Annotated in this window: 36 protein-coding genes, 17 tRNA genes, 1 rRNA gene and 1 pseudogene; 11 read left to right on the top strand and 44 right to left on the bottom strand. The window is 46.7% G+C overall.

What is annotated here, in order from left to right:
* Positions 1-40: 40 nt before the first annotated feature.
* From J7I83_RS15060 to J7I83_RS15050, 3 genes are all read right to left on the bottom strand, one after another.
* On the bottom strand, positions 41-820 hold the full coding sequence (locus tag J7I83_RS15060; RefSeq protein ID WP_215102041.1) for an enoyl-CoA hydratase: 780 nt from the start codon (positions 818-820) through the stop codon (positions 41-43).
* An 89-nt stretch (positions 821-909) separates the two neighbouring features.
* Positions 910-1,257 carry a YlbF family regulator gene (locus J7I83_RS15055; RefSeq protein WP_215102039.1) on the bottom strand — a complete coding sequence of 116 codons (348 nt, stop codon included), beginning with the start codon at positions 1,255-1,257 and terminating at the stop codon, positions 910-912.
* Between the two features lie 21 nt (positions 1,258-1,278).
* Positions 1,279-2,394, bottom strand: a complete 1,116-nt coding sequence (locus J7I83_RS15050) for a DUF445 family protein (protein ID WP_215102043.1) — start codon at positions 2,392-2,394, stop codon at positions 1,279-1,281.
* 109 nt (positions 2,395-2,503) lie between these two features.
* Here J7I83_RS15050 and J7I83_RS15045 point away from each other — a divergent pair, with 109 nt between their 5' ends.
* Complete coding sequence (locus J7I83_RS15045) at positions 2,504-2,707, top strand: YheE family protein (RefSeq protein ID WP_215102036.1); 204 nt, start codon at positions 2,504-2,506, stop codon at positions 2,705-2,707.
* Between the two features lie 109 nt (positions 2,708-2,816).
* On the opposite strand, the gene J7I83_RS15040 is transcribed toward J7I83_RS15045, so the two are convergent.
* A complete protein-coding gene (locus J7I83_RS15040) occupies positions 2,817-4,574 on the bottom strand; it encodes an ABC transporter ATP-binding protein (RefSeq protein ID WP_215102034.1) in 1,758 nt (585 codons plus the stop codon).
* Between the two features lie 2 nt (positions 4,575-4,576).
* A complete protein-coding gene (locus J7I83_RS15035) occupies positions 4,577-6,313 on the bottom strand; it encodes an ABC transporter ATP-binding protein (RefSeq protein ID WP_215102032.1) in 1,737 nt (578 codons plus the stop codon).
* Between the two features lie 473 nt (positions 6,314-6,786).
* On the opposite strand from J7I83_RS15035, the gene J7I83_RS15030 reads away from it, so the two are divergent.
* Positions 6,787-7,305, top strand: a complete 519-nt coding sequence (locus J7I83_RS15030) for a universal stress protein (protein WP_215102030.1) — start codon at positions 6,787-6,789, stop codon at positions 7,303-7,305.
* Positions 7,306-7,477: 172 nt separating this feature from the next.
* Positions 7,478-7,921, top strand: coding sequence for an arsenate-mycothiol transferase ArsC (locus J7I83_RS15025; protein ID WP_215102028.1), 444 nt, complete (start codon positions 7,478-7,480; stop codon positions 7,919-7,921).
* Between the two features lie 838 nt (positions 7,922-8,759).
* Here the strand turns inward: J7I83_RS15025 and kynB are convergent.
* From kynB to chrA, 3 genes are read right to left on the bottom strand one after another with little or no spacing between them, the layout of a single operon-like run.
* Entirely contained in the window at positions 8,760-9,383 is a 624-nt protein-coding gene (kynB, locus tag J7I83_RS15020) for an arylformamidase (protein ID WP_215102026.1), read from the bottom strand.
* Positions 9,384-10,637, bottom strand: coding sequence for a kynureninase (gene kynU, locus J7I83_RS15015; protein ID WP_215102024.1), 1,254 nt, complete (start codon positions 10,635-10,637; stop codon positions 9,384-9,386).
* Positions 10,638-10,656: 19 nt separating this feature from the next.
* Entirely contained in the window at positions 10,657-11,829 is a 1,173-nt protein-coding gene (gene chrA / locus J7I83_RS15010; protein WP_215102022.1) for a chromate efflux transporter, read from the bottom strand.
* 322 nt (positions 11,830-12,151) lie between these two features.
* Between chrA and J7I83_RS15005 the strand changes: the two genes are divergently transcribed.
* Positions 12,152-13,054 (top strand): cation diffusion facilitator family transporter, encoded by a 903-nt coding sequence (locus J7I83_RS15005; RefSeq protein ID WP_215102020.1) that lies wholly within the window; start codon positions 12,152-12,154, stop codon positions 13,052-13,054.
* A 57-nt stretch (positions 13,055-13,111) separates the two neighbouring features.
* Here the strand turns inward: J7I83_RS15005 and J7I83_RS15000 are convergent, their stop codons facing one another.
* From J7I83_RS15000 to J7I83_RS14975, 6 genes are all read right to left on the bottom strand, one after another.
* Complete coding sequence (locus J7I83_RS15000; RefSeq protein ID WP_215102018.1) at positions 13,112-14,167, bottom strand: mechanosensitive ion channel family protein; 1,056 nt, start codon at positions 14,165-14,167, stop codon at positions 13,112-13,114.
* Positions 14,168-14,217: 50 nt separating this feature from the next.
* Positions 14,218-15,519 (bottom strand): DUF2254 domain-containing protein, encoded by a 1,302-nt coding sequence (locus tag J7I83_RS14995; protein WP_215102016.1) that lies wholly within the window; start codon positions 15,517-15,519, stop codon positions 14,218-14,220.
* A 102-nt stretch (positions 15,520-15,621) separates the two neighbouring features.
* Positions 15,622-16,818, bottom strand: a complete 1,197-nt coding sequence (locus J7I83_RS14990) for a cytochrome P450 family protein (RefSeq protein WP_215102014.1) — start codon at positions 16,816-16,818, stop codon at positions 15,622-15,624.
* Positions 16,819-16,999: 181 nt separating this feature from the next.
* Entirely contained in the window at positions 17,000-17,791 is a 792-nt protein-coding gene (locus tag J7I83_RS14985; protein ID WP_215102012.1) for an enoyl-CoA hydratase/isomerase family protein, read from the bottom strand.
* Positions 17,792-17,810: 19 nt separating this feature from the next.
* Entirely contained in the window at positions 17,811-18,536 is a 726-nt protein-coding gene (locus J7I83_RS14980) for a 2-phosphosulfolactate phosphatase (RefSeq protein WP_215102010.1), read from the bottom strand.
* Between the two features lie 4 nt (positions 18,537-18,540).
* Complete coding sequence (locus J7I83_RS14975) at positions 18,541-19,608, bottom strand: phosphotransferase family protein (RefSeq protein WP_215102008.1); 1,068 nt, start codon at positions 19,606-19,608, stop codon at positions 18,541-18,543.
* A gap of 698 nt (positions 19,609-20,306) precedes the next feature.
* On the opposite strand from J7I83_RS14975, the gene rsgA reads away from it, so the two are divergent.
* Positions 20,307-21,362, top strand: a complete 1,056-nt coding sequence (gene rsgA / locus J7I83_RS14970; protein WP_215102006.1) for a ribosome small subunit-dependent GTPase A — start codon at positions 20,307-20,309, stop codon at positions 21,360-21,362.
* A 35-nt stretch (positions 21,363-21,397) separates the two neighbouring features.
* Here rsgA and J7I83_RS14965 read toward each other — a convergent pair whose 3' ends face one another.
* The 4 genes from J7I83_RS14965 to J7I83_RS14950 form a co-directional block, all read right to left on the bottom strand.
* The gene (locus tag J7I83_RS14965) at positions 21,398-22,039 is read right to left on the bottom strand and encodes a response regulator (RefSeq protein ID WP_215102004.1); all 642 of its coding nucleotides are present in this window, start codon (positions 22,037-22,039) and stop codon (positions 21,398-21,400) included.
* 16 nt (positions 22,040-22,055) lie between these two features.
* Entirely contained in the window at positions 22,056-23,171 is a 1,116-nt protein-coding gene (locus tag J7I83_RS14960; RefSeq protein ID WP_215102002.1) for a GAF domain-containing sensor histidine kinase, read from the bottom strand.
* Positions 23,172-23,426: 255 nt separating this feature from the next.
* On the bottom strand, positions 23,427-25,127 hold the full coding sequence (locus tag J7I83_RS14955) for a phospho-sugar mutase (RefSeq protein WP_215102000.1): 1,701 nt from the start codon (positions 25,125-25,127) through the stop codon (positions 23,427-23,429).
* A 190-nt stretch (positions 25,128-25,317) separates the two neighbouring features.
* On the bottom strand, positions 25,318-26,862 hold the full coding sequence (locus tag J7I83_RS14950) for a GNAT family N-acetyltransferase (RefSeq protein WP_215101998.1): 1,545 nt from the start codon (positions 26,860-26,862) through the stop codon (positions 25,318-25,320).
* Positions 26,863-26,994: 132 nt separating this feature from the next.
* On the opposite strand from J7I83_RS14950, the gene J7I83_RS14945 reads away from it, so the two are divergent.
* The 3 genes from J7I83_RS14945 to J7I83_RS14935 are packed head-to-tail and all read left to right on the top strand — an operon-like array spanning position 26,995 to position 28,793.
* On the top strand, positions 26,995-27,426 hold the full coding sequence (locus J7I83_RS14945) for a disulfide oxidoreductase (protein WP_215101996.1): 432 nt from the start codon (positions 26,995-26,997) through the stop codon (positions 27,424-27,426).
* Complete coding sequence (locus J7I83_RS14940) at positions 27,423-27,893, top strand: thioredoxin family protein (RefSeq protein ID WP_215101993.1); 471 nt, start codon at positions 27,423-27,425, stop codon at positions 27,891-27,893. Before J7I83_RS14945 ends, J7I83_RS14940 begins: the two co-directional genes overlap by 4 nt.
* A 54-nt stretch (positions 27,894-27,947) precedes the next feature.
* Positions 27,948-28,793, top strand: coding sequence for an RluA family pseudouridine synthase (locus J7I83_RS14935; RefSeq protein ID WP_215101991.1), 846 nt, complete (start codon positions 27,948-27,950; stop codon positions 28,791-28,793).
* Positions 28,794-28,831: 38 nt separating this feature from the next.
* Here J7I83_RS14935 and J7I83_RS14930 read toward each other — a convergent pair whose 3' ends face one another.
* Positions 28,832-29,662 carry an aldo/keto reductase gene (locus J7I83_RS14930; RefSeq protein ID WP_215101990.1) on the bottom strand — a complete coding sequence of 277 codons (831 nt, stop codon included), beginning with the start codon at positions 29,660-29,662 and terminating at the stop codon, positions 28,832-28,834.
* A gap of 282 nt (positions 29,663-29,944) precedes the next feature.
* Between J7I83_RS14930 and J7I83_RS14925 the strand changes: the two genes are divergently transcribed.
* Complete coding sequence (locus tag J7I83_RS14925) at positions 29,945-31,246, top strand: NCS2 family permease (RefSeq protein WP_215101989.1); 1,302 nt, start codon at positions 29,945-29,947, stop codon at positions 31,244-31,246.
* 105 nt (positions 31,247-31,351) lie between these two features.
* On the opposite strand, the gene J7I83_RS14920 is transcribed toward J7I83_RS14925, so the two are convergent.
* The 3 genes from J7I83_RS14920 to queG form a co-directional block, all read right to left on the bottom strand.
* Positions 31,352-31,660 carry a hypothetical protein gene (locus J7I83_RS14920; protein WP_215101987.1) on the bottom strand — a complete coding sequence of 103 codons (309 nt, stop codon included), beginning with the start codon at positions 31,658-31,660 and terminating at the stop codon, positions 31,352-31,354.
* A 325-nt stretch (positions 31,661-31,985) separates the two neighbouring features.
* Complete coding sequence (trmL, locus tag J7I83_RS14915) at positions 31,986-32,459, bottom strand: tRNA (uridine(34)/cytosine(34)/5-carboxymethylaminomethyluridine(34)-2'-O)-methyltransferase TrmL (protein ID WP_215101986.1); 474 nt, start codon at positions 32,457-32,459, stop codon at positions 31,986-31,988.
* Positions 32,460-32,468: 9 nt separating this feature from the next.
* Positions 32,469-33,614, bottom strand: a complete 1,146-nt coding sequence (gene queG / locus J7I83_RS14910) for a tRNA epoxyqueuosine(34) reductase QueG (protein WP_215101985.1) — start codon at positions 33,612-33,614, stop codon at positions 32,469-32,471.
* Positions 33,615-33,679: 65 nt separating this feature from the next.
* Here queG and J7I83_RS14905 point away from each other — a divergent pair, with 65 nt between their 5' ends.
* Positions 33,680-34,342, top strand: coding sequence for a B3/B4 domain-containing protein (locus tag J7I83_RS14905; protein WP_215101983.1), 663 nt, complete (start codon positions 33,680-33,682; stop codon positions 34,340-34,342).
* A gap of 278 nt (positions 34,343-34,620) precedes the next feature.
* Entirely contained in the window at positions 34,621-35,667 is a 1,047-nt protein-coding gene (locus tag J7I83_RS14900; protein ID WP_215101981.1) for a C45 family autoproteolytic acyltransferase/hydrolase, read from the top strand.
* 19 nt (positions 35,668-35,686) lie between these two features.
* Here the strand turns inward: J7I83_RS14900 and J7I83_RS14895 are convergent, their stop codons facing one another.
* From J7I83_RS14895 to rrf, 22 genes and pseudogenes are all read right to left on the bottom strand, one after another.
* Positions 35,687-36,766 (bottom strand): C45 family autoproteolytic acyltransferase/hydrolase, encoded by a 1,080-nt coding sequence (locus J7I83_RS14895; RefSeq protein WP_215101979.1) that lies wholly within the window; start codon positions 36,764-36,766, stop codon positions 35,687-35,689.
* A 162-nt stretch (positions 36,767-36,928) separates the two neighbouring features.
* Positions 36,929-37,429 carry a VOC family protein gene (locus J7I83_RS14890; RefSeq protein WP_215101977.1) on the bottom strand — a complete coding sequence of 167 codons (501 nt, stop codon included), beginning with the start codon at positions 37,427-37,429 and terminating at the stop codon, positions 36,929-36,931.
* Between the two features lie 42 nt (positions 37,430-37,471).
* A complete protein-coding gene (locus tag J7I83_RS14885) occupies positions 37,472-40,147 on the bottom strand; it encodes a cation-transporting P-type ATPase (RefSeq protein WP_215101975.1) in 2,676 nt (891 codons plus the stop codon).
* 229 nt (positions 40,148-40,376) lie between these two features.
* Positions 40,377-40,460 (bottom strand) — tRNA-Leu (locus tag J7I83_RS14880).
* A gap of 356 nt (positions 40,461-40,816) precedes the next feature.
* Positions 40,817-41,954, bottom strand: a pseudogene (locus J7I83_RS14875) (IS4 family transposase).
* Between the two features lie 271 nt (positions 41,955-42,225).
* A tRNA-Leu gene (locus J7I83_RS14870) sits at positions 42,226-42,309 on the bottom strand.
* A gap of 9 nt (positions 42,310-42,318) precedes the next feature.
* A tRNA-Cys gene (locus J7I83_RS14865) sits at positions 42,319-42,392 on the bottom strand.
* Between the two features lie 6 nt (positions 42,393-42,398).
* Positions 42,399-42,473, bottom strand: a tRNA-Gly gene (locus J7I83_RS14860).
* A gap of 7 nt (positions 42,474-42,480) precedes the next feature.
* Positions 42,481-42,552: transfer RNA gene (locus J7I83_RS14855), tRNA-Gln, on the bottom strand.
* Between the two features lie 9 nt (positions 42,553-42,561).
* Positions 42,562-42,637, bottom strand: a tRNA-His gene (locus J7I83_RS14850).
* Between the two features lie 42 nt (positions 42,638-42,679).
* Positions 42,680-42,755: transfer RNA gene (locus J7I83_RS14845), tRNA-His, on the bottom strand.
* A 19-nt stretch (positions 42,756-42,774) separates the two neighbouring features.
* Positions 42,775-42,848 (bottom strand) — tRNA-Trp (locus J7I83_RS14840).
* Positions 42,849-42,854: 6 nt separating this feature from the next.
* Positions 42,855-42,938: transfer RNA gene (locus J7I83_RS14835), tRNA-Tyr, on the bottom strand.
* Positions 42,939-42,945: 7 nt separating this feature from the next.
* A tRNA-Thr gene (locus J7I83_RS14830) sits at positions 42,946-43,021 on the bottom strand.
* Between the two features lie 25 nt (positions 43,022-43,046).
* Positions 43,047-43,122: transfer RNA gene (locus J7I83_RS14825), tRNA-Phe, on the bottom strand.
* Between the two features lie 17 nt (positions 43,123-43,139).
* A tRNA-Asp gene (locus tag J7I83_RS14820) sits at positions 43,140-43,215 on the bottom strand.
* 3 nt (positions 43,216-43,218) lie between these two features.
* A tRNA-Met gene (locus tag J7I83_RS14815) sits at positions 43,219-43,295 on the bottom strand.
* 73 nt (positions 43,296-43,368) lie between these two features.
* Positions 43,369-43,444, bottom strand: a tRNA-Val gene (locus J7I83_RS14810).
* A gap of 7 nt (positions 43,445-43,451) precedes the next feature.
* Positions 43,452-43,526 (bottom strand) — tRNA-Glu (locus tag J7I83_RS14805).
* A 23-nt stretch (positions 43,527-43,549) separates the two neighbouring features.
* Positions 43,550-43,639: transfer RNA gene (locus J7I83_RS14800), tRNA-Ser, on the bottom strand.
* A gap of 5 nt (positions 43,640-43,644) precedes the next feature.
* Positions 43,645-43,719, bottom strand: a tRNA-Asn gene (locus tag J7I83_RS14795).
* An 11-nt stretch (positions 43,720-43,730) separates the two neighbouring features.
* Positions 43,731-43,846 (bottom strand): 5S ribosomal RNA (gene rrf / locus J7I83_RS14790).
* Positions 43,847-43,930: the final 84 nt, after the last annotated feature.

The raw sequence follows: 43,930 nt of genomic DNA, 5'->3' as shown, positions 1-43,930 counted from the left end.
TGTAGTTTTTCAGTGGCCTCGGAAATTCCGCCATGCTTTTTTATTCACCTTTAAATTCTGGTTTGCGTTTCTCGACAAATGCCTGTATGCCTTCCAGGTGATCGGCTGATTTCCGCATGGCTGCTTGCGCTGCCGCTTCCATCTCCAGTACCTGCTCCAATTCATCGACTTTCAATTGATGCAGGATATGCTTAGATGCCAATTTTGCGCTGACCGGCGACGCGATTGTTTCAGCAGCATAGGCTTCTGCCTGTTGGAGCCCGCGCCCTTCGGCAGTCACTTCCTCGATGAGGCCTTTCGCGAGCGCATCACGCGCTTTTAAGGTTTGCCCTGCCCAAATGATCTGCTGGGCTTTTGGCACGCCGACACGTTCTTTCAGGAAGAAATGGCCACCGCCATCAGGCACAAGTCCGATGCCGATAAAATTCATAGCCAATTTGCTGTTTTCTTCGGCAATCACATGATCACATGCTAACGCCATGCTAAACCCGAGCCCAGCCGATGCCCCATGAACTGCTGCAACCGTGATCTGCGGCAGCGTATAGAGCGCTTTTGCCAACCGGCTGACATCTTTCATGACCAATTCGATATCCATCGGATTTTCGGGATCCATCATTTCCTTGATATCCCCGCCAGCGGAGAACGCCTTTCCTTCTCCCCGGATAATCAGCACCTGCACTGTGCTGTCCTGCAGCAGGGATTCAAAGCAATCCGCCAATTCTTTCATCATCGTTCCGTTCATGGCGTTCATCGATTTCGGGCGATTCAGCACCAAGTGGCCGATTCGTCCTTGTTTCGTCAATTCAATCGTTTCATACATAAAAAAAGACACCCCTTCGTAAAAATGAATTGTCATTCACCTTTACGTATTCGGTGTCTCTCTCTACTATTCCTTTATTTCGGAAAAAATTACATGCTTTCGTATAAAGACTGTACCGGTTTGATCAAGACACGGTTTACTTCTTCGATCATTTGGCTCAATCCCATTTCGGCTTCAAGCATTGCCAGGATTTTTTCATTTTGCTGAGCTTCCTGTGCAGTGCTTTGTGCGTTCATCATTTCTTCTTCAGAGATTTCTTCACCTTGTGTCTGTTTTTGCTGAAGAGAAATTTGCAAATCGCGGAAGCTCTTGAACAATTCGTTTGCTTCGTTGTCTGAAGTTACTTGCGCTACAGCCTCTTCCAATTTCTTGAACTCGTCTGTTGAACGGAACGTATTTTCCAATTTGTTGATGTCGTCATAAATGTTTACTGCCATTTTCATCATTCTCCTCTGTAGTTAGTTTAGTATCATGACGAAGATTCCCTGGAAGACTCCGATGAATCCTCCTAGAAAAGCGCCCAATACGGTAATCATCTTAAATTCTCTCCGTGATATCCCTAGCACCAATTCTTCAAGGCGGCTGAGCGGCAGAGAATCGACTTGCTCTTTCACCATACCTTCCATATCGATCTTCAATATGGTTTCTTCCAGTTTACGCTCTCCTTGTTCGAAGACAAAGTCTGTCACAAGTGGAGTAATATTGACACTTGTCCATTCTAACCCTCCAGGCCAAGTCTCTGCAAGTGTTCCGTTTAAACGTCTGGATACTGCTGCTTTTTCACGGACATATTGCTTTACTGCTGCCAAGGCCGGCTCAAAGTCAAATTCCTTCAGCAACTCGTCTACTCTCCGGTCCTGCACCTTCTCCCACTCACTGTAAGCCAAGGTGCCCACCAGCTCAAAGGTTTTCGGTGAATTTAGGAATTTGATGATTTCCGGTTGAATACGGTCGACTAACGGCTTCGACTCCCCGAGCAGCGAATGCAGCATATGGCCAAAGCGCCCACGTGATTCGAGAAACTCATCCAGCAGAGACTTGATGGTCTGTCTGCCATGCGGCGATTCAAAATAAGCCGTTCCTTGATCAATCGCATACTGCACGCCTTCGAACAGCTTCGTCTCAGCTTCTGCTTTCCAATTATCGGGCATCAGTTCACGGATGGTCTTTCCGGCTATATAGGATTGCAGCGAATCTTTCTGGATCTCGACCAGTTCATCCAGTTTAGCTTCGATTTTCACATCCATGCCAGTTTGTCCGGCTGCAAGCAGCCATTCATTGAACGACTTTGAAGAAGCAAACAGGTGCTTGTTGAGTTGCCGGTTGATCCACTTTTCTGTTTTTATGTGCATCTCTTTATTGAAAAATCGCTTTTTGAACGTTTCCGGAGTCAAGAGATGCTCAACGACTGTACGGCCCAGCTGACGGGATAATTCATCGCGCCGTTTCGGGATGAGTCCCGGAGTCAGCGGAATTCGCCATTTGCCGACGTACTTTGCCTCGTAAGGCCAAAAAAGCATTTTAATCGCCAGGTGATTGGTGACGCCACCAATCAATGCACCTACGACCGCCATAAAAGCTAAAGTCCATATAATGTTCACTGTTGTCACTCTTTTCTTTTCTGCTTTGTGTATTTGTGGGAATCCCCTATAATGAAAGGAGTAAGGCAAAAGGGGGATCTGCATGCTACAGCATTTTAAATTCAAGCCGATGTTCGAAAATCGTCAACTGCCGGGATGGGACATTTCCTTCTTTTACAAAAACGAGCGGATTACCGGAGAATACCATCCGGATGGCAGCATTGTGTGGAGCTCAAAGCCTCCTCAAGACGAAGAGGCCATCAAAACAATGATTCATGAGCTGATGCTCTATCATGTATACGACTAAAGCGCTGGAAAGTTCCAGCGCTTTTTTTCGTCCGCTCTTTCAATTATAGGGAAGGCCGGCCAAATTTAACAGCGATAGCTTCGTCAAAGCAGAAAAAAGGGAATGTCCTTTACCCAATGGATTGGGTTCGGGACATTCCTGATTGAATTTTGTACATCTGGAAATAGGTGCCGCCCAGCTTCATCAATTCCTCGTGGGAGCCCGCTTCTGCAATTTCCCCTTTTTCCAATACCAGTATGCGATCGGCATTTTTGATTGTCGACAGCCGATGGGCAATGATGAACGTGGTTCTGCCTTTTTTCAATACGTCCATGGCATGTTGGATAATTTCTTCAGTCTCTGTGTCGATATTGGAGGTCGCTTCATCCAGGATCAAAATCGCTGGATCGAACGCCAATGCGCGGGCAAAAGACACCAATTGCCGCTGTCCGGAGGAAAGCGTACTGCCTTTTTCCACCACCGGCTCATCAATTCCTTTCGGCAAGTGGTTCAATACCCGCTCGCCTCCAACTGCAGCAAGAGCATCTATGACCATGTCCCTGGTGATCCGTTCGTCGCCGAGCGTGACATTTGATTCGATTGTTCCGCTGAACAGGTAAGGATCCTGCAGCACAATGCCCATATGCTGCCTGACCGATTGTCTTGGCATGTCATTAATATTGATGCCATCAATCGTAATCGTGCCTTTGGAAACATCATAAAAACGGAACAACAGGTTCATGATGGAACTTTTCCCGGAGCCGGTGTGGCCGACCAACGCTACTGTTTCTCCCTGCTTTGCTTCAAAGGAAAGATCTTTCAGGACATATTCATGTTCCTTATAAGCAAACCAAACTTTTTCGAAACGGACATTGCCTTGATAACGCGCGAGTTTTTTATCCACGACTGCTTCGCCGCTTTGATCCAGCAAACGGAATACCCGTTCAGCGGCAACCAATGCCTGCTCCAGGCGGCCAAACTGATTGACGATGCCGCTGATTGGATTGAACAGCCGGATGATGTAGTCGATAAACGCGTACAGCACACCGACCGTAACTACTGCGCTCCCTGATATGGAGGCTCCTCCAAAATACCAGACAAACAAGATAAAGGTCATGGATCGCAGCACGCCTACCAAGTTATAGGAAGCCGCTCCTTCAAGCACCAATAATTTCTTTTGGTATTTGTAATGCTCATTGTTCATTTCTTCAAATTCATCTTTCATTTTGCGTTCCCGGCGGAATGCTTGGATAATGGTCATCCCCTGGATCGATTCGTTGATCATGGCATTCATTTCACTGACTTTCTCCCGCACCACATGATTGTAGCGGGCTGCATATTTGCGGTAAATCAGCATCCAAATATAGAGCATCGGTATCAGAACCAATGTCATGGCCGCCATTTTCCAGTCGAGATAAAACAGCGCAACATAAATGCCGCCCATATACATAAAGCTTGTCGCAAATTGAGACAGCACCGTCACAAACAGATCCCGAATCGCTTCTGTGTCGTTGGTGATGCGCGATACTACTTTTCCAGCCGGCAAGTTATCAAAATAACGGATCGGCAAGGTTTGTGTATGTTCATAAACATCATTGCGCATCTTCCGGATAATCCGGTTGGCTCCTTTTTGCAAAAGAATGGATTGCCAGTAACGGAAAATCGCTGTCACGATAGCCAGTGCAAAGAACAAAGCCAGTAGATAAGCGATTGGCTCGAAATTTACCGTAGCGCCTGATGATACCGCTATGTGATTGTCAATGATTTCTTTGGCGATCAGCGGCGCTGCCAGATCGGCAGCCACTGCGATGGCCAGCATCACCAACCCCCAAATCAGAACGCCTTTGAAATTCAGTGCATATTGTACTAATCGTTTTCCTGTCCCCATGTCTACACCTCCTCGATTTGCTGTCGGAGGAATTGTTCGTTATACCAGCCTTTTGTTTTCAGCAAATCATCATGAGTCCCTTCTTCTATAATCTTTCCGTCATCAAGCACTACGATCCAATCCGCATGCTTTACCGCAGAGAGCCGGTGCGTAGTGATGATCGTCGTCTTGCCGGAACGTTCTGCCTGGATGTTTTCAATGATGCGCGCTTCTGTTTTCGCGTCGACCGCTGACAATGAATCGTCCAGAATCAGGATTTCCGGGTTTTTGATCAATGCCCGGGCTATTGAAATCCGCTGTTTCTGCCCACCGGACAAGGCTACTCCTTTTTCACCGACCAGTGTATCCAGACCATATGGCAACAAAGCCAGATCTTTTTCAAAGGAGGACAGGCGAAGCGCTTCGATCAGTTCTTCTTCGCTGGCATCCGAATTGCCGAACAGAATGTTTTCCCGAATCGTTCGTGAAAACAGGACATGGTCCTGCGGTACATAACCGATCCAGCTGCGCAATTGGTCTTTCGTCAATTTCTTCAATTCGATGCCATTCATCAAAATGGATCCTTTTCCGGTCGGATACTCTTTCATCAATTGCTTGACGAAAGTCGTTTTCCCGCTGCCGGTCTTGCCAACAACTCCAAGGGTCTGTCCGCTGTTCATCGAAAGATTGATGCCTTGAAGATTAATGGAGCTCGACTGTGGATAAGTAAAGCTGAAATCCTTGAATCCGATCTGTTCCGGACGCCCAGTTTTCACTGGATCTTTCGGATCCGTCACATCTTCCGGATAATCCAGTGTTTCATTGACACGGTCCAGAGATGCATTTCCACGCTGCAGGATATTGATGAGCTCGCCAATTGCAAACATCGGCCAAACGATCATGCCAAGATAAACGTTGAACGCTACTAAATCTCCCAGTGATATGGCGCCCTCAGCCACTAAAAATGCTCCATAGCCGAGGCCTACCATGTAGCTGATGGAAGTCAGCACTTTGGTCACTGGCGCAAACAAAGCGTCAATCCGCTCCACAGCCATGTTTTTTTCATAAACGTCGTCTGTCATATCAGCAAACTGTTGCTCCGAAGCACGTTCCTGGACATAGGCCCTGATTACGCGAACGCCCCCAACAGATTCCAACACACTGTCGTTCATGTCGCCGAACGCTTCCTGTGCTTCCATATAGCGGGCGTGGATTTTCTTGCCCAGCACTTGGACCACAATGGCCAGAATCGGCAGTGGAATCATGGCGAGAAACGTTAACTCCCAGGAAACCAGCATGCCCATAGCGATGATGATTGTTGCCATATACAAAGTGGAATCTGCCAGCGTCAAAATGCCGAATCCGGCTGTTTCTGAAATCGCTTTTAAATCATTGGTGGTACGTGCCATCAAATCTCCTGTGCGATTTTTCTCGTAAAAAGTCGGAGTCATTTTCAGGAACTGTCCCATCAAGCTCGAACGAAGCTGGCGTTCAATGACATATGCCCCACCGAATAATTGGTATTGCCAGACAAAATTGATCAAGTAGGCAAACATCATGGCTGCCGCCAAAACTGCAATATACTGCCACATCAATTCTGCAGTCAACTCTCCCTGCGCAATGGCATCGATGGCGACTCCGATGAGCCAAGGCGGAATAATTTCTAAAATATTTGCAATGAAGAGCAGAACAATCGCGGTGGTGTACCGCAGCCAATTTTCTTTAAAAAACCATTTTAATTTCCATAGCACATCAAACATCGTTTACGCCTTCTTTCTTTTTTCCAAATCCGCTAATCGCCTTCTAACGATTCCTTGACCATGATTTTCCCTTTGTGAAGTATTTTCATCTCCAACAGCTCCAAGTTGATTTTTTAAAAAACAATTTTAAAAACTGATCAAACCACAAAAAAACGCGCGCCTCGTTTATGGGCGCACGCTCATGAAAACAGGACAATTTTACAGACCTGTCCCGAATATTTCTATTTCCGAAATAAGTTCAGAAAAAAAATACAGGAGGGCCTGACAATGATATTAAACTGACTTTTTTAACAATTTTAATCTTTTTCATTATCAAACCCTCCATTTCCTTTTATTTGTTAATTCAAGAGTACCAAAGTCTTTTTTGAATTGTCAACTTTTTTTGAAAATACTTTCTTGCCATAAAAATAGCGATGTTTCATTCTAAAGCTTGAGGGTAATTTAACACTAAGAGAAAAGGACGGGGTGAGGGAATGTATAATAACATCGCAGTAGCATATGATGGATCTGAAGGAAGTCGGATTGCACTCGAACAAGCAGTGGAATTAGTCAAAGCACTGCCAGATGCCAAACTTTCCGTAATCTATGTCAACGAAGAATACCGTGAAAGTGTCGGCTATATGGATGTAGGAAATGCTTCAGCTCCAGTAGTTTCAGCAAATGTTGATAGCCAGTATGCTCAGTTTATGCCTCCCGGAATTGGAGATGACGGCTTCAGTCCACCAAGGGAATATGATAATTCAGCCGTAGAGTATTCAAAGTACATGCACAATTCCATCCAGCAGCAACTGGATGCGCAGAATATCCAAGCATCTGTGCTCGCTCTCGAAGGCAACGCCGCTAAAACAATTGCCGCTTTCATCGAGGAACAGAATATCGACTTACTGGTGATTGGCAACAGCGGAAAATCAGGAATGCAGAAATTCTTTGTCGGATCAGTAAGCAAAAAGTTGATCAAGGATTCGCCAAGTTCGATATTAGTAGTCAAATAAAAGATCCGATCTGCTGGCAAAAAGGATGACTGCCGGAAGATCGGATTTTCGCGCTTAAAAATGAATAATTATCACAATTTCATCACAAAATTGGTAGTTTATTTCCCTATTGGATGGGTAAAGATTACTAGTACCAAAAAATCATTTGACCAACAGGAAGAAGGGATCACCCATGCCAAGACATACTGTTTATTTTTTATCTTCCCACCAGCATCGGGGTCTAATGGCTGAAATTTGGGCTAATCGGCTCATGCTTCCTGATTGGGAAATTCGCAGCGCTGCCTGGACAAAAGGTTCTCCATCCTCTTTCAATGAAATGCCCTTGGAAATAATGAAAGAAGTCATATTGGATTTACCGGAAGTCGAAGCGCGTACCTATAATACGGAGGAAGTCAGCGAGGCTGATTTGATTATCGCTTTGCACGACGGAGAATTGGAGCAGGGAGACATTCCATCTGATTTGCCCAGCAAGAAACTGCTGCGCTGGGACATCCGCAATCCGGAGCTGCGCAGTACCGACAGCACAGAACAATGGGCACTTTATCAAGAGATTTGCGATGAAATCGCAATAAACATAAAAAACATGGAATCCTATTTCCGTGCAGACTACGTATAAAACCTTCACCGAAATTACCGGTGAAGGTTTTATTTGCACTTTGGCTGCGCGGCTTATGCCCGTCAGAGCTATACGGGCGCTTCCGCTTTTCTTGTTGTCCAGACTCCAGCGCCCAGCTCTTTGGGTCATAAGCCATCCCGACTGTGCGGCAAAGAACGCCGCTTCGCCGGTCTGTCTTATGCCCTTCAGAGCTATACGGGCGCTTCCGCTTTTCTTGTTGTCCAGACTCCAGCGCCTAGAACCTCGGGGTCTTAAGTCCGCTTGCCTGTGCGGCTGAAAACACGCCACTTCGGCAAACTGCCTTAAGCCCGTCGGTTCTAGACAGGCGCTTACGCTTTTCTTGGTGTCCAGACTCCAGCGCCCAGCTCTTTGGGTCATAAGCCATCCCGACTGTGCGGCAAAGAACGCCGCTTCGCCGGTCTGTCTTATGCCCTTCAGAGCTATACGGGCGCTTCCGCTTTTCTTGTTGTCCAGACTCCAGCGCCTAGAACCTCGGGGTCTTAAGTCCGCTTGCCTGTGCGGCTGAAAACACGCCACTTCGGCAAACCGCCTTAAGCCCGTCGGTTCTAGACAGGCGCTTCCGCTTTTCTTGTTGTCCAGACTCCAGCGCCTAGAACCTCGGGGTCTTAAGTCCGCTTGCCTGTGCGGCTGAAAACACGCCACTTCGGCAAACTGCCTTAAGCCCGTCGGTTCTAGACAGGCGCTTCCGCTTTTCTTGGTGTCCAGACTCCAGCGCCCAGCTCTTCGGGTCATAAGCCATCCCGACTGTGCGGCAAAGAACGCCGCTTCGCCGGTCTGTCTTATGCCCGTCAGAGCTACACGGGCGCTTACGCTTTTCTTAAGTATAAAGAATTGCGCGGACTGGACTGCCTTCCCCGCCTTTGATCTTTAATGGCAAGGCCGCTAACTGGTATACCCCTTCTGCCACATCGTCCAAAACGATTCCTTCCAGAATAAATCGCTGATGCCGGTTCATCGCGTGATGCATCGGCAATTCCTTGCTGGTTTCGGGATCGACCGACGGTACGTCAACTCCCAGAAGCCTCACACCATGGTCAGCCATCCATTCCGCGATCGACTCATCAAACACCGGCCATTTTTCAGGAAATCTGCTTCGATCTTTCCAGGACACGGTTTTCAGCAATAAAGCTGTAATTCCTTTTTCAATCGGCTCCAAATCCGATGAGTGGATTTTGCTCAAACCGCTGACGTCCACGACCTGCGCTTTTGATAAATAGACATCCAGCGGCAGCTCATGTATCTGAATCCCTTGGTCATCGTAATGAAAAGGCGCATCAACATGCGTGCCGATATGGGTACTGGACTGCAGTTTTCCGACATTGACTGAACCGCTTTGCTTTGTGGTGACAGACAGTTCATAACTGAACGGCATATCCCCCGGCCATTCTGGCGTATCATTGCTTAATTCCATAGAAATATCGATAATTCTTTTTGGTTCCATTCAAGCCACCACATTTCGTTCGTTGCTGAAATTTTTATAGGTTTCATTTTCCATGATGCTCTGCAGTTTTTCTGCTACCTGCTCTACATCGGTGAACGATGTGTAAAAAGCGATAGGTGCCAGCCGAATGATGTTTGGGGCACGGAAATCCGGAATGATTTTTGCTTTTTTCAATGCTTTGCAGATTCGCGCAGCTTCGGGATGGGAAAAGGCAATATGCCCGCCTCTTGCCTCGTCCTGAGCAGGCGTAACGTCGACCAATTCAGGAGCTTTTTGTCCGACCAGCTGTCTTAAAAGACTTGTCAGCTCGAGTGATTTTTGGCGGACCTTATCAATGCCCGCTTCCTCGAACAATTCCAGACTTCCTAATAAAGGTGCCATACTGAAAATATGCGGTGTACCGATCTGGTAGGCACCTGCCCCTTGTGCTTTCGAGAATTTATGGTCCATATCAAATTGGCGGGTTTTATCAGAACCGAACCAGCCGGCATTACCTGGCAGCAGCTGATGATGGCGCTCATGCAAATAAAGTCCGCCTGTTGCGCCCGGACCAGAGTTCATGTATTTATAATGGCACCAGACGGCAAAGTCTACTCCATCATCGTGCAAATTGTGTTTCATGGCTCCAATGGAATGCGCCAGGTCAAAGCCGACCAGGATGCCTTTTTGACGGGCTGCTTGCGTAATTTCCCGGATCGGCAATAATTGGCCGCTTCGATACAGCACAGATGGCAGCAGCACAACAGCCACATCATCTGTCAACTGTTCAATAATATCATTGAGTTCTAGTGTGTAACCATCTCGGCTTCCAACTTTGCGCATCGCCTCAGCTGGATCCAATCCGCGGAGACGCAGATGGCTTTCCACTGCATAGATATCTGAAGGAAAGTTCAAGCTGTCCACGACGATCACAAAACGTTCTGCTGTCGGCTGAAACACAGTCGACAGCATCTGATGGATATTTGATGTGATTGACCCTGTCACCATCACTTCATGCGTTCTAGCACCAACCAAAGGTGCAACGCGCGCACTCATCGTTTCCGCTAAGGTGAACCAGGGATTTTCTCCTTCGGTCCATCCATCAATTCCGAATGTCTTCCAGCTGTCCATCAAGGCCTGCAATTTTGCTTCAGACCGTCTGGACATCAATCCAAGTGAATTGCCGTCCATGTATACCGTTTCTTTTTCCACAAAAAACTCTTGTTTAAATTTCGCTAACGGATCCTGCTGGTCCATTTCTTTGCTCGTCACCATTTCCATCCTCCTTCAGCCATTACATCGCATAAGCGACTGCACCCAGAACTGCCGTCACCAGTACGACAATCCAAGGAGCCAGTTTAAAATAGACTAACATTGTGAAGGCGGTTATCGCAATTGCAAAATCAACAGGCCCTCGGATCCCTGAAGTGAAAACAGGATCGTACAGGGCTGCCAGCAAAATTCCGACTACGCTTGCGTTAACGCCTTTCAGCGCTGCTTGCACACCCGCCTTTGTCCGGATGATGCTCCAGAAAGGCAAAGTCCCGATGATTAATAGGAATGATGGCAGGAACATGGCAATCACAGCAATCACCACTCCCCATCCTCCGTTCATCAGTTGGCCCAAATAACCGGCCAAGGTAAAGAGCGGGCCTGGTACAGCCTGAGCCGCTCCATAGCCGGCAATAAACATGTCAGGTGTCATCCAATCCGGCACCACTTCGCGCTCCAACATAGGCAGCACAACGTGCCCTCCGCCGAAAACAATTGAACCGACACGATAGAAGATATCAAAAATCGCAAAAGAAGTGGATTCAATAAACGGCCGGATCAACGGCAAACCGATCAATAAAGTGGCAAAAATTGCCCAGGCTGCCATGCCTGTCTTTTTTCCAAAACTAAGTACCAGTTTGACCGGTTCAGGTGCTTTGTCATTACGGTAAATGGCATATCCAAGAAAACCTGACAGAACAATGACGCCGATCTGAGCCCAGGTTGTCGGTATCAGCAGGATGAGGATTGCTGCTCCGACCGCAATTGTGATCCGCTGTCGGTCAGGCGCCAAACTTTTTCCCATCCCCAGTAAAGCGTGTGCTACAACAGCAACGGCGACAATTTTCAATCCTTGGATCCATCCACTGTCAAACGAACCATTGGTGACAACGAGTGCAAATAACATAAGCAGTATGACCGAAGGCATCGTGAATCCGAACCAAGATAAAAATCCGCCGAATATGCCGCCGCGCAGCATGCCAATGGAAATTCCCACCTGTGAACTTGCGGGTCCCGGAAGAAACTGGCAAAGTGCCACTAAGTCCGCGTAAGCTTTATCGTCCAGCCACTTTCTTTTGGTGACATACTCATCCCTGAAATAGCCGATATGTGCAGTCGGCCCTCCAAAAGATGTCAGCCCCAATTTTGTTGAAGCCTTTAGAATTTCTGCATAATTGTTTTTTTTCTTAGCCATTGCCTTCTCCTTTAAGTTAAAGATTCTCTCAATAAGCATAACTGTTCGCTTATATGTTTCAACATTAAATTTATGTAAAATTATGAACGCCACCGTCATAGAAGCTCTTCGGTATTGACATTGCCTCAAAAGACATTGATACTGTTAAAAGACGGTTTGGCGCCATTTGTCCGAACTGTACATTTAATTTAGAACACCGTATTTTTATATAAGAACTCGAAAATATACATGTCAAAACTCAACTACTGAATAAAGTTAGTGAAACGGCCCTCCTATGAGGGTCGTTTCACTTTGTTTCAGCGACTTGGAGGCGGGAAACTTTATGGACCTGTATACAAATTTACGCAAAGGGGAAAAAGGCGCCTGGATCAGCATTTGCGCCTATGTGTTTCTCAGCGCCATCAAGCTTTTTTTCGGCTATTGGGGCTCTTCTGAAGCCTTGAAAGCGGATGGTTTTAACAACCTGACAGATATTGTTGCATCCATCGCGGTCCTGGTCGGCCTGAGGATTTCCCAGAAGCCACCGGATGAAAATCATCATTACGGCCATCTGCGGGCCGAAACCATCGCCTCTCTTCTGGCTTCTTTCATCATGGCGGTTATTGGCCTACAGGTTATGACCAATGCTGTCCGTTCAATTTTCGAACCCACAGCTGAAGCGCCATCGTTGATTACTGCCTGGGTCGCTTTTTTCTCCTCAATCGTTATGTATGTGGTGTACCGCTACAATTTAAAACTCAGCAAAGAAATCAAAAGTTCAGCAGTCCGTGCCGCAGCCTACGACAATCGTTCAGATGCATTGGTCAGCATCGGTGCTGGAATCGGCATCATCGGCGCAATCTTCGGCGCACCAATCCTGGATATTATCACAGCTTTTATCGTCGGATTGATCATCATCAAAACTGCATTGGATATTTTCAAGGAGTCTGTCATCACATTAACTGATGGCTTTGACGAAGATGAAGTGGAAACTCTGTCTGTTTTGGTCAGAAGAGTGCCCGGCGTCATCACTTTGCGTGATTTCAAAGGACGCAACCATGGCAATGTTATGTTCATCGATTTAACGGTCAGTGTTGCCCCCAACCTGAATGTTATGGAAAGCCATTGGATTACAGAAGAAATCGAGAGGAAGATTCAGAAAGTAAAGCCTCATTGCGTCATTCTCGTCCATATCGAACCGGATTATTCCTATACTGCCGCGCAGAAGAATGAAGTTGGCGAATAAGCCTGATAGTAAAACCCGCACATAAAAGTCCATGGCTTCCAATCAGCCATGGACTTTTTATTGTCTATCGTAGAATGCCTGAGCCAATTCTATGTGGTTATGAATAAAATCATGCGCAATGGCATGGCGGATCAGACTTTCTAGCCTGTCCTTCATCTCGACATCAAACACCTGCACTTCCACCTGGAAATCCAGCGCCGAATTCCTAAAATCAATAAATCTTACGTCCGGCTCTTTTTCAGGAATTCCTTTCATCAACTTCATAGCCTTTAAAGCTGACTGTTTGAGAATCTGCTCTATCTTTTCAGTATCACTGCCATAATCCACACTTACCACCACCCTTGCGTACAATTGGGCGCTCGATCGATTTTTGACGATCTGCTCGATGAAATATTGATTAGGAACAACAAGTGTCCCTTCCTTCAACGTCTCTATGACAGTCGATCTGAGTTTAATTTTTGTAATCCGCCCAATTTTTTTATCGATTTCCACCATTTCTCCGACCTCCATCGGCCGCTCAAACAAAATGATGATGCCTGAGACAAAATTGGCGGCAATATTGCGTACGCCGAATCCTATGCCGATTCCAAGGACACTGAAAACGAAACCAAGAGCTGTAAGATCCAGGCCCACTGTGGTAAAACTTATGGCTAATGCCAGAAACATCACCACATAATACAATAATCGGTTGATGGTGTAGCCCATGCCGATATCTACATTAAACTGTTCATAGACAAATGGCATGACATAATGATTAAACGCCTTTATGAGGCGGCTTGCAAAAGTTACAATCATCACTGCCACAACTATCAGCAGAATGGAGATTTCCACCCCTTCTGTTTCATAAAAAGCTAAAGTCAGCCATTGTTTCCTGGAAAAATAAAAAAGGAAAAAAAGGATGCCTCCATAAAGGACAAGCCAGTTTAATACATCTTCAATAACCGGATAAATACGCTCTTTAAAATCATCGGAAGAAACTAACTTTCTCAGCAGGAATAGAATCAGGGATTTCCCAAGGAGTATCAAAGCCAGATAAATAAAGAACATCAAAAATTCTCCTACAGACAAATTCCTTAAAAAGTCGATTCCTTCAAACAACTGGTTGTTCTGCATCTTTTCCCTCCTTTATTGGTTATTCATTGGCGATTTCAACAGAAATGCCGTCAGCTTTTCTCTGTCAAAAAAATATTATAAGAATGCTGGCCAGTCGTCGCAGCCAGTTGATCGACTCTCTCCTGCAGAGTTTCATGATCGAATGATTTTAACCCTTCGGTATCGACAGCTTCCAGAATGTAGCCATGAGTGTCCCATAACTCCTGATGATGCCGCTTTGGGACAAGCTCTGCAGCGACAGTCAAAGATTCAATAATCGAAAGCAATACCGAGATGTCCTCTTTTCCGTAATGGGATAATTGATAAAAAGTTTTATATAACATATTTTTGTATGAAGGAAAACGGTACAGTACCCGCTCCTTGTTTTTATCTCCCCCCAATAGGAACGGTCCGGTTTTCAGCTGCCCCAACTGGCCGAGCAGGCGCCCCAGCCGGACGATAATTTCGTTGGCTGTATTCGGATCGTTGACGCCTGGGGATATGGCACGCAATGCTACTTCCACTAATTTTTGAATAGCGAAATAAAGATCCTGCTCCGATGTCCTGGAAGTGCCCAGCGAATAAAAATCACCGACAGATACTTCTGTTTCGTTAATTTTGAAAACATGAAAAATCGGTTTTCCTTCGTATACATAATCTCCTGTTTGAACAAGAATCTCTACTTTCAACTCATGTTTTTCCGCATAATCCACCAGCTTATCAAAAGTTAGAAATTGAATATACCCCTCTTTTTCAGCCCGATGAATTTCTTTGATACCAATCGGATTCCATTCAGTTTCTTGCCCTTCTTCGCTTTCCTGAAGCTCTTTTAATTTGGAAATCGCTTCTTCTGTATCTCCAATCAATTCATTGACCAGCTGGCCGACCTGTACAAGGGTGGCAATATAGTGGATAAAGTAAGCGAACGTGGAAAGACAGAAAAAAGCGATGACAATTCCGACAAAAGTGGAAATTACATCAGTGGTGTACAAATCATCTCTCATAAATAACAACGACAAGGTATTGTAGATAAAGCCACTGAGAAAAATCCCCAATACACGCCAGGTGGTCTTATCATGAATGAAGTTTTTCAATGTTCTCGGCGAGAATTGAGCGGAATACATGGTCAACACAACCAGAATTGTTGAAAATGTAAAGGTGGTCATCGTTAATAGTGCGCCTGATAAACTTCCCATGATGGTCTTAGCCAAATCAACATTCGTTAGCAGAACCGATGGGATATAGGGTTTCAAGCTTTCAATATACAAAAGGTCAACGTAGAAAAAAGTGATCGACAGGAGGACTGCCATCATGATGTACAATGCGGGAGTAAGCCACAATTTTTCCTTTAGCCAAAATGTCAGTGACTTCATATTCATTCCCCTCTCTTATAAATAGCTTTCTAAACCCCTTTCCCTTGATGGCTTTTGTACAAACAAAAAAGACTGGATGCTTTCCAGCCTTTTGTCCGTTATTCATTGGAGCAGCAAAGGCAATTCTTTGACGCCGCGGACAATCATGCCCGGCCGCCACTTTAATTCACTGCTCTCTACAGCCAATTTCATTTGCGGAAAATGTGTCAGCAGACTGGCGATGGCAATTTCCCCTTCCAGACGTGCGAGAGGGGCTCCGAGGCACATATGAATGCCTTTTCCGAACGCCAGATGTGGACTTTTTTCACGTTTGATGTCGAATAGTTCCGGTTCCACAAATTTGTTCGGATCATGGTTGGCTGAATTCAGCGACACCACGACCAAATCACCTTTTTTCATCTCTCGGCCCTGAAACTCAAAATCTTCGCCTGCCCACCGTGATGTACTGAATTCCACCGGCCCATTAAAACGCAGGGACTCTTCGATTGCTTGATTGATGAGTTCAGGCTGTTGTTCCAAAAGCTTGCGCTGCTCTGGATTTTCCAGCAGCGACAAGACCGTGTTGCCGATTAAATTCACCGTCGTTTCATGGCCCGCAATAATCAACAAGGTAACAACGCCATACAGCTCCCGTTCACTTAAGTGGTCTCCTTCTTCCTCTGCCTGAATCAAGCTGCTGATCAAATCATCTCCAGGCTGTTCACGGACTGTGGCAAACCACTGCCCTAAGTATTGGACGAACTCGTTCATGTGCTGATAAACAGTAGCCCCCAGTTCTCCACTGGTTCCTTCAATCATTGAATTGGACCAAAGCCTAAATTTATCACGGTCCGCCGATGGCACACCCAAAATTTCACAAATGACAATGATCGGCAATGGAAAAGCGAATTCATCAATCAGGTCAATCTGATCCCGATCCTCCATTTCTGTCAGCAGTTCATCTGTTATTTCCTGGATTCTTCCGCGCATCCCCGAAATCATTTTTGGCGTAAAGGCTTTCTGCGCAAGGCCGCGCAGCCTTTTATGGTCAGGTGGATCTGAAAACAGCATGTTCTGAGTAAAGACACTCAACATGTCCATGCTGTCTCCGTAAATCTTCGACATATCTTTAATGAAACGGGGGTCTTTCAGGACTTCCTCTGCATCTTTATAACGTGTCACCATCCAGCCATTCTGGCCATCAGGAAAACGTACAGCATGCACCGGGTCCCCTTCCCTCAGTTTTTCATAAGTCGGATAGGGATTTTGTGTAAATTGTTCTGTGAACAAGCCGAATTTATTGGCGCGATCTAGAGTCATTTCCACTCCTCCTTTTTCCTTTTCTATACCCCTCCTCCAAAGGATTCACCTCGTTCAAATTTACCAAATACGTCTATATATCACGACTTAAAAAGTTTATGCGTCTGTTTACGGTTTGTCGGACATAAAGACGCGCCCGTGTTCTTTGCTGCAGCTGAGCTAGTACTCGCAGTCTCACTCTTTATAAGACACGCTGTTTCCGATTGAACACCGGCTTGCGTTTTTCCTTAAAGGCGGAGACACCTTCCAAATGGTCATCGGTAGTGACCATCATCGCTTGTGTTACCCGTTCCTGTTCCAAGATTTCCGACAATCCTGCCGTTGCGGATTGATCGGTGATCTTTTTCAACAGCCCAAAGGCTTTAGCCGGTCCATTTGCAAGCTTTTCAGCAAAGCTGAGAGCCTCTTGCTCCAAATTCTCAAGCGGATACAAATGATTGACAATACCCCATTCATGAGCCGTTGCGGCAGTAATCGGCTGTGCATTAAAAAACAATTCCTTAGCACGGTAAGGACCGATCAAGCGTGGCAGAAAATACAGCCCGCCTCCATCTGAAATCAGTCCGACTTGGGAAAAACTCATCACAAATCTGCTATCTTCAGCCGCTAAAATGATATCGCTCGCCAGGGCCAGATTAAAAGCGGCTCCTGCTGCAAAACCATGGACAACTGCGATAATCGGCTTTTCAAGCGCGCGCATCGCCAATACCAATTCGTTTAATTTGCCGATATGCTCATAAGTTTCTGAAGATCCCGCTTTTCCCATCGTCTTGACATCTCCACCTGCTGAAAACGACCTGCCCGCTCCTGACAGGATGATCGCTCCGATATCCGGATTGCTGCCAGCCTCTTGTATTTCAAACAATAACCCTTCTATCATTTCTGGGCTGAACGCATTCAAGCTGTCTGGCCGATTTAATTGCAGAGACAATACAGCCCCTTGCAGATTGACGTTCAAGTGTTTGTTCTCCATTTTGTTTCCTCCTCAATTTTTACTCGATGACCAATTTACCACCTCTCAGCCATGGCACAATATCAATCAGCCCGCAGTTGGCAATAAAATCGATTTCTTCTTCAAAGCCATTGCGCATCAGCATTTCCCCGACACGAGAATCTTTTAGGATGATTTGTGCATGTTCTGTATTTGACCGGTAAAAAATACGCGCCGCTTTTGCCGAATCGGTCAGTTCCCAGTTGTCTGTATTATTCATCAAGCAATCCACAAAATAACCTGCTCCGTATAAATCTTCCATGCAAAATTCACCGCCTGACCCCGAACAAACAGCAATGATGGTTTCTTCACGATGGTCGGCCGCTATCTTGTTTGCCGCTGCCTCGCCGTTCAGCAAAGAAGCGGTGTAAACTTTTTTTGCAGCGGCTGATTTCCGAATTGCCACGGTTCCATTTGTCGTTGACAGCAATACGGTTTTGCCATGGATTTGTTCTTTTAACTGAAGTGGATTTGGATCTAAAAAACCTTCAATCGTCTTGCCATTGTATTCACCCACCAAACAATAACTGTCGACCGCTCTTCCATTTGCTTCACGGAGCGCTTCATCACCATTCAAAACCGGCACGACTTCCTTTGCCCCATGCCAAAAACAAGCTGTGATGGTCGATGTCGCCAGTAGCACATCAAATACCACCGCTGTTTTATCTTCCTGCATCTTGGCATCGTCAATTTCTTCTTTTTTCAATAACACATGAAGTTTCGGCACCGACTCACTCCCTTTTCGCTGTCATCAATGCATGCTGCATTAAACTTTTGACAAATTGATCAAAATGAGCGAAACGCGAATCTTGTGTTTGCCCTTTTTTATAGCGATAGTAAATCTGCTGGATGATCACAGCCAATTTAAAATAAGCAAAGGTTAAATAAAAGTTCATATTTGAAACGTCGCGCCCACTTTTCTTACCATAGCTTCTGATAAATTCTTCACGGCTATAGAATCCATCCAGTACCGTCACTGGAGCTTTGCCAAGCCCATGTTTTAATAAATCAGGGTCATCTGCTTGAATCCAGTAGCTCATAGCCGCGCCTAAATCAGCCAGTGGATCTCCAACCGTCGTCATTTCCCAATCAAATAGGCCGGTCATTTCGGAGAAGTCTTCAGAAAACAGAGCATTATTCAGTTTGAAGTCGTAATGGATGATAGAGGGTTCTTGGGATACTGGAATGTTTGTTAGCATCCACTCTTTTAACTGCTCTACACCTTCAATGTCGTCAGTCCGGGAACGTTCATAACGGCCTATCCACCCTTCTACTTGGCGTTGCATGAAACCTTCAGGCTTTGCTATGTCAGCAAGCGGTGTTTTGGTATAATCCAACGCGTGGAGTTTAACAAGTGTATCGACCATTTTCTCTGAAATTTTTCGCCCCAGCTCTTTTGTCGGTCGAATTCCTTTTGGAAAATCGGTATCCAATACGATGCCGTGCCGCCTTTCCATGACAAAAAAAGGGCTGCCGATGATAGATTTATCATCTGAAAACACAAAGGGCTTTGGGGCCGTTTTAAAGATTGGGTGCAGAGCGGATAAGATTTTAAATTCGCGTTCCATGTCATGTGCTTTTGGTGCGACCGGCCCTAGCGGCGGCCTTCTTAGAACAGCTTCCCAGCCGTCGATTTGCAGCGCATACGTTAAATTGGAATGGCCGGTACCAAATTGCCGTACTTTCAGTTCTCCTAACGGCAAGTCTTCAATATGATTACGCAGAAAATTTTCAAGCGCCGGATAGTTTAATTCTTCTCCAGTTCTTACTGGAATCGTCACATTTTCTTGTTTCGACATCTCTTTCACCTCTTTGGACGGGTTAACGTACATGTAAAATAATGCAGAAGCTCGTGTATTCTGTTCTTATTTCATTCATTGGATATTTCTTTCTGATTAAAATTTGGTTGCGATGTGATCTAGAATTCCCTCTTCTGTATCCGAAAAAATTGCAGCATTGTCTTGTCAGAGAATTCATCTCTGCAAAAATTTCTTTTGAATAATGACTCATCCAAACTTGTTCTATCGTCATTTTTCGTTCCTTATCATTTTAAAAATTCTTAAGCCATACCAAAACGATACTAACCAGTTAGTATGTTCAGAATATTACCACTATGTTAGCGTTTTCATTTTATAAATGCAAGTCTTCATTCTATTTATATAGCAAAATTTCTATTTGTATAAGTTGGACTAGTAATCTTTTATCGTCGGTATTCCGCAAAACAGCTGCGCTTGCGAAGCCAAATTTCCAAAGTTAATGAAGCAAATATTCAGAAAAATGACTTGACGTTCAAATTGCCATACAGTATGGTTATCTTAACTTGAAGAATGAGGTGAGGCATTATGGCTATTTTATTTTTGAATACGCAATTCCAGTCTATAGTGTCTTCCCATGTGTATCGCTGACGATACGCTTCTTCCATTATGCCCGGGGACCATGGACTGCGAATTGCGCGCATTCGTGGTTTTTTATTTTGCATAATTAGGAGGAAACAACATTGACGAATATTGAACAATACGGCTGGAACTCCAGCTGGCAGGAAAAAATAACTGCACCGGGAATCCCTGGTCGCGTCACCTTGGAACACAAAAATTTGTACCGTGTCGTAACAGACAATGGAGAATGGCTTTGCTCGCTGTCCGGCAAGTACCGGCATCAGCATAACCGCATCGAATTTCCATGTGTTGGTGACTGGGTCATGGCAGAACAAATGCCCGGTGAAGAAAAAGGAATTATCCATCAAGTACTGCCCCGCACTTCACAATTTTCAAGAAAAGGGGCGGGAGAAACATCTGATATCCAATTGATCGCCGTCAATGTGGACTCTGTCTTTTTGGCGATGTCGCTCAATCATGATTTCAATGTCCGGCGTCTGGAACGTTATTTGCTGGCTGCCTGGGATTCCGGATCGAATCCTGTAGTTGTTTTGACGAAGAAAGACCAATGCCCGGACATCGAACCGTACCTGCAACAGGTTGAGAGCGTGGCATTCGGTGTTCCTGTCTATGCAGTATCGGCTCTTACCGGTGAAGGAATCGATGCGCTGCAGAATCAGCTGGCCGGTTCCAAGACTGGTGCTTTGCTTGGGTCTTCCGGAGTTGGAAAGTCTTCATTGATCAACGCCTTGTCCGGCACCCAGCGGATGATGGTCCAAGATATCCGGGAAAACGACAGCAAAGGACGGCATACCACCACCCACCGGGAAATGATTTTATTGCCTGCAGGCGGTTTGATGATCGATACTCCTGGCATGCGCGAATTTCAGCTGGGCGATTATTCAGAAGGTGTAGAAGCAGGATTCAGGGATGTTGAAGAGCTTGCACTGGCCTGCCGGTTCCGCGACTGCGCCCACCATGACGAACCGGGATGCCGCGTCCAGAAAGCTCTCCAAAACGGCGAGTTGGATGCCGGACGTTACCGGAGCTACCTGAAGCTGAAACGCGAGCTTGCCCATATGGAACGGAAAAGCGATGCTGCTGCCCAGAAAGCAGAACGCAACAAGTGGAGGCAAGTGACCAAAGACTACCGGACACGGCCTGTTAAAAAACGTTAAAAAAGAGTGCGACGGAATTTTCCGTTGCACTCTTTTTAATTTCTTCCCGGCTCTGTCAGCCCGTGCTTAACGGCATAAAGCGCCGCTTGCGTTCGGTCCTGAACGGCCAGTTTAATAAAGATGTTGGAAATATGGGTCTTCACTGTCTTTTCAGTGACAAACAATGCAGATGCGATTTCCCGGTTGCTTTTGCCTTTTGTCAGTTCGGCCAGTACTTCCTGTTCTCTCGGCGTCAATTGGTTGATCGTATGCGGCGCTGGTTCAGCCGGAGCTTTCATCAGCTCGGATGACGCTTTCGGATGAAGGGTGTTTTCACCGCGCATCAAACTGCGCAGCGAAGCCACCAGTTCATCAGGCTCGATATCTTTTAGTTGGTAGCCCGCTGCTCCTGCTTCAATCGCTGGCACTACATGATCCTGATCTGAAAAACTGGTCAGCATCAACACAATCATATCCGGAAACTGTTTTTTGATTAGCCGGGTTGCCTGGATGCCGTCCATGATGGGCATCACCAAATCCATCAGGACGATATCCGGCTGAAGTGCCCCAGCCATTTCTACGGCTTCTTTGCCATTTACTGCTTCCCCCACCACTTCTATGTCCTTTTGTGTTTTCAAAAAGAACAACAAGCCTCGCCGAACTACATGATGGTCATCCGCTATCAATACTTTCACCATGCTCTTCACTCCCCCATTAATACGGAATCCGTACGAGGATTTCCGTTCCCTTGCCTATTTCACTAGACCAGTCTGCTGTACCGCCTTCTGCTTTGGCACGGTCGCGAATGCTTTGGATGCCAATGGACGGCAGATTCAATCCATGGTCAAATGCAAAGCCCCGACCTTCATCTCTCAAGACCAATAGGACATCCGTTGCAGTGATCGACAAATACAATTCGACTTTATTGACCCCTGCGTGCTTCCGGACATTATTCAACGACTCTTGTGCAATCCGGAATAATGTCTCTTCAATGCGCGACGGCAATTGGATCACGCCAGTCACTTTTGTTTCGACTGCCAGCCCCAGCATTTCACCATAGCCCTTGATGGCATCAAGCAACCCGCTTTCCAGCCCTTTTGGACGCAACTGCCAAATCAAAGCCCGCATTTCGTTCAGTGCTTCCTGCGTCAGATGCTGGATATCGCGGAAGGTTTCCTGGACTTCAGGTACTTCCGACATTTCCACACCTCCACGGGCAGTCAATGTCACCGAAAACAGCAATTGATTGACTGAGTCATGCAAGTCGCGCGCTAAGCGGTTCCGCTCTTTGACGAGAGCCAATTCCTGCTCCTGTTTGGTCAGGCCGATCCGTTTGATCGCAGAGCCGATTTGAAAAGCCACCGACTCTAAAAGAGCCAACTCATCTTTTGAAAAACCGACAGTGTCCGGTGCAGCAATATTCAGCAGGCCAAACTTTTCTTTACCAGACTGAAGAGGCACAGTAGCGTGGTGTGTGATGCTGCCCTGCTTGCGCAATTTTGCGGGCATGGCGTTTTCAATACGCTGACAGGCAATAATGTTGGACGCTTTTTCGAGGTCACCATCTTGGTATCGCTTGACGCACCAGCAGCCGCCTTTTTGCAGATGGCGGCAATTATTGTCTTCCAAAGAAGACGGCAAATTTGCCTGCGCCACCAATTGATGTTTCCCTTTTTCGTCGATAAAGAAAATCCAGGCGGTCTCAAAAGTCGATGCGCTCAATAATTTCCGGATGGCACCATCCAGCATGCGCGCCATATCCGTTTCTTCATTGAGCAATTCGGCAATTTCTTTCAATAACGTTATATTGGAGGGTTCGCTCATCACCATCACCATTCACCTCATCTATACTGATTTAACCATACACGTTTCCATAAAAATCCTCCCTCGTACTTTTGTACGAGAAAAGTGAAGTGCCTGTTCAGCTCTGACAGGTGTAAGACGATCTGGCGAAGCGGCGTGTGTTCAGCCGCACAGCCAGAGTGGCTTACATCCCGAAGAGCTAGGCACTGCAACTGGACACCGAGAAAAGCGGAAGCAGCCAACGGCATAAAGAAAAAGCCCCCTTTTCAGGGAGCTGAGCAATCATCGGCTATTGACTTCCTCCAAAAATGATTCTTTCAGGAGTTCCAGCTTTTCATCGCTTTCCTGTTGCGTCGCCGCCGTGATTCCGAAATAATACTTCACTTTCGGTTCTGTGCCGCTTGGGCGAACACATACCCATGAGCCGTCCTCCAGGAAGTATTTGATGACATTTGATTGCGGCAGTTCAATTTTTTCATTAGTGCCCACATCGACAAAAATACGATTCTGTGTTTCATAGTCTTCAATAGACACAACGGGAATGCCAGCAAGCGCCTGAACCGGCCGTTTACGCAAGTCTTCCAGCAATGCGGTGATTTCACGTGCGCCATCGATGCCTTTTTTAGTGACAGATACTAGCGATTCCCGGTACCAGCCAAAACGATTATATAGCTCAACCAGAATATCATGTAGATTTTTGCCTTGTTTTTTATAGAAGGATGCCGCTTCGACAAGCAGTAAAGTCGCCTGCACCGCATCTTTATCCCGCGCAAAATCTCGGATCAAATAGCCATAGCTTTCTTCATAGCCGAATAAAAACTCAAATTGCGGGTTCACATCATTGTGCCGTAATTTTTCGCCAATGAACTTAAAGCCGGTCAAGACATCCTCGCAGCCGATTCCATAAGACTCAGCCACGACACGGCCGAATTCCGATGTGACGATCGTTTTGAAGATACGGCCATTTGCCGGCAAGTTGCCTTTTTCCTGCTTTTGGCTCAGCAAGTATTCGATCAGTATAGCCCCGGTCTGATTGCCGCTCAGCAATTCGTATTGCCGGCCGCTCCAAACTGCGATGCCGACGCGGTCTCCGTCCGGATCGATGGCAATCAGCAAGTCGGCTTCAGATTTCGTGCCATATTCCTTCGCTAATTCAAACGCTTCGCCTTCCTCCGGATTTGGAGAGTTTACCGTCGGGAATTCACCGTCAGGTTCCATTTGTTCGGCAACATACGTTATCTGATCATAGCCCGCCCGATCCAACAGTCGTTTGACTGTTGCGCCGGAAGATCCATGAAGCGGCGTAAAGACTGCGGAAATCGGCCTCGCTGCATGCTCTTGCACAGTCAGCACGTTAGACAAGTAAGCTTCATCCAATTTTTCATCGATTCGGACCAGCAGCGACTCGTCAAATAAGTCATTGACGATGGCCAGTTCGTCTTCGACGCGGCTGACGTAATCGATGACGCGGTCAGCGTCTTCCAGGTTCAATTGGGCCCCATCTTCTGAATAAACCTTATAGCCGTTGTATTCCGGCGGATTATGGCTGGCAGTGATGACGATGCCCATAAATGCGTTCAAATAGCGCACGCTGAACGATAGCTGTGGCGTCGTCCGTGTACTGCTGTACAAATACGTGTGGATACCGTTCGCAGCAAACGTCCGTGCCGCTTCTTCCGCAAATTCAGGGGACATGCGGCGGCTGTCATAGGCAATAACCATTCCACGAGCCATCGCCAGCTCTCCATTTTCCTTTATGTAATCCGCGATTCCCTGCGAAGCTTTCCGCACGGTATAGATATTCATCCGGTTTGTGCCCGGTCCGATTTCGCCGCGCATTCCTCCGGTACCGAAAACTAGATCTTGATAAAAGGCATCTTCCGCCAACTTTTCATCTTCTTTCAGCACATTCAGCGATTGCCGTGTTTCTTCATCAAGCCCTTCATGATCCAACCAACGTTTGATGCGTTCTTTCCATGACATATACATTCCTCCATCTATATTAATATAAGTTTAACTAACGATCCCCATCTGTTGATATTCTACAAATCAACTGTGTATTCCTGCGGAAGTTATAGACAAAGCACCTTTTAAAGATAAATTCTTTTGTTCAATCTTTAGTTTACCAAATATTCAGAAGAAAAGCCGCTTCCATTTTTGGAAGCGGCTGTGTTTAATCTTTTTTGTATTCTACCCGGTAAACATCATGGCGACGGTCCTTCAATTGCTTGACTGTCCCATTTTGGCGCTGGCGTCTAAGGATTTCCAAATCGACATCCCCAATCAATACCATTTCAAGGTTTGGATTGGTTTCTCCGACAATTCCATCACGTGCAAATTCGAAATCGGATGGAGCGAAAATTCCTGATTGAGCGTATTGGATATCCATATTTTCGGTTTGCGGCAAGTTGCCAACAGTTCCGGAAATGACGGTATAAATTTGATTTTCCACTGCGCGGGCCTGTGCGCAATAACGGACACGCAGATAGCCTTGGCGATCTTCCGTACAGAAAGGAGTAAAAATGATATTGGCTCCCATATCTGTCGCGATGCGTGCCAGTTCAGGAAACTCGATATCATAGCAGATCTGGATGGCGATTTTCCCGCAATCGGTATCAAAGACACGGACAGAATCTCCGGCAGAAATCCCCCACCATTTACGTTCGTTTGGTGTGATGTGGATTTTATACTGTTTGTCGATAGAACCGTCACGGCGGAACAGATACGCAATGTTGTAGATTTCATCGTCTTCTTCTTTAACGAAATGCGAGCCTCCAATGATATTGATATTGTAGCGGACAGCAAGGTCTGTGAACAATTCAATATACTGAGGTGTGTATTCAGTCAGTTTGCGAACTGCCTGGCTTGGCGATGGTTCGTTCAGGAAGGACATCAGCTGCGACGTGAAGATTTCAGGGAATACCACGAAATCCGAATGTGCATCTGAAGCCACGTCTACAAAGTATTCGACCTGGCTGGCCAAATCGTCAAATGATTCGATGGCGCGCATCAAATACTGCACCACACAAATACGGACCGGCAAACTCGTTTTGAAATGGCGTTTGGAAATCGGTTTGTAATCGACGTTATTCCATTCCATCAATGTGGCGTATTTGCCTGATGCCAAATCGTCCTGCAAGTAGTTCGGGTTGATGCGCATCAATTGGAAGCCGTTCATCAACTGGAATGTTAATACAGGATCGTAGACTTTATGGCGCGACACAGCATCGACATATTCCCGCGGCGACATTTCATCCGCATGTTTATGGTAGTTCGGGATGCGCCCTCCGATGATAATCGACTTCAGGTTTAATTCGCGTGCTAGTTCTTTGCGGGCTTCGTAAAGACGCTGCCCGACTTTCATCCGACGGTATTCAGGATGCACCATGACTTCAATGCCGTACATGTTGTAGCCGTCGGGATTGTGGTTGGTGATATAGCCGGCATCTGTTACATCATCCCAAGTATGGCGATCATCATATTCATCAAAGTTGATCAATAGACTCGAACAAGAACCAATAACTATGCCGTCCAATTCTGCGATCATTTGGCCTTGAGGGAAAACGCCTAAATGGCTTCTTAATTGTTCCTCTTTCCACGGATCCATTCCAGGAAAGCATAAACGCTGCATTTCAAGGATGGCATTTATATCTGCATAATTCATTTCACGAATGATCATGCTTTTTTCGAAATGGGATAAATCAAATTGTTCTGCCACAGTACAGCTCTCCTTCACAAAAGTTTCAAACTTTATTATATAGGATAGTTGCTCAGGTTGATATTATTTTACTTGCATCACGATAACAATTATAATTCTATAGAAGTATTTTTTGAAAAGAGGGAGCACCAAATGACGAAAAGCCAGGAAAATGTTTTGCTTTCCATGTGGGTTGTGGCTCTTGTCGCCACATCGGGTTCGCTTTATTTTTCTGAAATCCGCGGCTATGCCCCGTGCGAACTGTGCTGGATCCAACGCATTTTCATGTACCCGCTTGTCATCGTCATCGGCTTGGCCTATGTACAGAAAAATGTTCGAATTGCAGCTACCACACTGATTTTCTCCATCGTAGGCGGAGGGATTTCCCTATACCATTACGGCCTGCAGAAGCTCGATTCTCTGGCAGAGTCCGCACCATCCTGCGGACAGGTTCCATGTACCGGGGAATACATCAATTACCTTGGATTCATCACCATTCCGTTTTTGGCATTGACCGCATTTATCCTGATTGCCGGAATGGGCATTTATTTATTGAAGTCCCTTAAGGAGGAAAAACAAAAATGAAGAAATTATTGATCATCGCGGGAATTGTCGTTGTCATTTTCGCCGGAATCGTTTTTTTGACGAGTCAGGCAAACGATGAAAAACTGGCAAACAACCCGTACGATACAGAAGACCTAGAGCAAGCAACAATTGATCAACTGGACGATGAACACTACCAGAACATTGTTGTGCCGTCCGATTTGGAAGACCAGATTGCCAGCGGCGAGCCTACTACAGTTTATTTTTTCAGCCCGACCTGCCAATACTGTCAGCAGACCACTCCTGTTTTGATGCCTGTTGCTGAAGATATGGATATAGACGTTTTGCAGTATAATCTGTTAGAGTATGAGCAGGGCTGGCAACAATATACGGTCGATTCTACACCGACACTGGTCCATTACGATAATGGCGAAGAAGTTTCACGTTGGGTCGGCGCACAGCCAAAAGAGAATATTGAACAATTTTTCACCGATGTAGTTAAAAAATAACTGACAAAAGGATCATGTGCCTGGCGCATGATCCTTTTTTATGGAGGAAACCAGATGACTTGGAGTTATGAAATCAAAGACGACGGCATGACCGTCGAAGAATTGCTGAGAACCGAATGGGGACTTGGCAAAAAAGTGGTCCACCAAATGCGCATGGCCAAAAGCGTCAAAAACGATAAATTCCAGGAAGTGGTTTGGAAAGAGCCTTTGCCGGCCGGAACCGTTCTGAATTTCGATTTGCCACCTGCAGAATCGCCTTACGAGCCGAAACACGATGTCGAGCTTCCTGTGCTTTTCGAAGACGATCACTTTATTATAGCCCGCAAACCAAAAGGCATGGCCACGCATCCCAATGAAGTTGGACAAACCGATACGTTCATCAACGCCATTCTTGGGCATATTATCCGCAACGGCGGATCTTACGGAGAGCACGTCCACCGCTTGGACCAGGGAACATCCGGCCTGTTGATGGTCGCGAAGCATCCTGTCGCTAAAAACGTCTTGGACCGCATGCTGGAACAAAAACAGCTGGTCCGTGACTACGAAGCTGTCGTCAAAGGCAAAGTGCACAATAAATCCGGAACCATCGATTTCCCGATCGGCCGCGATCGTCATCACCCGACTCGCCGCATGGTTTCTCAAACTGGCCAAAGCGCAGTGACGCATTACCGTGTCTTGAAGCAGATGGAAGGAAAATCCTTGCTTCATCTGACACTTGAAACAGGACGCACGCATCAAATCCGCACCCACCTCGCACATATCGGCCATCCGATTGTCGGAGACACGCTCTACGAAGGACCGTCTACTCAAGACGGCGCCTACCATCTTCACGCTTTCCGTATGTCGTTTATCCACCCGTTCACCAATGAAAAAGTGGTGGTTGAGGATTCAGCAAGATAATAAGAAAAGCAAGTTCCTTTTCGGGGAACTTGCTTTTCTTATGCCTTTATTTCGTCCGGATGTGTTCCGCTGCGCCAATCTTGGTTCAGTCCGTCAATCCCTTTCATCTCTTCTTCCGTCAACAAAAAATCGAAAACCTGTGCATTTTCTTTAATGCGCGACGGCGTCACTGATTTTGGGATGACGATCAAGTCGCTTTGCAGATGCCAGCGGATGATGACTTGTGCAATCGTCTTGCCATGGGTATTGGCAATTTCCGAAAGCACCGGATCTTCCAATAGCCGGCCCCGCGCCAATGGAGACCAGGATGTTACAGCAATGTCCTGCTCGGCACAATAGCTCCGAAGCGGAACCTGAGTCAGTTGAGGATGCAATTCGATTTGATTGACCATCGGTTTGGTGTTGGCTGTTGCCAGGAGTTTCTCCAAATGATGCTGCTGGTGATTGGAGACGCCGATTGAACGAACCAGCTTTTCATCATAGAGGCGCTGGATGGCACGGTACGTATCCACGTATTTCCCTTCAATCGCCCAATGTGTCAAATAAAGGTCCAAGTAATCAAAGCCAAGGCGTTTTAAGGAAGCTTCGAACGCACGCAGAGTTTCATCGTATCCCTGGTCTGTGTTCCAGACTTTTGAAGTGATGAACAGCTCTTCCCGCTTGACGCCGGAATTCCGCACCGCTTTGCCCACTTCCGCTTCATTGTCGTAAACTGTCGCTGTGTCAATCGCTCCATAGCCTGCTCCAATGGCCGTGATCATAGCTTCTACTGCCGCTTCCTTATCGGTCATTTTGTATACACCTAAACCAAAGCGCGGCATTTCCACACCATTATGTAAAGTTTTTGTCGAATCGATCGCTAATTTCATTGTTATCATCCTTTCTTTTTCCATTGTACAAATAATAGCAGATAAGTTGAACTTAAATAACAAGCCTTTATACATCGCTTTGGCCGTTTAGCGCTTGCTCAGAGCGGCCAAAGCGGTGTCTGAAATGACGATTCTTACGTTTCACTTATAGAGCTCTCAATTCAACTTATAAAGATGCTTTCTACTTTAAGGATCTTTCAAAAGGCTCTTGCACTTTAATCTCAAAACGAATATTATATATGATGTTGTTTAAAATTGTTCGTGTTTTAGGAGGAGCTCCTTATGTTTCATTTAAAAGAAAATAATACCACTATAAAAACTGAAATTACTGCCGGAATGACGACGTTCCTGACCATGGCCTATATCGTCATTGTCAATCCCGTTATTTTAGGCGCAGCGGGCGTTCCGTTTGACCAGGTATTTTTGGCGACAATCATCGCAGCTGCCATCGGTACCTTGTGGATGGCATTAGCCGCCAATTACCCGATCGCCATTGCGCCGGGCATGGGCTTGAATGCCTATTTTACATCCATGGTGTTGGGTTCAGATGGTGCCATCGACTATGTCACCGCATTTGCGGCAGTGTTTATCGCCGGCCTTATTTTTGTGTTGCTGTCGCTGACTTCTATGCGGAAAGTATTGATTCAGGCAATTCCTGAAAACTTGAAGCATGCCATCACAGCCGGAATCGGCCTTTTCATCGCTTTTATCGGCATGAGGCTGAGCGGCCTGATTGTTGCCAATGAAGCCAATCTGGTCGGTTTGGGAGATTTGACTTCCCCACCGGTAGCATTGACCCTGCTCGGTTTACTGATTACGGTCATCTTTATGTCTTTGAACATTCATGGCGGCATTTTCTACGGGATGATCGTTACCGGTATCGTCGCCTTTTTCACTGGCCAATTAAAATTTGAAGGCGGCTTGATGCAGCTTCCGTCATTGCCTGAAGGCATCCTGATCTGGAATCCGATTGAAGCGCTCCAATTGGTCATTGAATTCGGCTTGTACGGCGTTGTCTTTTCGTTCCTATTGGTGACCTTATTTGATACGACCGGTACAATGATCGGTGTAGCCAAACAGGCAGGCTTGATGAAAGACAATAAAATGCCAAGAATGCGCCAAGCTTTACTGGCTGACTCTGTGGCAGCCACAGCAGGCGCAATGGTCGGGACAAGTCCGACTTCCGCTTATGTGGAATCATCCGCAGGCGTTGCAGCAGGCGGACGCACAGGGCTAACGAGTTTAACGGTTGCCGTCCTATTTATCATCGCTGCGTTTTTCGGTCCCTTGGTTGGTGCCTTATCCAATGTGGCAGCGATAACAGCACCGGCATTGATCATCGTCGGAAGCTTGATGATCGGTGCGGTCAAACACATTGAATGGGAAGAATTTGACGAAGCATTCCCAGCATTTCTGATTGTCTTGGCGATGCCATTGACTTCAAGCATCGCGACGGGCATCGCTTTCGGATTCATCGCTTATCCGCTGATGAAAATCTTTAAAGGCAAAGGCAAATCGGTTCATCCGATCCTTTACGTATTTGCTGTGCTGTTTGCGATTCAATTGCTGATCGCCCCCCATTAACCAGCCTGACAAGCCGTGCCCGTGGAACGCGTCCGCCTGAAGCGAAATGAAAAAACAAGAATTTTTTAATAACCTAAAAAAAACCGCCAATTGGCGGTTTTTTGTTTAGATTCGTGCTCTGTTGCCAGTCATTGCTGCAGTAATCAGCAAGACGGCTGCTGTAATCAAATGGAACACCCAACCAATACCCGGAATCCAGGCAATAAGGCTGGTGATGATTCCAAGAATCGATCCCGATTTCGGTGAATACTCTCGGAAACAAAAGAACAATGTAATCGCATGAAGTACAAACATAACACCTAAAGCCGTATAGCCGGTGCTGATGACAAAGCCCCCACCAATTAACGGAATCGCAAGAAACGCTTCAGCCAGACCCGTGATCCAAAGCAAAGCGACAGAAATTTTCATTTTCATTCGTTATCATCCCTTCTTTAACGTTCTTATCTACCTAATACGGACGAACAGCGCAAAAGTTTCATTTTCTTTCCGCTTCCGGTCTTTCAGACCGACAGAAATTATCCACATTTCAATGGATGTTGCATATTTCATTTTTCCCTGTTGTAGTCTATACTAAACAAAGATGCACATTTCAAGGAGGTCATTATTATGAACTTAATCCTTATTTTGGGTATTTGTGTTTCGTTCTTAGTAGCTATTTTAACTGCTGGATACGATGACAAGCCTGGAACAAACGAAAGAGAATAGTACAAAGGGACAGCGAAATCCGCTGTCCTTTTTTCTATTCCAAGCCTGGATAATCCTGCTGGCGCAGAGCTTCATACATCAGAATGGCAGCCGTGTTCGACAAATTAAGCGAACGGATATTGTCATTCATCGGAATACGCAGGCAATGATCCGGATTTTGTTCGAGCAATTCCTGCGGCAGACCTTTTGTTTCCTGTCCGAAAATAAAGAAATGGTCCTTTTCTCTCTCCGAAAAGTCGAAAGAAGTATGCGGCTTTGCCCCAAACTTTGTAATATAGTAGAACTCCCCGTCCTGATACCGGTCAAAAAGCTCCTGCAGTCCGTCGTAATAATGAATATCGACATGCTCCCAGTAATCGAGTCCGGCGCGTTTCAGCATCTTATCGTCCGTTGAGAACCCGAGCGGTCGGATCAGGTGCAGCTTTACTCCTGTCCCTGCACACGAACGCGCGATATTTCCTGTATTCGCTGGAATCAGCGGTTGGTACAACACAATATGAATAGCCAAATCTGTCACTTATCCTTTCAATCCTTCAGCAAAAAATGCCAATCCTTTTTGAATTTCCTCTTGAACTTCTACATCTTTTTCTTCCTGCTGCGCAAGTTCTAGCGCCCCCAAGCCTTCAGCCGTTCCGATTTTGCCGATTGCCCATGCTGCGGTTCCCCGTATGACCGGCCGCTCATCGCTTTCCAATAAATTGATCAGCGTGGGCACTGCAGACGTTTCCTTGAAATGCGCCAGCGCCAAAATGGCGTTTCGCTGAATCGGCTTTTTGCCACGCCACGAACCCGACACGTACCCAAACTTACCCTTGAATTCCCGATTGGAAATCGTCAATAAAGGCTCGAGCAGCGGCTTGGCGATTTCTGGATCCGGTTCGAATTCCGCATGGATCCGATTGACCTTACGCTTGTTTTTCGGACACACGGTCTGGCATGTATCGCAGCCATACAGCCGATTGCCGATTTTGCCGCGGAACTCATCAGGCAGAAAACCTTTTGTCTGCGTCAAAAACGAAATGCAGCGCTGGGCGTTCAATTGGCCGCCTTCAACAATTGCGTCTGTCGGACAGGTATCAATGCACAAACGGCAGTCGCCGCATTGGTCCTCCATCGGCTCATCAAAACGGAAAGGAATATTGGTGATCATTTCGCCAAGGTACACATACGAACCGAATTCCGGTGTAATGATGTTGGTATTCTTGGCGCTCCAGCCAATGCCGGCGCGCTCTGCCACTGCACGATCAGACAGCTCCCCTGTATCCACCATCGACCGCATCCGGGCTTCCGGATAATGGGCTGCAATAAATGCTTCCAGCAGCGTCAGCCGCTCCCTGAGGGCAGCATGGTAATCCTTGCCCCAGGACGACCGGGAGAAGATTCCACGGCGCGCGCCTTTTACCCCCTGCGGTGCATCCGCCATCCGTGACGGGTAGGCGATCGCAATGGCGATGATGCTGACGGCTTCATTCAGCAGCAGCTCCGGACGCGTGCGTTTTTCTACGTCCGCTTCTTCAAATCCAGACTGGTAATTCAACTGCTGCTGTCGAATCAATTGATGCTTTAAGCTATAAAAAGGTTCTGCTGATGCAAAACCGATTTTATCAATCCCGATCTCCGAGGCATACGCAACAAGGTCTTTTTGAAATTGATCAAGATTCATGTCGCAACCCCTCACTCAATTCTATGATACGATAATAAAAATCCTTATGCGAAAGGAAGATTGCTATGAAACTGACAATCGATCCTCAAATAAACGAAACGCTAAGCAATTTTAAAATTGGCATCATTCATTATAACAATATCACCGTTTCCGAATCACCTCAAATGTTAAAAGGCCGTCTTCAGCTTTTTCAGGAGCAACTGTACTTTGATTTGGAAGAAAAAGAACTGACGGATTTTCCCGGTCTGCTCGAATGGCAATTGGTCTGGAAAGCATTGGGGACTGATCCTAGCCGTTACCGGCCATCTGCAGAAGCACTCTACCGCCGGATCAAAAAACAGAATTACTTGTCGACGATCAATTCGGCTATCGACATGAACAGCTTCCTATCGCTGCAATACGAAATTCCGCTCGGGCTGTATGATGCCGATAAAATTAAAGGCGATGTTGACATCGAGGTTGGTACCAGCGCAGACCGCTACGATGGCTTGAATAACCGCGTCAACACATTGAACGGCATTCTGGTATCCAAAGATGCTGCAGGCGCGTTCGGCAGCCCCTACGTCGATTCTACAAGGACAGCTGTCACCGAACAGACAAAAAATGCCCTGCACATTTTCTATCTGCGTCCTTCTATGGAAAGAGACACAGCTTTGCAGCTTCTGAGCGCCGCTTCTAATATGTTCACAGGCATCAACGGTGGAGAGGCCGAATTTTACGTAGTTTAACTAGAAAAATAGACAGGCCGGCACTCTGTTTCTTCGAAGTGTCGGCCTGTCTATTTTTGCCTAAGATAATGACTGAACCGAACTTCTCTACTTTTTCTTTAATTTTGCAAATTGCTCTAGACTCTTTTACATTCAGTACATTTCCTGCAGCGGCATATAAAATGAACTTTTTCACAACCCCAGCATACTGAAATCCGGCCTGTAAGCATATTCTTTTTCATTCGCACAGCGATGCAGTAAACTTTTCTTACATTGATGAATAAAAGAGGGATCCATACATGAAACGAGTGCATAGCGACATTGTCCAGTTTCGGGGAAGCCATTACGATTTTGGCCGAATGCAGGGGGAATTACTGAAAGAGTCCCTGATTCTTCCCAACCGCAAAAAACAACGCAAGGCCTCCAGCCGCCATTTGATCATAGATGAACAACGCGCAAAAAATATTCTGGTAACTTTAGCCCCTAGAGTTTGGGAGGAAATAAACGGCCTGGCTGATGCCCTGGATTGGCCCATGCATGACGCCATCCGTGAGTTCGGCGGCTACTATTTGGAATACACACGGAGCGGCTGCTCCATTTACACTGAGTCTGATTTCATGGTCCGGAACTATGACAGTTCACCGGAAGGCTACGAAGGACGGTTTGCCCTGTACCAGCCGACGGACGGCGGATTCTCGACCATCGGACCAACCATGCAAATCACCGGCCGCACCGACGGCATGAATGAAAAAGGCCTGGTGATGGGCTACAATTTCATCAACCGCCGAAATTCGGAAGATGGCTTTATTTGCAATATGATCGGCCGTCTGATTTTAGAAAACTGTGCAACCATCGATGACGCTGTGGCTTTGCTAGAAGAACTTCCGCATCGCCGTTCCTTCAGCTATGTGCTGTTGGACCGTACCGGAAAATCCGTGGTTGTCGAAGCTTCGCCGCGTTCTGTTGTGGTTCGTGAATCCGCTGTTTCCACCAATCATTTTGAATTGCTGGTGGAGGAAAACCGCTACCAGACAGACGACTCGCGCAGAAGAGAGGAAATGATGCAGACGCAGCAGCAAAACCAAATCGACGCCTACAGTGCATTTCGGCTATTGAATGACTCAGAAAAAGGCGTCTTCTCGAAAAAATACAGCACAGCTTCCGGTACCTTGCACACCGCTTCTTATTTCCAGCACAGCCTGGAAGTTGGATTTGCCATCGGACCGGACCGCCTGCCGCTGATGCTTAATTTTGAAAAATGGCTCCAGGGCGAGCGATTATACGCCAAACGCATCAACGGAAAAATCGATACGCACCTGCCATTTGCCCATATGGCCGAACTTTAAAACGAAAGGCGCCAACAACTTAAATGCTGGCGCCTTTTTTGTGTTGGGATAAAAACTGCTTGTCCACATGGGCAAATCCGATGTCTGTATCCACCGCTCCATGTATTTTCTGAACGTCCAAATCGTCCCCTTGCAGCCAACTGTCAAAATTAAAAACGGTCGGCTGTTGATTTCCGCCAAGCGCGAACCAGACACTCTTTTCCTTCGGCAAATACAAAGACGTATGAATGGTCCCTGCCCAGCTTTTATACAGCTGTGAGAATACGCCTTTGTCCGTGTCGTTGAACAAACGGAACGCCTGAAGTGCGTCTTCTGTCTGGCTTCTCTGATTATGGATGGCTTCCAGACGGTCAAACGAATCCTTCAAATAATTGCGGTTTTCATGTTGATGGATTTCGAAGTGGTTGGTGCAGACATTGCTGATCCGAACATCGACTGAGCGTGGGCTCGCTTCGATGATGCGTGTTTCACCGCTCGGGTCGGTCACAATGTAGCTGAACGACCCACGATGAGGGATCTCCTTCAGCAGCGCTACCGCTTCTTCGATGGTGGCGCAGGTTTCCAGGATGATACGGCCGATCAGGTAACAGACAAAACCGTCTCCGGGCTTTTTTCGATGCGTGAAGTTATAGCCCATGGCTAACCCTTTCTCATTCATGCCGTCCATCCGGCCGGTGATGCGTGAAGTCGGCCCAATGATGGCATAGCCCTGGTCGTCCGGTTGAAACAGGCTAAAGCGTCCTTCATAGGTCTGCGGATGAAAGTCATAGTTCCGCACCATAAAATCCGTTCCGGTAACGATTGAACAACCGGAAGGCATAGCGTCAATCCGGTAACCGCCGAAATCACGCAGCACGTCTTCCAACGGCAATTTGAGGCTTTCCTGCAGACCGGCCAACTCATCCCAGATTCCAGGCGCAAACCTGCGGTAAGCATCTTCCGTATCCTGCACGTCTATTTCAAACCTCGGCCGCTTCGCCTTCCATTGCTTTGTTCGATTGTCCAGGGTAATGCTGTCTTTTAAAAGCTCCCCTTGCCTGAATCCAAAATCGTAATGGCTTCCTCTGAACTCCAAAATATCACTATGTATAGGTTTCATCAAATTCTCCTTTATTCTTCAGAATCACCGATTATATTTCAGCATACACATTTCCGGAATGAAACTCAAAAGCTCCGTTTTGAATTTTTCAAGATCTCTTATGCAAAAAAAAATCCTGCCTTATGAAAATCATAAGGCAGGAACAGCCACTGCGTTCCGGTGTCATCCTTCGTATGCCTGCCGCAACGCATTCAAATCCAACTTCTTCATTTGCAGCAGCGCATTTGTCACCCGCTCCATTTTTTCCGTTTCCGCATCGACCAGCATGTCATTCAATTCGACTGGCACCACTTGCCAAGAAATGCCGAAACGGTCCTTCAGCCAGCCACAAACCTGCGCCTTCTCGTCGCCGCCTTCGGTAAGTTTATTCCAGTAATAATCCACTTCTTCCTGAGACTCACAATTGATGATGAACGAAATCGCTTCGTTATACTGAAACGCGGGACCGCCGTTCAGGGCCAAAAAATCCTGGCCTTCAATCTGGAATTCGATCGTCATGACTTTCCCCGCATCGATGCCATTTATTTCCTTGCCAGCACCGCTATAATACGTCGTGCGCATTACTTTCGAGTTTTTAAAGACTGATGTATAGAACTCCACGGCTTCTTCGGCATTCATGTCAAACCAAAAATTCACTGTGATTTTTTGAAGTTTGGTATCCATACCATTCCCCTTCTTTCTCTAACTAACTGCAGTGGCTATGTATCAGTTATTAGAGCTCTGGCTGGACTTGCTGTACAGACGGACAATCCATTTCTCCAGTTCCACAATGATAAACACTGAAACCCCGATCACAATCGGCCATAACCAATCCTGCGCTTCCAATGGAACTGTTCCAAGCAGGAAATTCATGAATGGCACATAGGTCACCGCCAGCTGCACAGCAACCAAAATACCCGATACCAAAAATGCAACTTTATTTGAGAAAAAATTCCGGTCTAATGCAAATTCGGTCTCGCTTCGGCAATTGAACAAATACATCAATTGCGACATCACCAATGCCTGCAGTGTCATCGTATTGATGATAGCCGGATCCACCTGCTGGTCGGCTAATAGCATATTCATTAATAGGATTCCACCACAGATGACAAATGAAACAAAAGCGACCCGGAAAATGTAATAGGGGCTCAGCAATTTGGCATTCGGTTTTCTCGGTGGCCGCTTCATGGCACCCGGTTCTAATTTTTCAAAGGCAATCGCCAGGGAGATGGTGACGGCGGAAATCATATTCACCCAAAGGATCTGCACCGCCGTCAAAGGCAAGGCGGTCCCGAACAAAATACTTACAAAGATCAAGGCGCCTTCCGATACATTCGTCGGCAAAATGAACAGGATGGTCTTTTTCAGGTTATCGTAGACGCGCCTGCCTTCTTTCACTGCGTTGACAATCGTACTGAAGTTATCGTCAACCAGTATCATTCCGGCTGCTTCTTTGGATACTTCTGTCCCTTTTATGCCCATAGCCACGCCAATATCCGCCCGTTTTAATGCAGGTGCATCGTTTACGCCATCCCCGGTCATGGCACAAATATGCTGCTCTGCCTGCAATGCTTTAACCAGCTGCAGCTTATTGTTCGGACTTGTGCGCGCAAAGACATCATATTCCAACACAGCCTGCGTCAATTGCTGGTCGTCCATTCGGTCAAGTTCTTTGCCTTCAAGTACCCGTTCGCCGTCTCCTATGCCCATCTGAGCCCCGATGGCGACCGCTGTATCCTTATGGTCACCAGTAATCATTTTCACAATGATTCCAGCTGTACGGCATTGCTGAATCGCTTCAATAACTTCTTCCCTCGGGGGATCGATGATTCCTGCCAGCCCGATCAGCCTGAATCCAGACTCCATGTCTTCATGGTCAATGGAAAGAGTGGAAGAAGAGACTTTTTTAGCTGCAGCCCCGATCAGCCGCTCACCGTTGTTCGCATGCTCCGACATCTTTTTATGCCAGCCTGCCCCTTCCCCGTCAGAAGATTCCAAATCGGCCATTTTCAATAAACGCTCAGGTGCACCTTTTACATAAATCCATTTGCTGCCGTCCCTTTCGACTAATGCCGCCATATACTTATAGCTCGAATCAAAAGGGATTTTCGACAGGATTGGAAGCCGCTCTACGGCATCCCCCGCTTTTTCGGCGACCGTGATAAGACAGCCTTCTGTCGCATCCCCACTGATGACCCAATTCTCTTTTTCATCACATCTTAAATACGCTTCATTGACCGTTTTAACGACTGTCAGAAATTCCTGTAAATCCGGATGATCTTCAAATCTTGCTGGTTCTTCGCCTTTCAGAATCGCTCCTACAGGTGAATAGCCGGTTCCGGTAATTTTAAACTCATACCCGTTCAGCATTATGGAAGTAACAGTCATTTCGTTTTTTGTCAAAGTCCCAGTTTTATCTGAACAAATTACCGTTACCGCTCCTAACGTCTCAACCGATGGCAGGTTTCGGACGATGGCATTTTTTCCTGCCATGCGCTGTACGCCAAGCGCCAGGATGATGGACAGTACAGCCGGCAAGCCTTCAGGAATCGCCGCCACAGTCAATCCGATAATCGCCAGCAGTAACTCGGCTGTTTCGTAATCATGGAACAGGTAACCGATGCCAAACATCGTAGCTGCACTGATGACAATGACCAAGGAAATCACTTTTCCAAAAGCCGCCGTCTGTTTTAACAGCGGTGTCTGCAGCTGATCGACTTCTTCCATTGAAGAGCTGATTTTACCAAGCTCGGTATCCGCTCCGATCGCAACAACAATACCCGTTCCTGAACCAGAAGCAATCGTCGTCCCTGCAAACAGCATATTCAGACGGTCACCCAAACCTGTATCATCCGGCAGCACTGCCGAATTTTTTTCGACCGCTGTCGATTCGCCTGTCAGTGACGATTCCTCCACGTTCAAATTGTCCGCTTCCAGAATCCGAATATCAGCAGGAATCCTGTCACCCGCCGCAAGCACGGCAATATCTCCAGGTACCAATTCGGTTGATGGCACTTCTTTCCTAACTGAACTCCGAATCGTTGTCGCTTTCAATGACAACATTTTCCGGATGCTGTCCAATGCCTTTTCCGCTTTGCTTTGTTGGATATAGCCGATAATCGCATTGATGACAACCACCATCAAAATCACCGCTGTATCGATGTAATGCCCTAAAAATAAAGTGATGACAGCTGCCGCCAGCAACACGTAGATTAGCACATCGTTAAAATGCTTGAAAAACTTGATAAGTGCCGGGTCTTTCTTTGTTTCCGGCAGCTCATTCGGACCAAATTCCGCCTGCCGTTTCGCTGCCTCTTCTTCGCTCAAGCCGCTATCTGCGTCTGTTTCGAGAAGGCTCGGCAGGTCAGCCGTATCCACGCCATACCAATTTCTTTGCTTCATGTCTGTCCCTCTTTTCAACTGTTGGAATGATATTTCATTCGCTTATTATTCAGACTAGTATAACACTTTATACATAGTAAATTACGATGAATCAGATTGAAGTATAATTGCCAATATTGACCTTCCATTTTAAAAATCATCAGTTGCCTGACATAAGTTTATCGGTAGTAAACCAAAGAAAAAAGGCCCTGACATTTAAGTCAGGACCTTGATTCTATCGTATTAAGTATACCGGCGGTCGGGGTCGAACCGACACTCCGGTGAAGGAACGGGATTTTGAGTCCCGCGCGTCTGCCAATTCCGCCACGCCGGCAAGTATTGATTTAGCGGACAAGATTTATTATATCATATTTCATTTCACTCGCCAATACTTTATTAATATATTAAACACATTACCCAACATATCTATTTATCCGTTTATTCTGCAAAATATTCATAAAAAGAACCGAAAAAACAGCGTCCAAAGATGCCAAGAGACCGGCATGGTTAAAGCTGTTCCTAGTAAACACTAAGCTTGAAGAGGCTGCCTCATTTAGGAAGACATAAAAAATCAAAACAGCTTCATTCAATTGCTAGACACATTTATCTTAGAACTGACGATATTTTCCACCCTATTTTTTTGTAAAATATCCTATTAACTGAAATATAATAATTTATCACGCGTGTTGATTAACCAATAAATGACAGACTGCTCCTGCTGAGCGCAAAGTACTCGTGCAGAGATGTTGTCAGAGCATCCAGCCAAACTAGCGGCAGTGTAACAGTCAACAGCGTGCGCTGAAAAGCCACAAGCGACAAAGCCGGCAGCCGGATGGCCAATTTCGTCTTTTGATAGAGCCACTGGATCAACACATACGCGATCAAGGCCGCAAACAGTTGGTTGTAGACGGCATTGGGCATTTGGCCAAATAACTTCGGCACGTTCAAGTTCTGTTTGATCCAGCGGAAAAAGGATTCGATGCCCCAACGTGCTTTGTAGATTCGGGCGATGGCCTCAGCTGACAGGTTGAGAAGATTGGTGACGACCCCGGATCTCACGCCCTTCATGGTCCGTGAAAAAGACCATGCGGGGCCGTTTCGTTGAGCGCGATTGTGGCGTTCCGAGCCGGCAGGTGAAGTCGCGGGTGACGTTGGACACTTTCTCCGGCAGACGCTGGAGCGATTTGACGGTCGACAGTTCGATACTTTCTTTCACTCGGATGACAAAATCCTGGTAATCCGATACGAACCGGTCAATGTGTTTGATATTGAAATATGCCCGGTCCTGTACCAGGATAAACCGGCGGTCGGCCAAGCGTTCGCCGACCGGTCCACCGTGTACGAGACCGGTAGTTTCAACTACGTCTAGCGGCATATTGGTTTCAGGTGTATAGCTGACATGAAGCTTGATGCCCGACCGTTCGCCGTGATAATGCGACCAAGGGAGCCGGTTTTTCCCTACGGTAATCGTTGTGGAATCTACCAGGAGAAGCCGGTTTGGAATTTTGAGTGCGCACCTTGTCGCCCGGTTGCATTTACCTACGACCAAGGCGAAGGCTTTTTTCATCAACTGGTAGTCGAGTTCCTTCATCTTTTTGGAGATCGTCGAGTGGTCGACATCGGCCAGCCCCGCGGAAGTTCCGACGTCGCCGCAATGACGATAGCCCTTCCATTCGGACGCCGCTGCGGTCACCAGGTATTCAATCAACTTGCCGACAGTGAGCTTCCGGGTGGTGTCTTCATAGCCAATCAGCTCCGTGAGCGTGGCCACTTCTTCGTCTGTAATAAACTTTTGAATCAAGTTCGGGAACATGGTATTCTGTTTCATAAGGGACACCTCTTCCTGTAGTTGTTGGTTCGCACTTACAGTCTAGAAGAAAGGTGTCTCTTTTTGTCTTGATTTGGATGATTCTGGTTAATCAACACGTGTGATAATTTATATAATTATAATACAGCTATATACTGAACTTAAAAGATATTTTCAAAACAGAATCTTCAAACTAACTCATTGGATAACTCCAGGAAATAACAAAAAAACCCCTTAACTGTGATTACTCACAATTAAGGGGTTTTAAAAGGGCAGGCAGGCCCTTTGATGATACCGGCGGTCGGGGTCGAACCGACACTCCCGTGAAGGAACGGGATTTTGAGTCCCGCGCGTCTGCCAATTCCGCCACGCCGGCAACATATTATGGAGGCGGCAACCGGACTCGAACCGGTGATAAGGGTGTTGCAGACCCATGCCTTACCGCTTGGCTATGCCGCCAAATATTGGAGCGGAAGACGAGGTTCGAACTCGCGACCTCCACCTTGGCAAGGTGGCGTTCTACCACTGAACTACTTCCGCAACAAAGCTGGGGTACCTGGATTCGAACCAGGGCATGACGGGATCAAAACCCGTTGCCTTACCGCTTGGCTATACCCCACTAATAAGATGGGGCGGACGAGGGGAATTGAACCCCCGAGTGCCGGAATCACAATCCGGTGCGTTAACCACTTCGCCACGACCGCCACTTTACTATTTTATAAGTACAACTCAAATGAAATAAAAATTGGGGCGGACGAGGGGAATTGAACCCCCGGGTGCCGGAATCACAATCCGGTGCGTTAACCACTTCGCCACGACCGCCATCATAAAATTTTAAAAATGGCAGGGGCAGTAGGAATCGAACCCACATCGGAGGTGTTGGAGACCTCTGTTCTACCGTTAAACTATGCCCCTAAAAACTGGTGGTGGGGGGCAGATTCGAACTGCCGAACCCGAAGGAGCGGATTTACAGTCCGCCGCGTTTAGCCACTTCGCTACCCCACCGTAAAAATGGTGCCGGAGAAAGGACTTGAACCCTCAACCTACTGATTACAAGTCAGTTGCTCTACCAGTTGAGCTACTCCGGCATGGAGATTTTCATTTCATAAAAAATGGTGGGTCAGGACGGAATCGAACCGCCGACACTTAGAGCTTCAATCTAATGCTCTACCGACTGAGCTACTGACCCACTTTGTTACATAAAAATGGCGGTCCCGACCGGGATCGAACCGGCGATCTCCTGCGTGACAGGCAGGCATGTTAACCGCTACACCACGGGACCATTTGGTTGCGGGGGCAGGATTTGAACCTGCGACCTTTGGGTTATGAGCCCAACGAGCTACCGAACTGCTCCACCCCGCGATAATATTATTAAACCCTACCAACTAGACTTGCATTTTCGTGAATGCACATTTTTCATTGTGTAAGAGTAAATTGGTGGAGGATGACGGGATCGAACCGCCGACCCTCTGCTTGTAAGGCAGATGCTCTCCCAGCTGAGCTAATCCTCCATGAAATTGGTGACCCCTACGGGATTCGAACCCGTGTTACCGCCGTGAAAGGGCGGTGTCTTAACCGCTTGACCAAGGGGCCATATGTTTTGGAAACTTATCTACTGGCGGAGAGCAAGGGATTCGAACCCTTGAGACGGTTGCCCGCCTACATGATTTCCAATCATGCTCCTTCGGCCACTCGGACAGCTCTCCAGAATTGGCTCCGAAGGTAGGACTCGAACCTACGACCATCGCATTAACAGTGCGGTGCTCTACCACTGAGCTACTTCGGAATAGTTGATCAGCCTGGCAACGTCCTACTCTCACAGGGGGAAACCCCCAACTACCATCGGCGCAAAAGAGCTTAACTGCCGTGTTCGGGATGGGAACGGGTGTGGCCTCTTTGCCATCATTACCAGACTAATTTTATTTTGAAAGACAAGATTTATTATACCAATCTCACAGGTTTTTGCAAGCTTTTTTATTAAAAACTTTTCCTTATTC

This window comes from Planococcus sp. ISL-110, from assembly GCF_018613575.1.
In the GTDB taxonomy this organism is placed as follows: Bacteria; Bacillota; Bacilli; order Bacillales_A; family Planococcaceae; genus Planococcus.
The sequence above is the reverse complement of the archived record's forward strand: the minus strand, read 5'-3'. Positions and strand labels throughout refer to the sequence as shown.

Coding starts and splice junctions, on each gene's coding strand:
- J7I83_RS15060 (WP_215102041.1), bottom strand. CDS start 820: ATGTATGAAACGATTGAATTGACGAAACAAGGACGAATCGGCCACTTG.
- J7I83_RS15055 (WP_215102039.1), bottom strand. CDS start 1,257: ATGGCAGTAAACATTTATGACGACATCAACAAATTGGAAAATACGTTC.
- J7I83_RS15050 (WP_215102043.1), bottom strand. CDS start 2,394: ATGGCGGTCGTAGGTGCATTGATTGGTGGCGTCACCAATCACCTGGCG.
- J7I83_RS15045 (WP_215102036.1), top strand. CDS start 2,504: ATGCTACAGCATTTTAAATTCAAGCCGATGTTCGAAAATCGTCAACTG.
- J7I83_RS15040 (WP_215102034.1), bottom strand. CDS start 4,574: ATGGGGACAGGAAAACGATTAGTACAATATGCACTGAATTTCAAAGGC.
- J7I83_RS15035 (WP_215102032.1), bottom strand. CDS start 6,313: ATGTTTGATGTGCTATGGAAATTAAAATGGTTTTTTAAAGAAAATTGG.
- J7I83_RS15030 (WP_215102030.1), top strand. CDS start 6,787: ATGTATAATAACATCGCAGTAGCATATGATGGATCTGAAGGAAGTCGG.
- J7I83_RS15025 (WP_215102028.1), top strand. CDS start 7,478: ATGCCAAGACATACTGTTTATTTTTTATCTTCCCACCAGCATCGGGGT.
- kynB (WP_215102026.1), bottom strand. CDS start 9,383: ATGGAACCAAAAAGAATTATCGATATTTCTATGGAATTAAGCAATGAT.
- kynU (WP_215102024.1), bottom strand. CDS start 10,637: ATGGTGACGAGCAAAGAAATGGACCAGCAGGATCCGTTAGCGAAATTT.
- chrA (WP_215102022.1), bottom strand. CDS start 11,829: ATGGCTAAGAAAAAAAACAATTATGCAGAAATTCTAAAGGCTTCAACA.
- J7I83_RS15005 (WP_215102020.1), top strand. CDS start 12,152: ATGGACCTGTATACAAATTTACGCAAAGGGGAAAAAGGCGCCTGGATC.
- J7I83_RS15000 (WP_215102018.1), bottom strand. CDS start 14,167: ATGCAGAACAACCAGTTGTTTGAAGGAATCGACTTTTTAAGGAATTTG.
- J7I83_RS14995 (WP_215102016.1), bottom strand. CDS start 15,519: ATGAAGTCACTGACATTTTGGCTAAAGGAAAAATTGTGGCTTACTCCC.
- J7I83_RS14990 (WP_215102014.1), bottom strand. CDS start 16,818: ATGACTCTAGATCGCGCCAATAAATTCGGCTTGTTCACAGAACAATTT.
- J7I83_RS14985 (WP_215102012.1), bottom strand. CDS start 17,791: ATGGAGAACAAACACTTGAACGTCAATCTGCAAGGGGCTGTATTGTCT.
- J7I83_RS14975 (WP_215102008.1), bottom strand. CDS start 19,608: ATGTCGAAACAAGAAAATGTGACGATTCCAGTAAGAACTGGAGAAGAA.
- J7I83_RS14965 (WP_215102004.1), bottom strand. CDS start 22,039: ATGGTGAAAGTATTGATAGCGGATGACCATCATGTAGTTCGGCGAGGC.
- J7I83_RS14960 (WP_215102002.1), bottom strand. CDS start 23,171: ATGGTGATGAGCGAACCCTCCAATATAACGTTATTGAAAGAAATTGCC.
- J7I83_RS14955 (WP_215102000.1), bottom strand. CDS start 25,127: ATGTCATGGAAAGAACGCATCAAACGTTGGTTGGATCATGAAGGGCTT.
- J7I83_RS14945 (WP_215101996.1), top strand. CDS start 26,995: ATGACGAAAAGCCAGGAAAATGTTTTGCTTTCCATGTGGGTTGTGGCT.
- J7I83_RS14940 (WP_215101993.1), top strand. CDS start 27,423: ATGAAGAAATTATTGATCATCGCGGGAATTGTCGTTGTCATTTTCGCC.
- J7I83_RS14935 (WP_215101991.1), top strand. CDS start 27,948: ATGACTTGGAGTTATGAAATCAAAGACGACGGCATGACCGTCGAAGAA.
- J7I83_RS14930 (WP_215101990.1), bottom strand. CDS start 29,662: ATGAAATTAGCGATCGATTCGACAAAAACTTTACATAATGGTGTGGAA.
- J7I83_RS14925 (WP_215101989.1), top strand. CDS start 29,945: ATGTTTCATTTAAAAGAAAATAATACCACTATAAAAACTGAAATTACT.
- J7I83_RS14920 (WP_215101987.1), bottom strand. CDS start 31,660: ATGAAAATGAAAATTTCTGTCGCTTTGCTTTGGATCACGGGTCTGGCT.
- queG (WP_215101985.1), bottom strand. CDS start 33,614: ATGAATCTTGATCAATTTCAAAAAGACCTTGTTGCGTATGCCTCGGAG.
- J7I83_RS14905 (WP_215101983.1), top strand. CDS start 33,680: ATGAAACTGACAATCGATCCTCAAATAAACGAAACGCTAAGCAATTTT.
- J7I83_RS14900 (WP_215101981.1), top strand. CDS start 34,621: ATGAAACGAGTGCATAGCGACATTGTCCAGTTTCGGGGAAGCCATTAC.
- J7I83_RS14895 (WP_215101979.1), bottom strand. CDS start 36,766: ATGAAACCTATACATAGTGATATTTTGGAGTTCAGAGGAAGCCATTAC.
- J7I83_RS14890 (WP_215101977.1), bottom strand. CDS start 37,429: ATGGATACCAAACTTCAAAAAATCACAGTGAATTTTTGGTTTGACATG.
- J7I83_RS14885 (WP_215101975.1), bottom strand. CDS start 40,147: ATGAAGCAAAGAAATTGGTATGGCGTGGATACGGCTGACCTGCCGAGC.